Consider the following 56,246-nt stretch of genomic DNA (forward strand, 5'->3'; position numbering starts at 1 on the left):
GAGGGGCGCGGCCGTGGCGCCCCGTGAAGGGGCCGAAGCGCCCCGCGGGTGGCGGGGCCGGTGAGCCGGGGCAGGCGCTGGTGCCGACGAGGCATCCTGCGGGCGGAGCCCGGCGAGCGGATCGATTCCCGCGGCTGCGCGGGCGAGCACCTCGTCGAGGTCGAGCTGGGCCAGATCCGGGTCATCGAGTTCGTCCCAGGTGCGCGGAGCCGCGACCCACGGCTGTGCCCGCCCCCGGAGCGAGTACGGCGAGATGGTCGTCTTCTTGCCGTTGTTCTGGCTCCAGTCCAGGAACACCTTCCCGCCTCGCTCGGCCTTCGACATGACGCTCGTGGCCAGATCGGGATGGTCGTTCTCGATCAGGCGGGCGAGTTCCTTCACGACCGCCGAGATCTCGTCGCTCGTCTGCTCCCCGGGGAGGGCCGCATACAGGTGCAGACCCTTGCTCCCGCTCGTGACCGGGAGTGGATCGAGCCCCATGTCCGTCAGGATGACGCGTGCGAAGCGCGCGACTTCGGCGCACTGTGCGAGTCCGACACCGGGGCCCGGGTCCAGGTCGAGAACGAGGCGATCGGGACGACCCGGGGTCCCGTCCGGAGCGAAGCGCCATTGCGGCACATGCAGTTCGATCGCGGCGACCTGAGCGAGCCACACCAGCGTCGGCACGTCCTCGACGAGGGGGTACTCCTTCGGGCCGTCCGAATGCTGGATCGCCTGCCGCGGGATCCAGGCCGGTGCCCCCGGTTCGAGCTGCTTCGTGAAGAACGCATCGGCGGGAGCGTCCCTCGTCCCGACGCCTTCGACCCAGCGCTTGCGCGTGACCGGGCGTCCGTCGAGGAGGGGCAGGATGAGCGGGGAGATCGCGCTGTAGTAGGCGATGACCTCGCCCTTGGTCGTGCCGGTGTCCGGGTAGACGACCTTGTCGAGATTCGTCACGCGCAGACGGCGACCGTCCACCTGCACGATCTGCCCTGGTCCGACCATGCAGCCAGCGTAGTCAAGGGACTGGTCGCGACGGCTTCGACTGGTGTTCACTGGTGTCATGAGGACGATCTGGAAGGGCGCGCTGACATTCGGGCTCGTGAACGTGCCGGTGAAGGTGTACTCCGCCACGGAGGATCACGATGTGCCGCTGCATCAGGTGCATGAGAAGGACGGCGGCCGCATCCGGTACCAGCGCACGTGCGAGGTGTGCGGCGAGACGGTGGCCTATGCCGACATCGATCGCGCGTACGTCGATGACGGGCAGACGGTGGTGCTCACCAAGGACGACTTGGCCGCGCTGCCGGCCGAGAAGAGCCGGGAGATCGACGTCGTCGAGTTCGTGCCGTCCGACCAGGTCGATCTGCTCACCCTCGACAAGCCGTACTACCTCGAGCCGGACTCGAAGTCCCCGAAGGCGTACGTGCTGCTGCGCAAGACCCTGGAGCAGACGGATCGCACCGCGATCGTGCGCTTCACCCTGCGGCAGAAGACCAGGCTGGCCGCGCTGCGGGTCCGGGGGAAGGTGCTCGTGCTGCAGACTCTGCTGTGGGCCGACGAGGTGCGCGAAGCGGAGTTCCCTGCACTGGATGAGGACGTGCGGATCTCGAAGAAGGAGCTCGAGCTCTCCGCCTCACTCGTCGACAGCTATTCGGCCGACTTCGATCCCGAGGACTTCGTCGACGAGTACCAGAAGGAGCTCCGCACCCTCATCGACGCGAAGATCGAGGCGGGGGACACGTTCGACGTCGCCGAGACGTTCGGAGAGGCCGAGAAGGCTGCGGAGGGTGGCGAAGTCATCGACCTCATGGAGGCACTCCGCGCCAGCGTCGCGCGCACCAAAGAGGAGCGCGCGAAGAACGCAGGCTGACGTCGTCCGCCGAGAGCTCGGCGTACGAGGTCAGGATCAGTGCTTGCCGTCGCCGTCCAGGTCGGGGGCGCGGTCGAACACGTCGGCATCCAGGACGAGCTCCTGTGCCTCCTCGGCATCGGTCACGACGTCTTCGCCTGCCGCCGCGGCCTTCTTCGCCTTGTGGCGCTCCGAGAAGTAGTGCCACAGGGTGACGAGGGCGGTGCCGCCGACGGCGATCAGCAGGATCACGTCGATGTATTGAACCACGAGTGTGCGCACCCACGGGATGTAGGCGATGAGGTACCCGACCATCGTGAGGCCGAAGCCCCAGATCATGGCGCCGATGAAGTTGTAGAGCGAGTAGCGGCGCCACGGCATGTGTCCCACACCGGCTGCGACGGGGGCGAAGGTGCGAACGATGGGGACGAAACGGGCGAGGATGACCGTGAGACCGCCGAAGCGCTCGAAGAACGCATTCGTGCGCTCGACGTTCTTCTTGCTGAAGAGGCCCGACTCCTTGCGCTCGAACACCGCCGGTCCGCCCTTGTGACCGATCAGATAGCCGACCTCGCCGCCGATGAAGGCCGACAGCGCGATCAGGAGCGAGACGACCCAGATGTTCACGCCGAACACATTGCTGGTGTGCGTCAAGAGCCCGGCGATGATGAGCAGGGTGTCGCCGGGGAGGAGGAATCCGACCAGGAGACCGGTCTCGGCGAAGACGATGAAGCACACCACCAGAAGCGCCCAGGGGCCCGCCGCGCCGATGATCGTCTGGGGGTCGAGCCAGGGGATGAGGGCGGTGGGAGCGTGCAGCATGGATTCGAGCACTGGCGGGATTCCCGTCGGTCGTGAGTGGTCGGCGTCAGAGCGGAGCGACGTCAGGGTGGTCTCGCGACGGCGCCATCGTCTCTCGTGCGGAAGGTGGGACTTGAACCCACACGCCCTGGGGCACAGGAACCTAAATCCTGCGTGTCTGCCAATTCCACCACTCCCGCGCGGTGGAATCAGTCTACTGACCGGCGAAACCCCTGTCTGAGCATCAGCCCGCAGTTCATCGCCCCCCGGAGCGCCTGGGAGCGGCGTGCCTGTGGATAACTCCGACGCGGGGGAACCGATCGTTGCGAGGATGCCGGGGTGAGTCATCCGTCTGCCCTGGTCACCGAGCAGGTTCGGCGTCGCCTGCGCACGGAAGGGGTGGATCCCACGATCGATCCCGACGCCGCGCGGCGCATCGCGCACGCGGAGGTCCGTCGTCACGATGACGCTGCTCTCGCACGCGGCGGCGGCCTCATCGAAGACGAAGCGGCCTGTGTCCGTGACGTGCTGGCGTCGCTCAGCGGGTTCGGAGCGCTGCAGCCTCTGCTGGACGATCCCGAGATCGAGGAGATCTGGCTCAACGGCACCGGACACGTGCATGTCGCCCGTGAAGGCGTGGCGGAGCGGACCGGACTGCGCCTCAGCGACACGACGGTGCGCGACCTCGTCGAGCGGATGCTGCAGGCCACCGGTCGGCGGGTCGACATCAGTCAGCCCTTCGTCGACGCCTCGCTGCCGGACGGCTCTCGTCTGCACGTCGCGATCGCCGACGTCGTGCGCGGGTCATGGGCGGTCAACATCCGGAAGTTCCTCCCGAAGTATCGGTCACTCGAGGCTTTGACGGCCCAGGGGATGATGCCCGCGGCGGTGGCTGAGCGGCTGCGGGTGGCGATGAACGACGGTCGCACGGTGATCGTCTCCGGCGCGACCCACGCAGGGAAGACGACGATGCTCGGCGCGCTGCTGGCCTCGTGCGCCGAATCGCAGCGCATCGTCACCGTCGAGGAGACCTTCGAGCTCGCGATCGAGGGTCCTGATCTGGTCGCATTGCAGGGGCGCCAGTCCAGTCTGGAAGGCACAGGGGAGATCACCCTGCGTCGATTGGTGAAGGAAGCGCTCCGGATGCGGCCGGACCGCCTGGTCCTCGGTGAGGTGCGTGATGCCGAAGCGCTCGACCTCGTGCTCGCGCTCAACACCGGAGTGCTCAACAGCACAAATGACACATTAAGTGTCTAACGCGAAGGTCGACTTGCGCAGGTCGACTTTTGCGGTCGGAACAGGCATTTTTCTGTGCAAGAATCGCTCTTGCGCCGACAACAGGCGTAGAGGCGATGGGAGAAGGAAATGACGATTGTCGCGAGGATTCAGGCAGAGGCGACCTGGGCGCCGGTTATGGCTCCGATTGTGGCCGCCGTCGAGCGGTACGGCTGGCTAAGGGTCGAGACGGCTACGCACGCGTGGGCTGGACAGATTCGCCGCGGTGAGGTCGGTTGCCCTGACCTCGTGTCGGCTTGGCGTCGGTCGCTGGCAGACACCGTGCTCGATGCCATCGCCCTACGGGGGATCGAGGGGCTCGAAGAACTAGCCACGCGAGTTGTCTGTGGCGTCGAAGATGCCGCGCCGGGCGCTGGGCCGCTTGACCTAAGGGTCGCTCGGTGGTCGCGCCTGGTGTACGCGCTCGACCGGCAGAGCGGCGCTCGGTCCTCGTTTCCTCTGCCGGTACTTGCGGCTAGTGACCTCGACGCTATCGTCGCCCTTGTTGAGGAGCGAGAGGAAGCCCGGCGACTCCATGCCGAGGAGCGCGGCGTCCGAGTGGCATAGATCGCTGATTGCCTCATTGACCCAAATCCGTACGTATCGGTGGTCTCCCGCTACTATCGGGCCGTGAGCACACAACTTGACCCGGTCGACCTCGTCCGAAGCATTTCCTTCGGAAGTCGAGTGGCGGAAGATGAAGCCAAAGAACTTCGCGACTACTTCGTCCAAACTGAGACTTGGCGCCAGGTGCGCGAGGGGGAGGTCGATGTAGTTCTTGCGCCGAAGGGGAGCGGCAAGAGCGCGATCTATTCGATGTTGCTGGGCGAGCAGGATGCGCTATTCGATGAGAAGGTCTTGCTCGCACCGGGGGAGAACTTGTCAGGTACTCCGGCTTTCGCGGCGTTGACAGCCGAAGCGAGTCTCCCGGAGTCCCAACTGATCGGGATATGGAAGCTGTACTTCCTCGTTCTCATCTCCGAGGAGATAGAACAGTATGACCTCAAATCTGAGAGCTCGAAAAAGCTCTTCGAACACTTGAGAGACGCGGGAATCTTGCCCGAGCATCGTCCCAAGGCGACGCTACTGACGATGGTTCGCGAGTATGTCGCTCGTCTGTTGAATCCGAAGAGCGCCGAAACCTCGATGAGTATCGACGGCGTGACGGGTGCCGTCACAGGCTTCTCAGGGAAGATCGAGTTCTCGGAGCCATCCTTCGCCGCCACAAAAGACGGGCACGTGTCGGTGGATGCGTTGTACGCTCTAGCGGAGAAAGCGCTCCAGGACGCGGGCTACTCGCTTTGGATTGTGCTAGATCGGCTCGACGCGGCCTTCGCGGCTTTCCCTGAGCTTGAGCGCAATGCGCTTCGGGCATTGTTCCGCGCCTACGGCGACCTCGCCTCGTACGAACGTGTGAAGCTGAAGATTTTTCTTCGGAGCGACATCTGGGAAAACGTCACGGATGAGGGCTTCCGCGAGGCGAGCCACATCGTGCGAGAGACCGCGATCGTGTGGGATTCAGACTCTCTTCGACAACTGGTGGTCCGCAGACTGACGCGAAGTGACGCGTTGCTTGCGCACTTCGGTCGGACCGCCGAATCGGTATTGGCCTCGACGGAGTCGCAGAACGCCTTTTTCTACGAGGTCTTCGCACAACAGGTCGATGCCGGGTCTGGCAAGACAGAGACTTGGAAGTGGGCGCTGTCGCGGACCGAAGACGGAACGGGAACCAGTGCTCCCCGAGAGCTGATTCACCTCTTCTCGGAGGTGCGGAATGCTCAGCTTGCGCGACACGAGACGGCGCAGACCGCTCCGGAACCTCCGGCACTCTTCCATCCGAAGACATTCGATGTGGCCCTTCCGGTGGTTTCCAAAGCGCGGCTGGCGAAGACGATCTACGCGGAGTTCAGCGACGTCAAGCCATTCGTCGAAAAACTGGCTCGGCAGAAGACCGAGCACAATTTGGCGAGCCTCGGTCTCCTATGGGGAACGGACGCAAGCCAAACCGCGGACATGGTGCGACGGCTCGTCTCAATCGGTTTCCTCTCAGAGCGCGGAAAGACTCAGAACTACTGGGTACCGTTCATGTACCGCCCGGCGCTTGAGATGATCCAGGGGAAGGCAGACGGCGTCGCCTGACAGATCGCCTCGGGCTGAAACGACAGAAAGCCCCCGCCTGTCAAAGGCGGGGGCTTTCTCTCGGCAACTAGCCGGTGTGCGAAAAACAAACGGACCATACGTATCGACAGCCGAACGCTATGCCGCACCGGGATGGAAGGAGGCGGGGGAGGGGAGTCATCCGCCACCCCCGCGTTGTCTCTCGCGGACGTGCGTTTACACGCCGCGCGGAAGGGGCCGCGTTGTCAAGCGCGAGGTGCACATCGGGCGAGATGACCCGCTCGCCGTGTGGGGTCGTCGATGGCGTGAGCCTTTGCTCGGCGATGTTTAGAGACGCCAATCGAGCCGTGCTCGGGGTGCCACTCGTGGGGTGTGCGCCGCGCCGGGCCTCCGACTTGGCCGTGCAGAACCGCGGCGCTCCACGAAAGTAGATGGGCCGCGAGCGCGATGATGCGTCATGGCAAGAGCGGTCATCGTGCTGGCAGCGCCGCGTTGAGCGGTCGCGAGGAGGGTGAGGCGGAGCGCACGGGTCAGCCGTCGAGGGGAGGGGTGGGCGTGTGCGAACTGGGGTTTTGGACCCGGCGACGGCAGTAGCGCAGAAGCGCAATAGTTCCACTCAAGGAGTGGTCCGACACGCCGACGGAAGTTATCCACAGGTGTGGAACGAAAAAATCGCTTCTGACCGGGCATCCTGTGGATGAGATCGTAGATAGATTCGAACGCCCGCGGGAATCCGCGCAACTAGCGGCATCGAGCGCCGCGCGAACCTGTGGATGAACCTGTGTTCTGCGCTCCGTGGGCGGTGGATAACTACAGCCATGTAACTACTACCGGTTGTGGTCGCCGCCGATGTCGGTACCCATATGTAGTATTTGAATCAAGGCCAGCGATGGCCCAGCCAAAGCACGACAACCCCGATTCCCGGGGGAGCCGGGTCGGGGTTGAGAGCACCAAACTGTAGGAGGGATGGTGTGATCAACTTTAGTACCACCGCAAGGGGGTGAGTCCAACAGGGACTCGCCGCGGGGCTCTAGGTCTCTGGCGCGAGGTTCCGAGGAGGAACCGTATCGTGTCTCTTTGCACTGCACCTGTCCGAGGCCATATTCGAGGGGGCGGCGCTGACTGTCCCGTGCATGGCCGCTCGTCGGGATACCGCTACGGCGGCGGTTACTCGCGACCTACCTACACCCCGCCGCCCGTCTACACGCCGCCGCCGCCTCGTCGGCACGCCAGCTACGCCAGTAAGTCGTCTGGAGGTGGCGGGGGTACTTCGAGCCGCTCCCGGCGCTCGACGGTCACGTACAGCGCGACCGAGTATCGAACGCTCAACCCCGTGCGCCAGGAGGTCGTGCGCCTCGCGAACACAGCTAGCGAGCGCCGCGACTTGTTCCTCTGCCACGCCTGGGGTGACCGTCGAGGCGCCGCACTGGAGTTCTACAACCTCTTGACCGGGCTCGACGTAAAGGTCTGGTTCAGTGAGAAGGACGTTCCCTTGGGTACGCCATTGATGCGGCAGATCGACAAGGGATTGAAGAATTCCCGTGCTGGGATCGTGCTCGTCACCCCGGCATTGCTACAGAGCCTCGATGCAGAAGGCGTCGCGGATCGGGAGCTGTCGGTGCTCCTGAACTCCGGTCGTGTCATCCCGGTCGTGCACGGCACCACGTTCGAGGAGTTGCTCGACGTGAGCCCGATGCTCGCGTCGCACGCAGGGCTGACTACCGCGGATTACGATTCGCTTGACCTGGTCGCCACCATGATCGCTGACACGGTGCTCATCGACTAAGGCATCTTGCGCGAACAGAGAACGCTCATCGCTCGAAGCGATGGGCGTTCTCTGTTGAGAGGGCTCAGGAGGCCACGTACGTCGGCTTGCGTGAGTCGATTTACGTGGTCTGACCCTCACCAGAGGGCGCCCGTCGCGCCGAGTTCCACGTCGGCCACGGGCTCACACCGCGCGGGTCCACAAGTCCGCCGGGTGCACTCGCCACGCCCCCAGAAAGGGGAAAGAATGGGCCGCGAGCTCAAGACAGGCGCCATGGCGGAGCGCGTCGTGCAAGCGAGGTCTAGTAGGGGGAGGGGGTACGTATCGAGCGAGGGCGGGGCCGACCGGAGTGAGCGTTCCGTATGAGCGCTCGCTCGCGCGCGGTGAGGTAGACGCCGCTGGACTCGGCGAGGTTTACGGTGTGCTCGCCGTAGGTCTCCTGATGGATGCCTCGGGGGTTCTCGTACTCGCGGCGCGCCGCGTGGATGACGACGAGGCGCACGACCGCGGGAGCGGAGACAGTCCATATCGCCGCGATTCGGTCGGGGACGTCGGCGAGAGCGAGAGTGGTGGCGTCGTCGAGCGCGAGCTCGGCACGGGTCCGGTCGTTGCCGTCGAGCTCGGCGCCGAGGCGCTCGGTGAGCTCGGAGAGGGCTGGCGGTAGTGCGCTAGACATGGGCGATCTACTTCCTCAATGCGACGAGGCGCGCGGCCCGTTCCGTCGGGGATTCGCCGCGTTGGGCGAGCGCCGTGGCCCGGCGACGGTCGCGCACCGCGTCGTATGCCATGCGGGGCGCGCGGGTCTTGTTCGGGCGGCGGCTCATGACGCGTTCGTCGGGTCCGTCGCGGTGGCCTTGAGGCCGTGGCGTGCGAGCCAGGCGCGGAGCTCGTCGATGGTTGCCTCGTTCGGGCGGGCGAGGACGAACGCGCCCATGGTGGGGGTGAGCGCCGCGAGCGCGGCGGCTGTGAGGAGCTCGATGACCTCCGAGGGAATCTCGAAGCGCGACGCGGCGGCGTCCCGAGCGGTCGCCCACCGTCCCTCGAATGCCTCGACGGCGAGGCCAGCGCCGACGGAGACGAGGGTCTCGTCGGTAACGTCGGCGAGCGAACGTGTGGCGTCCTCGTTGCGCACGAGGCGGACGTAGGCCGCTGTGCGGGAGCCTGTCGGGTCGGTGAGCGGAAGGGAAGTGGAGGTCATGAGTGAGTGTCCAGTCGTCAGAGCGAGCCCGCCCGGTGTGATGCGGGCGGGCTCGCGAGGTGGCGTCGGGCGCCGGAGGGTGGTTATGCGCCGGTAGCGATGCGGACGGCGCCGCCGTGCTCCAGGAGAGTCACGGTGCCGTCCTCGTTGTCGACGGGGAGGGGCATTGCTTGCACCGCGGCGAACGTGCCGACGAGGGAACGGTCGGCGGCCACGTTGCTGTCGTAGTCGACGACAGAGCGGACGGCGAATTGTGCACCGTTCTCCTCGTCGAACACGGGTGTCACGATGCTCGCGCCGTGCGCGGCGCCCTGGGGCACCATAGGGGCGCGGGCGACGAGTGTGAACGCTTGCGGGATGAACGCGACGATGTCCTCGGCGTCGAGTCGAGTGGATTCGACGACCTCGAAGCCGCGCACCTTGCCGTCGGCGTCGAAGCCCTGTCCGACGGGCGCGTCGAGGAGGTCGGCGTAGACCGACGCGCCGACAGCGGCCCGGAGAATCGCGTCGCCGGGGACACCGTTGTCGCGGAGCTCACGTCGGGCGGCGGTGAACGCCTTAGCGGGGGTAGCCGCCGAGTAGGTGATGCCGGTGACGGCGGGCGTCGCGGACATCGCTGTCGCGGTGAGCGCCTCGACCTTGGCCGCGATGGCGCGCGTTTGCGGGGCCAGCACTTGCGCGGCGTAGCTCTTGAGGTCGAGCGAAAGATCGCCCTCCGAGAGCACCGCGAGGTTGTAGATGTGGTCCGCGAGCGTGACCTCGATGAATTGCTCGGAGAGCTCGTCGGCGACGAGTGCGGTCGTCTTGTCGTAAATGCCGCGGGTACGGGTCGGGATGGCCGCGGGGACCGGGACGCGGACCTTGTTGCCCTTGCCGGGAGTGAACTCGGCCTCGACGTCGCGGCTGATGAGCGAGGCGAGGTTGAAGTCGCGACCGACCAGCTTGGCGGCGATGGCGGCGACTTGGTTGATGTCGAGATTGAAGGTGTTTGCCATGGTGGCGGGTCTCCTAGGGGAGTGGGTGGCGCGAGGCGCCCGAATGGATGGATGGAGACCGCGTCTAGCGGTGTCGACGAGCTCGCGCCTTGGCGGCCACGTCAGGTAAAGACGGTGGCGCCCCCGCGGTGGCTCCCACTTGGAGCCCCGACGAGGGCGTCATCCCGAGCCGGAGCGACCGGCGCGGGGTGCCCGCTGTCCCTCGTGCCGTCGCGAATCGGCGGTGAGGCGGGCGGGCAGGCCGACTCGCGGACGGCGAGGCGGAGGTGTGTGGGGTCGGCTCTAGGAGGCGAGCTTGAGTGCGAAGCCCTCGCGAGCGAGTGCCGATAGGTCCGCGCTGAGGGCGGCTCGGCGCTGAGCGTGGCGGCGGACTCGACACGATCCGGAGCACGTCAGGGCGTGACGGCGGGCCGCGGTGAACGTGCGACCACAAGTGAGACAGTCGAGGCGGTGAGACATGGCGGCCCTTTCCGAAGTGTGGCTAACGCTTTCTCTACTTGGATATACCGCCCGGGTGCCCACGGATGCCCAACTCGTCCGGGTCGCGTAGCTGAACAACGGCAGTGGCGTCGTTTAGCTACGCACGTCCGCGACCGACTTAGAAGTTAGTGGTTCGGATTTCACGAAAGCACCGTCCCTGAGACCCTCATTTCCGCGGAATTACGGGGAAAATCCAGGGACGGTGCCCAGGGACGGTGCCCGAAAGCACCGTCCCTATTCGGGCGAGCACCGTCCCTGAGGCCGCGAGCACCGTCCCTGAGAGAGTGTCAATAGGTCAACAACGGCGGCCCGTTGTGCACCTATTTGCCCTCACCGCTAAGCGCCGTCCTCTACTCGCTCATCCCAGCGGCGCCGGATGCCGCGCGGCGGGCCTCTTGGCGCTTGCGGACCCACGCCACGGCGCGGGGGTTCGAGTTCCCGTCGGAAACGAGGCCGAGTTGCTCAGGCGACGGACGCGGGACGATCTCAAATCGCTCAGGGTCAAACTTCTTGCCGCCGCGCTTACCGTTCGCAACGGTGATGTAAACGAAAGCCGCTGACAGGAAGGCTCGTCGCTCCTCGATGTCGGCGCGGCTCCAGAGCTCGGCGATAGTCTCGCCCGTTTCTACGAGCTCGACCTCCGCGGGGGGCGGACCCGCCGCCGAGAGCTCTTGAACGCGGTGCCGGAGCCCCGGTATCTGGGCGATCATGCGCTGTGCGGTGTCTTCGTCTATGTCGGGATTACCCAGGCGGGCTGAGACCGTCGCAAGGGCCTCGCGGGCCTCGGCTAGGGCGATGGCGGGAACCTCACGCATCACCGGCGAAACAACGGGCTTGCTACCGAAGCTCTTGAGGTAGAGAGATTCTACGTATTCCTCCAGTTTGTGAGCGGTGACCGATGGGGCGCCTCCGCCCTCGGGTCGACACCTTTGCGCCTTGGAGCGCTTGGCGCACGAGTAGCGGGGCACACCCTCGCCAGTGATGCCCGCGTACATCGGGCCGCCACAGTAAGCGCATACGAGAAGCCCGGAGAGGAGGCGCGCGCGCTTAAAGGTCGCACGCTGGCGACTCGCGAGCGGTGATGCGGCATTGCGCGCCTCCAGTGTGCTCCGACAAGCTCGCCAGAGGTCGAGGGGGAGAACAGGCTCCCAAATCTGCCTTGGGTTACCCTCATCGTCGCGGAGAACGTCAAACGCGCGTTCCTCCCTCGCGGAGCCGGGCACGCGGGCGGATACTCGCCCCACAATCGACTGGCCCATGAGCGCGCGCCGCACCGTTTGAATCGACCAGGCCGCCGCCGACGGCGGCTTGAGCTCGGTGGAGTTGAGACGTTGCGTGACGGCATAGAGCGCTTCTCCCGCGACGATCCGCTTGGCGGCGTCTGTGAAGAGCTCCACGGCGAGGGGGTCCGGTTCCAGGGCTCGCCCGGTCCCGCTGGGGTGAGGCACCGAGCGATAACCCACAGGCGCCCGCCCACCGTGCCACCGGCCTACCTCTTTGGCGTGCCGCACGAATGATGAGACGCGCGCTGAAGTGTTCTCCGCCTCCATGCGGGCGACCTCGGCGAGAACCGACGCGATGATGCGCCAGGCCGGTTGGTCGCTATTGAGCCCGTCCTGTAGCGCGATAAACAGAGCGTCGGGGCGCGCGTCGAGGGCTTCGATGAGCGCCGAGACCGCCGAGAGACCTTGACGGCTCCAGCGGTCGAACTTCCACACGAGCAGGGCGTCTGCTTTGCCCTCTCGTACCATCGCAAGCGCCTCGAATGCCCGCGTCCGCGACTTCCGGCCCGAGACGCCGTCGTCGATGAGAACAGCCGACACCCTTAGCCCCCGCCGTTCGGCCTCCGCGGTGAGGTCATTTCGCTGGCGCTCGATGGACGTGCTCGCCTCGTCGCGTGCATCGCTCAGCCTGAGATACAGGACCGCCGTGCGCCGATGGGGCGAGGGAGTGCGCGCACATCATGTGTCAATAGTACGTTGGGCGTCCCTGGAGCGTGCACCGTGCACGCGAACTCCGCGACGGAGGCCCTCGAGAAGCTCAGCATGCTGCCGCTCCTGGCCGGCCGCAACATCGATCGCGGCTTCATCGCGCCGGCGATCGCGACGTCGATCGACCTCGTCGTCCATTGCGTGCGCGACCGCTCGGGCCGCCGCTTCGTGCAGGAGATCGTCGCGCCCACCGGAGAGATCGTCGAGGGACGCATCCGCACAGCGCGGGTCTATCTCGACGGCTCGACGACGCAAGGGCGTGCCGGCACCGACAGCCGCCCCGTGCTCCGGATCGGGGTGAACTCGTGACGGTGCTGCTCGGGGCCGCGCTCGCCGCAGGCGTGCTCCTGTGCGTCTCGCCGTGGATGTGGCCGCCTCGTGCGAACGCGCAGCCGGCCGGCAGAGATGGACGGCTCACGCGGTTGATCGAGGAAGCGGGCCTCGTCGCGCTCGTGCCGCGCGTGCTCATCGCGGTGATCGTGGCCGCGGGGATGCTGGCCGCTTCCGTGCTCTGGCTCCTGAGCGGACTGCCCGTGCTTGCCCTGCTCGCCGGAGCGGCGGGGGCGTCTGCGCCGATCCTGTTCCTGCGCGGTCGGCGGCTTCGGCTGCTTCGCGTGCGTCGGCAACTCTGGCCGGACATCTGTGACCTCCTGATCGCCTCGATCCGCGTCGGGCTCTCGCTCCCCGACGCGGTGGCGAGCCTGGCCGAGTCCGCGCCGACCATGCTCCGACCGGCCTTCGTCGTGTTCGCCCGAGACCTCCGGGCGAGCGGCAGATTCGAGACGAGCCTCGACCGGTTGAAGTCGTCCCTCGCCGATCCCATCGGCGATCGGATCGTGGAGACTCTGCGCATGGCCCGTCAGGTCGGCGGTACCGAGTTGATCAGTGTGCTCCGCGCGTTGTCGGCGTCCGTCCGCGCAGATGCCGCGCTTCGAGGAGAAGTCGAGGCGCGGCAGTCGTGGATCCGCGGTGCGGCGATCCTCGGGGCCGTTGCGCCGTGGATCATCCTCGGACTGCTCGTCATGCGCCCGGAGGGGGCTTCGGCGTACGGCACGCCCGAGGGGGTTCTGGTGATCTGCGTCGGAGCCGCGATCTCGGTCGCTGCCTTCCGGATCATGGTCCGCATCGGTCGACTTCCCGAGCCGCGGCGGTGGTTCGGGTGACGGAGGTGTCGGTCGTCGCGGTCGCGGTGCTGGTCGGTGGCACGTTCTCGGCCGGTGTGCTGAGCGTCCTGTTCGTGCTTCCGCGCTGGCGGGCAGCATCCCTGATCGTCCGTATCGGGCCCTACATCCGTGACGTCGTGAGCGACGAGCGGCTGCCCCCAGGCATCCTGCCTTCCTCCGGCGTGCTCCCCGCGCGTTCTCGAACGTTGTGGGACGCCGCTCGAGAGCGGTTCGAGCGTCTGCTCGGCGGGGGAGCCGCCCTTCGACAGCGACTCTCCCAAGCCGGAGTGGCGATCGAACCGTCCGTGTTCCGAGGCAAGCAACTGGGGTGGACGCTCGCCGGGATCGGCGGAGGCGCCATCGTGGTCATCCTCCTCGCACTGGCGGGGCGGATGTCGGTGCCCACGAGTGTCATCCCGGTGGTGTTCGGGGCGCTCGCCGCCGTCGTGTACGACATGCAGCTCTCCGCACGGGCCAGGGCTCGCCGGGTGCGTCTCGCCGACGAGCTTCCGACGACGCTGGAGTTCCTGGCGCTGTGCCTTGCCGCCGGCGAAGGGTTCCTCGACTCCCTCCGACGTGTCGCCGCCGTCGGCACCGGTGAGCTGACAGCCGAACTCCGCCAGGTCGTCCTCGCGGTCGGGACCGGGTCGCCGTTGGCTGACGCGCTGAGCGAGACGGCGCGACGTCTGCAGCTTCCCGGGCTCTCGCGCGCCGTCGACCAGGTGATCGCGGCCCTCGAGCACGGAGCGCCGCTCGCCGCGGTGCTGCACGCACAGGCCGGCGATGCGCGCGAGGACGCGAAGCGCACGCTCATCGAGCAGGCAGGGCGCAAGGAGATCCTGATGCTCTTCCCGCTGGTCTTCCTCATCCTGCCGCTGTCGGTGCTCTTCGCCGTGTATCCGGGACTGTTCATCCTGCGGCTCGGCATCGGCTGACCACCTCGCTGGGGAGGGGTCTCAGCCCTTGATGTACCGCCGCGTCATGTAGCTGCGGACGAGAGGGAAGGAGGCGAGGCGGAGGGGCAGCATGCTCAGCCAGAGGGTCAGGGGATGGGCGGGGGCGTAGATTCCTTTGACCCGTCGCCCGAGCCTCTGCTTGCGTTCCGCTTCGGGGCGGATCGCTGTCTCCCACGCCTGCAGCGCGGCCGGGATGTCGTCAGGTCTGGCGGTGAGTTCTGTGACGAGCCGGTCCGCTCCGCCCACGGCCAGAGATGAGCCGTAGCCGGCGAACAGCGTGACGCACCACGCGGAGTCGCCGAGGAGCGCGACTCGACCCTTGCTCCAGGACGGCACCACCACTTGGCTGACGGTGTCGAAGTAGACGGAGTCGGCTTCCTGGAAGCCGGTGAGTACTTCGGGGATGATCCAACCGAGATCGCCGTAGATACGTCTCAGCTCGGCGTGCACGTCGGCACCCGGGCGCGCATGATCGGCGCGGTAGCCGAAGAAGGCGACGTTGCGACCGTCGCCGGCGCTGATGACGGCGGCGGTGCGACCGCGCGAGGAGTGCGTGCCCGTGGTGCCCGGTGCGATGGATGCGGGGCGCCGCTCGAGCATGGACACGGCGATCTTGTGTTGCAGGTCGACGAGGAAGTCCTCCTCCGGCCCGAACAGCAGGGCGCGGGTGGCCGAGTGCAACCCATCCGCGCCGATCAGCAGATCGGCCGTCTCGACGGTGCCGTCGGTCAGTGCGACGCGGACCTCTCGGTCGTCCTGCTCGAAGGAGGTGAGCGTGGTGCCGAAGCGGATGGTCGTGTGATCCCGGACCCTTTCATACAGGACCGACTCGAGGTCGCCCCGCAGGATCGTCAAGGAGCGCGCGCCGGTGGTGGCAGCGATCGCGGCGCGATCCAGAGCGAAGAGGCGTGAGCCGTCGGACCGGTGATAGCTGAGCTCCGTGGTCTCGAACGAGCGGGCCTGGAGATCGCTCAGGATGCCGATTCGCTCCGCGGCGTCATACCCGATGCCGCCGAAGGTCACGGCATAGCCCCCGTCGCGGCGTGCGGGTGCGCGTTCGACGAGGAGAGTCTCCCACCCGGCCTGGTGCAGGCGGAGGGAGGTGGAGAGTCCGGCGATGCCGGCTCCGATGATGACTGCGCGCATGGATGTCGTCCTTCCTCGCGTCGTGGTCGAGATGACGCGCTTCCGACAGTATCGGAGTTTCAGGAGTTATTGAACAGGCATGATGTTTGATATCGTGCTGCCTGGAGGGTGAGATGACCGACAGGCACACGCAGTGGCAGACCGCCGAACGACTGGCGCTGACGTTGACCGAGGGCGGGATGCAGCGGATGGCGGCGCGCACGCTCGCCGTCTTCCTGTTCACCGACCAGGAGACGGTCACAGCGGGTGAGATCGTCGAGCGGCTGGATGCCAGCGCCGGCGCGGTCTCCAGTGCGATCAAGTCGCTGCTCTCGGTGGGTCTCATCGAGCGTCTGCCCGCTCCCGGGAGTCGCCGCGAGCACTTCCGACTTCGCGACGATGCCTGGGCGACCCTGTTCACCGGCCAGAACACGATCATCGACGCCATGCTCCAGGTCGCCTCAGAAGGCGTCTCCGTCACCGGTGACGATGATCCGGCGCATCAGCGCCTGGCGCAGATGCACGCGTTCTATGAATTCCTGCGGGGCGAGATCCCCGCTCTGCTGCACCGCTGGCAGGAGCGGAACGGCTGACGCGAACTCTCTGGCAGGGGAGGGGCGGACGGCGGCGTCCTGCGGGCTGTGGATAACTTCCGCGCGGGTGATCTCACCCCGGGCAGACTGGCCGCATGATCACACGCCTGCGCTCGTTCTTCCGCGCTCTGTCGGCCGATGAATCCGGTGACGTTCCCGGCTGGGTGCTCGTGACACTGATGACGGCCGGGCTGGTGGTGCTGATCTGGGCGGTCGCAGGACCCGCGCTGACCGCGCTGTTCGAACAGGCGATCCAACGGGTGTCGGGGCTCTGACATGGCGGAGGGGCCCCGGTTCGCGGATGAGCGCGGTTCGAGCCCGGTGGAGTTCCTGCTGGTGGGAACGCTGCTCACGGCGCTCACACTCGCCGTCCTCCAACTCGCGCTCGCCGTCTACGTGCGAAACGTCGTCCACGATGCAGCGGTCGAAGGCGCGTATCACGCTGCTCTCGCCGACACGAGTCCGGCCGAAGGGGTCGAGCGCACCCGCAAGGTGATCACGCGTGCGATCGGCGCGGGATATGCCGAGGACATCCGGATCGGCACCTCGGGGCTCCCGGGGGAAGAAACCGTCGACGTGCGAGTGCGCTCGACCTTCCCCCTGCTGGGCCTGATCGGAATCCCGTTCGCGATGGAGGTGGAGGCCCATGCGCCCGTGGAGACGTTCGGTGGCCGGTGAGGAAGGATCAGCGGCGCTCGAGTTCATCGCGGTCGGCGTCATCCTCCTGGTGCCGATGGTCTACCTCGTGATCGCGCTCGGCGGCATCCAGGAGCAGACGCTCGGCGCAGAGGCGGCGGCGAGGCACATGGCGCGCGTCATCGCGCGGGCTCCGGACGCCGCATCCGCGACTGAACGCGGAGATGTGGTGCTCCGTGGGGTGATCGACGAGTACGGTCTGGATGCCGACGCGGTGGACGTGACGCTGACATGCACTCCGTCGGGCGTCGAGTGCCCATCGTCGGGAGCGACCGTCTTCGTCACCGTCAGCACCAGGGCGACCCTGCCCCTGGTGCCGGAGCTCTTCGGCCTCGACCGTTCCACCGCGGTCGCCGTCCAGGCCACTTCGGCGCAGAAGGTGTCGCGGCTGTGGGGTGCGCGATGACGCGCGCCGTCCGGTCAACGGACACAGCGGTGCCGGGGCAGGACGAGGGCAGCGTCCTCCTGCTGACGCTCGGCTACGTGCTCCTCGCGCTCGTGGTGATCTACGTCTGCGTCTGCGCGACGGATCTCTACATCGCGCAGAAGCGGCTGGACGCCCTCGCGGACTCGGCGGCGCTCGCCGGGGCGGATGGCTTCATCCTCGCGGTGACGGCCGACGGCGTCCGCGCCGAGTTGACGGACACCGGGGTCGAGGAGCAAGCGGCAGCCCTGGTCGAAGGGGTGCCGGGCGCGACGGACCTCGTCGCGGCGGGAACACCCGATGGGGTGTCGGCACGTGTGACGGTCGGCGTCGACTGGCGTCCGCCCTTGCTGTCGCCCTTCGTCCCGGACGGCGTACGCCTGGAGTCCACGGCCACGAGCCGCACGGCCCTGTGGTGACCTGCCGCGAGGGGGCGCTCAGTTGCCGTCCGGCCCCGGCTCCGGCCCCGACTCCGACTCCGGTTCCGGCTCCGGGCGCGATCTGGGTATGAACTTCGGGATCCACCGCAGGAATCCGGCTGCCCCGACGAGGCCGATGACGCCCATCGCTGCGGCCGCGAAGGGGAGCGCCGAGAAAGCGGTGATCGCCGACACCAGCAGCGGCGCGATCGCACCCCCGGCGTCGGTGAGCGTGCGCCAGGATCCGAGGAACGCGGCGGGCTCGCGCTTCGGGGCGACATCCGCGCCGAGGGTGAGCAGGATCCCGCTCGACAGGCCGTTGCCGACGCCGAGCACCGCGGCGAACATCCCGAACCACAGCACCGCCGCATCGAGCTCGTGCGTGAACGACAGCGCGAGGAAGCCGGCGCCCATGAGCACCATCGCGGGCATCGCCGCCCACAGTCGTCCGAATCGGTCCATCACCTGCCCACTGGCGTAGAAGAGCGCGAAGTCGATCGCCCCGGAGACGCCGACCACGAGGGCGATCGTCGAGGCGTCCAGCCCCAGGGAGAGCCCCCACAGCGGGAGGACGACCTGCCGCGCGGAGCGCACCGCCGACAGCGACGCCGCGGCGAGTCCGAGACGGCCCAGCACCGCGCGCTGTCGCCACATGGTCTGGAAGATGCCCGTGCGCTCGACGGTCGGGATGGATCCGCTCACCGCCTCGCCGGAGTCCTCCATGGAACGCTCGGCCGGGGTGAGCGGAGCGGGAGGTGTCGTCTTCTCCGGATCGGGGCCGAAGAGCACGAGAATCACCATCACCACGAGGCAGCCCAGGAAGAACCAGATCGCGGCGCTCTCGGTGCCGAACAGCTGCAGCAGACCCGCTGCCACGAACGGGCCGATGAAGATGCCGAGGCGGAAGCTGCCGCCGAGCAACGAGAGCGAGCGCGCGCGGAAGGCGACCGGAACCCTGGTCGTCATGAACGCGTGACGGGCCAGGCCGAAGGCGGCCGCGCATACGCCCAGGATGAAGACCGAGGCCGCCAGCACGCCGAGCGTCGGCGCGAAGACCATTCCCACGGCCGCCAGGATCGCGATCACGCCGGCGATCACCATCGTGAACCGCTCGCCGATGCGCCCGACCGCCCATCCGGCAGGGAGGTTTCCGCAGAGCTGGCCGATGACGAGCGCGGAGGCGACGAGGGCCGCGAAAGCGACGTCGGCGCCCATGGCGGCTGCCAGTACCGGGATGAGCGGGATCACGGCGCCCTCGCCGAGGGCGAAGAGGACCGTCGGCAGATACACCATCGGTCCGAACTGCCGAAGGACCGTCGATGCACTGCTCACGCCCTCACGCTACTCCCCGCAGGGAGGTGCTCCTGGACCCGGTCCCCGCGTGGGCAGACGGCACGTTAGGCTGAGGTGTCATGCTCGAACTAGATCTCTCCGCCGAAATCCAGGCGCTCAGGCACACCTTCGGCGACATCAGCGAGGTCGTCGATGTCTCCCGTCTCCGCGACGACATCGCGCGTCTCAGCGAAGAGGCCGGTGCTCCCGACCTCTGGGACGACACCGACAACGCGCAGAAGGTGACCAGCGCGCTCAGCCACCGTCAGTCCGAGCTCGCCCGCATCACCGGCATCGCGCAGCGCCTCGACGACCTCGAGGTGCTCGTCGGTCTCGCCAACGAGATGGACGACGAGGATTCCGCGCAGGAGGCGCGCACCGAGCTCGCGGCACTCACCGACCTGATCAACCAGCTCGAGGTGCAGACGCTCCTCGACGGCGAGTACGACGACCGGGCAGCGATCATCACGATCCGCTCCGGCGCGGGGGGCGACGACGCCACCGACTTCGCCGAGATGCTGATGCGCATGTACCTGCGCTGGGCAGAACGCCACAAGTACCCCGTCAAGGTGATGGACACGTCGTACGCGGAGGGCGCGGGCATCAAGTCCGCCACCTTCGAGATCGATGCGCCCTACGCCTTCGGAACCATCTCGGTCGAAGCCGGCACGCACCGCCTCGCGCGTATCAGTCCGTTCGGATCCGCCGACAAGCGCCAGACGTCGTTCGCCGCGGTCGAGGTCATCCCGCTCATGGAGGAGGCGACCGAGGTCGACATCCCCGAGAGCGACATCCGTGTCGACGTCTTCCGCTCGTCCGGCCCCGGCGGACAGTCGGTCAACACGACCGACTCCGCGGTGCGCCTCACTCACCTTCCGACCGGCATCGTCGTGTCGATGCAGAACGAGAAGTCGCAGATCCAGAACCGGGCAGCCGCCATGCGCGTGCTGCAGACGCGGCTCCTGCTGCTCCAGAAGGAGCAGGAAGCAGCGAAGAAGAAGGAACTCGCCGGCAACATCACCGCGAGCTGGGGAGACCAGATGCGCTCCTACTTCCTCTACGGACAGCAGCTGGTGAAAGACCTCCGCACCGGCCAGGAGTCCGGGAACCCGGCCGCCGTGTTCGACGGCGATCTCGATGACTTCATCTCGGCGGGAATCCGCTGGCGCAAGCGCAAGATCGAGGACTGAGACAAGAAGAAGGGCCCCGGAGTGATCCCGGGGCCCTTCTTCTTGTCTCGGCGACAGCGCAGGAGTCAGTATGCGGCGTCTTTCAGCGTGCCGGTCACGTCCTCATAGCTGTAGAGGATGCAGTGCACGGTGCGGTCGTCGCCACGGACCCAGGACGACTCCGTCGGCTGATACGTGTAGTAGTCGAGAACCGAATCCATGTAGGACGTGCCCACGTAGGCCTCGAATTCCGACAGGCAGCCATCCCATGCCTGGTCTTGGAGGGCGCCGTCACCGGGGAACTCCTCGCCTTCGAGGTCGTAGATGAAGAAGACCTCGTCCGTGTGGGGGTCGGTGCAGGGCACCACGGGGAGTTCGTAGATGTTCCCCTCTTCGTCGGAGTAGTCGACGAACGGCAGGCAGTCGCCCACGCGGAGATCGGCGAAGCTCACCATCTCGGCACCCTCGATGGCGCCCGAACCGTCGTTCGTCGAGGGGCGCTCGGCCGGGGCTCCGCTCGGAGAGCCGGCTCCTCCCGCTGCGGACGCGACTCCCAGCAGGACGAGCGATACGGCGACCGCGAGGACGGCGCCGATCGCCGCCACCACCATCCCGGTGATGCCCGGCCACTTCCGACCCCGCAGGAAGAGCGAGACGAGCGACAAGATGAATCCGATGGCGAGCAGGCTCCAGCCCGCGATCGCGATCACGGGGACGCAGGCGCCGATCACACCGACGACCACCGTCACCAGGCCGATGATGCCGAGCACCGGCGTCCCGGTCGCGGCAGGGGGAGCGGCCGGGACCGCCCACGGATCACCGACGACGCCGGAAGCGCCCGGATAGCCGGTCATGGTCGGGCCCGCGACGGGTGTCGGATCCGCAGGCGCCATCATGTACGGCGGAGCGAACGGAGCAGGTTCCGGCGTGGCGGGGACGGGATCACCGTCGGGAGCGGGAGCGGGAGCAGGCTCGGGAGCAGGCTCGGTGGGCCGCGGGGGAGCGGCCACGACGTGCTCGGTCCATTGCTGTCCGTCCCACCACCGCTGGTTCCCCGAACCGTCGTCGTACCACCCCGCAGGCGTAGTCATCTCGCGCTCCCGCTGTCGTGCCGTCTCAGGAGACGAAGCAGGCGGTGATGGCCTCGGTGTCCCCGAGGACCTCGGCCAGACCGTTGATCGCGTCGAGATCCGTCAGAGTGCCGTCACTCTCGGCGATCGCACGCAGCGTGGCGTTGTCGAGGTCGGAGACGACGAGCAGGTCGGCGAGGCACAGGACCTGCTCCTCGGTGTACCCCTCGGTGCCGTCCAGCATGAGGATCGCCGTCAGTCCTGCGGCCACCTCGGGCGTGGTCGGGCGGGTGCCGTCGTCGGCACCGTCCGTCTCGCCCGGGTCGGTCGCCTCGCTCGACGGGGAGGTGCTGGGAAGGTTGTCGAGCTCTTCGCTCGCCGTCTGCGCGACCGCGAAGACGAACACGAAGAACATCACGACGCCGATGATCGTGCCGACGACGGCGAGGATCAGGCCCGCGATGCCGGGCCACTTCTTGCCCTTCAGGAAAAGCGAGATCAGCGAGACGATGAAGCCGGCGCCGAGCAGGATGAACCCGAAGAACCCGATCACGGGGATGAAGGCGAGGATCGTTCCGACCGCCGCGAGGCCGAGGCCGACGAGTCCGAGGATCGAGATCTTCTTCGGAGCGTCCTGGCCGGGCTGAGCGTACGGCGAAGCGGCGGGGTAACCTGACGGCGACGTCGTGTACCCCGCAGGGTAGGTCGGGGCCGAACCCGGGTAACCGGCGGCCGGCTGAGCCGGGGAGCCGTATTCGGGGACCTCGGCGGCGGGCACATCGGTCGCTGGTGCATCGGCGGCCGACGGAGTCTCAGCCGCAGCGGGGGCATCGGGCTCGACCGAGGCCACGGCCTCGGGAGCGAAGTGCTCGGTCCACTGCTGGCCGTCCCACCAGCGCTGGCGTCCGGATCCGTCGTCGTACCAGCCTGCTGGTGTCGTGGTCATGATTCCCCCTCGATGAATGCGATCGCTCCCTGGTGCGGCGACCCCTTCATGTATAGCAGTGGGCGGTGACCGGGGTGAGGCCTCCGGATGGGGAATAGTCCCCATTTCGTGCGCACAGGGACACGGCGTGCGGGGTGTCGCTCGCGACCAGCCGGAGGGGCGCGCTTAGGCTCGAATCGCCATGATTCGGTTCGAGAACGTCACCAAGCGCTACAGAGGGACGAAGAAGCCCGCTCTCTCCGGTGTCGACTTCGAAGTGCAGCGCGGGGAGTTCGTCTTCCTCGTCGGTGCCTCGGGGTCCGGCAAATCCTCCTGTTTGCGCCTCATCCTGCGTGAAGACGTGCCGACCTCCGGCCGCGTCGCGGTCCTCGGCCGGGATCTCCGCTCGCTCGCCAACCGCAAGGTGCCGTACTTCCGGCGCCACATCGGCTCGGTGTTCCAGGACTTCCGCCTCCTCCCTTCGAAGACCGTCTATCAGAACGTGGCTTTCACGCTGCAGGTCACCGGATCCTCGCGAGGATTCATCCAGCAGGCCGTACCGGAGGCACTCGCTCTCGTCGGACTCGACGGCAAGCAGAAGCGCATGCCGCACGAGCTGTCCGGTGGGGAGCAGCAGCGCGTCGCGATCGCCCGCGCTCTGGTGAACCGCCCCCAGGTGCTGCTGGCCGACGAGCCCACCGGCAATCTCGACCCCGCGACCTCCGTCGACATCATGCAGCTCCTCGCTCGCATCAACGCGGGAGGGACCACCGTGCTGATGGCCACGCACGAGGCCGGCTTCGTCGACCAGATGCAGCGTCGCGTGATCGAGTTGCGCGACGGGGAGATGGTGCGCGACGAGGTGCACGGCGGCTACGGCGACACCTCGAACATCCCGCGCCTCGTGCCGGAGGAGGTCCGCGGTGCCGCTGCGGCCGCCGCCCTCACCGCGGTGCAGGAGGTGCAGCGCCAGACGGCCGATCTCTCGGTGGTGCGCGCTGCCCTCGCTGAGGAGCTCGCCGCGCAGCGGACCGCGGCCGCGGACCGAGGCCCGGATGTCGAAGCCGAGCCGTCCCCGCGGACGGTCGAGCCTCCGCAGACCGTCGAACCTCCGGAGCAGGCCTTCACACCCGAGGTGGACGAGGCCGCGCGGATCGTCGAACCGCCCGCCGTGGTCGAGCCGCCCGCGGTCAACCGGCCCCGCACGCATCCGATCACCCTCCCGAACGTGGATGTCGCAGAGCTCGGAGTCGCCGACCGCCTCGGCCTCTCCGACGAAGACGACGAGGAAGTGGGCCCGACCTCATGAGAATCGGACTCATCCTCGCCGAGGCCCTGGGCGGCCTCCGGCGGAACATCTCGATGGTGATCTCCGTCGTCCTCGTGACCTTCGTGTCGCTGACCTTCGTCGGCGCAGCGATCCTGATGCAGGGGCAGATCGGTGTCATGCGCGGGTACTGGGCCGAGCGCGCCCAGGTCGCCGTGTACATGTGCTCGGAGGTCTCCGAGTCGGAGACCTGTATCGACGGTGCGGCCAGCGAGGAGCAGGTCGCCGCGGTCCGCGCCCAGCTCGAGGGCGAGGCCCTGGCGCCGCTGATCAGCTCCATCACCTTCGACACGAAGGAAGAGACCTACGCCAAGCTCGTCGACCAGCTCGGCGCGGAGCAGGCGAGCGTTCTCACGCCGGACCAGGCGTTCGAGGTGTTCTTCGTCACGATGAAGGATCCGGGCCAGTCACAGGTCCTCGCCGAAGCCTTCAGCGGCCAGGCGGGGGTCGAACAGGTGACGGATCAGCTGCAGTACCTCGATCCGCTGTTCTCGGCACTGACCGTCGCCACCTACATCGCGGTCGGCATCGCCGTGCTGATGCTCATCGCGGCGACGCTGTTGATCGGCACGACCATCCGGCTGTCGGCGTACGCCCGACGGAAGGAGATCGGCATCATGCGTCTGGTCGGTGCCTCGAACCGATTCATCCAGACACCCTTCGTCCTGGAGGGCGTCTTCGCGGCGTTCCTCGGCTCGGCGCTCGCCAGCGCTGCGGTCGTCGCCGGTATGCACTTCGGCGTCGAGGGCTACCTGAGAGGTCGGGTCCCCTTCATCACGACCTGGGTGACGATGCAGGACGCGGTTCTCGTCGTGCCCGTGCTGATCGGCATCGGGGTGGTGCTGGCCGCTCTGTCCGCCGGGTTCGCGATCCGCCGCTGGCTCCGTACCTGATAGCCTGAAAGGCTGCTCGGCCGGAAAGATCGATCGAGCTCATCACGGCAACAGGAGAGCATCATGCCCAGGGAACGCGGAGAGAAGGTCGTCGCGACCAATCGTCGCGCACGTCACGACTACACGATCGAGAAGTCGTACGAGGCGGGGATGGTGCTCACCGGCACCGAGGTGAAGTCGCTGCGTCAGGGACGCGCCAACCTCAGCGATGGCTACGCGTTCGTCAAGGGGAATGAGGTCTTCCTCGACTCCGTGCACATCCCGGAGTACTCGCAGGGGCACTGGACCAATCACTCGGCGAAGCGCGTCCGCAAGCTGCTGCTGCATCGCGAGGAGATCGCGAAGATCGCGCACGCGGTTTCTGCGGGCGGATACACGCTGATCCCTTTGAAGCTCTACTTCTCGGACGGCCGCGCGAAGGTCGAGATCGCCCTCGCGAAGGGCAAGCGCGAGTACGACAAGCGTCAGACCCTGCGAGAGCGTCAGGACACGCGCGAGGCCGAGCGCGCGATGCGCCTGCGCAACCGCGTGGGGGAGTAGCGCCCCGCCCTCAGCGGCGCGGTTCGAACCCGAACACCCGGCCGAGGAACGCGAGTTCGCGTTCGAGGGAGTCGACGATCGTCTCCGCACTGCGGAAACCGTGGCCCTCGCTCGGGTACAGCACGTACTCGTGATCGACGCCGCGCGCCGCCAGGGCATCGCGGATCGACTCCGACTGCGACGGCGGGACCACGCGGTCCTCGCCGCCCTGGAGGAGCAGCACCGGAACGTCGATGCGGTCGGCGTGGGTCAGCGGCGAACGCTCGATGTACACGTCTTCGTACTCGGGGAGCGGGCCGACGAGTCCGTCGAGGTACGTCGCTTCGAAGTCATGGGTCTCCGCGGCCAGCAGCCGCAGATCCGCCACGCCGTAGCGGCTGATCCCCGCGGCGAACGCCCCGCCACGGACCAGCGCCGACAGGACCGTCCAGCCTCCGGCCGACCCTCCGCGGATGGCGATGCGGGCGGGGTCGGCGAGTCCCGCGTCGGCGAGACCGCGGGCGGCGGAGATCACGTCATCGACGTCGACGACGCCCCATCGCCCGTCCAGGCGCTCGCGGTAGGCCCGGCCGTAGCCCGTGGATCCGCCGTAGTTCACGTCGAGCACGCCGATGCCCCGGCTCGTGTAGTAGGCGATCGCCGTCGAGGAGGCGCCGGAGACGTGCGCCGTCGGCCCCCCGTGCACGAGCACGATGTACGGCGGGAGCTCGTCGTCGGGTGCGCTCGCATCCGGGTTCGCGGGAGGATACGCGAAGGCGTGCACCCCGCCGTGCGCACCATCGACCTCGATCGGCACCGCGCGCGGCATCCACCGTGCGTCCACGGGCTCCCCGCCGCGCACCGTGACGGTCTCTCCGGAGTCGACGTCGACGACCCACAGGCCCGGTGTGACGTGTGAGCCGTTCCCGGAGAGCAGCACCCGGGTGCCCTCGGCGTCGTCCACGCTCACATGCCCGTCCCCGGGGACATCGATCGGACGGACGGCGCCATCCGCATCGATCACGACCACCAGGTCACGGCCGTTCGTCCGCACGGCCACGATCCGCCCGTCGTTCAGCGGCTGGTACCAGCGGTTGCCGAGCACCCAGAGCCCGTAGCCCGTGTCGGCGTCCGCCGGTGCGAGCGGCTGTGGCTCGGCGCCAGGGACGTCGCCGTCGAGAGCGACGCGGTGCAGCCCCCATCGGCCCGCGGAGTCATCGGCGAACACCAGTTCGGCGTCGCCGAGCCACTCCGGTTGCAGGGCCGCTCGCGAGGGCACGGTGTGCACGTCGCCTGAGGGGAGAGCGACGATCCGAACGTGTGCCTCTTCCCACGGCATCCGGCCGGCGTCCCACTCGACCCAGGCGATCCGCTCGCCGTCGGAGGAGAGCGCCGGATGGGCGACGAAGCCCTCACTCTCCCGGATCACCCGGATCGCGCTCGCGTCGTCCGCCGCCGAACCGTCGACCGGGATCTCGATGATCGATCGGGTGTGCGGGGTCGTCGACAGGTCTTCACGCACGGCCAGCAGACGCCCGGCCTGCACCCGCAGGCCTCCGTGCGCCGCGCCCTGCGGGGTGAGGGGGACAGGCTCGGTGCCAGGGACGAGTCGACGCACTCGCTGATCAGCCGCATCGACGAAGTAGAGCGTGCCCTGGCGATCGGCTGTCCACGCGCCGCCCCCGTACTCGTGCACCCGCGAACGTGCGCTCCAGGGGGCGGGAAGGATCTCGTCCCCGGACGAACTCCGCACCGTCACGCGCCCCTTCTCGGACGGGACGGATTCCCCCCACCAGATCTCGGAGCCGACGAAGCGGGCGCCGTCGATGCGCGGGGACGAGACCGCCACGGATGCGGCGGAGAAGGGCGAGGGCCAGGAACCGTAAGGGGACGACATGCTTCGAGCCTATGGGCCGATGACACACGGCGTCACACACGTGCGGCGACCCGACAGGGTGATCTAGGTTTCTGGAAACGCCCCGGTTCGCCCCGGAGCGTGGAGCGACAGCCGAGCCCGGCACCCGCCCGCGAACGACGTCCTCTGTGTCGTGCGCGGTCCCCGGCCCGACTTGTCCCCAGGAGAGAAGATGTCTTCCGAGACCGAGACCTCAGGCACTCCTCGCGTGCCGTTCTCCTTCGAGCTCTACCCACCGCGTTCGGCGTCGAGCGAGGAAGCGCTGCACGACACCGTCCGCCGCCTCGCCGCCGCGGGGCCCGACTTCCTCTCGGTCACCTACGGGGCGGGCGGATCGACCGGTGGCCGCTCCCTCGACGTGCTCCGGTTCATCCGCACGCAGACCGACGTCGAGCCACTCGCGCACCTGACCTGCGTCGGCAACAGCTACGCGGGCGCCGCGACGCTGATCCGCGAGTTCCTCGATGCCGGCATCCTCAGCTTCCTCGCCCTGCGCGGAGACCCGCCCACCGGGCAGACCGAGGACGACCTCGGCGATCTGGAGAGTGCGGCCCAGCTCGTGCAGCTGATCGACCGCGTGCAGGCCGAACGGGCTCCGTACGAGGAGGCACCCGTCCCCGGACTCCCCGGTGCCGCGAGGGTCGATCCCCGCCGCAAGGTGAACATCGCGGTCGCCGCATTCCCGAAAGGGCATCCGCGGGCCACGCACCGCACGCAGGATGTGGAGGCGCTGCTCGCCAAGCAGGCCGCCGGGGCGACCTTCGCGATCACGCAGCTCTTCTTCCACCCTGACGACTACCTGGCGTTCGTCGAACGGGCTCGCAGCGCCGGGGTCACGATCCCGATCCTGCCGGGCATCATGCCGATCACCTCACCGGCGCGGCTCACACGCGTGCTCGAGCTCACGGGGGAGGACCTGCCGAGCGAACTCGCCATCGCGCTCGACGTCGAGCCGACCGCGGAGGGTCGTCGAGAGATCGGCATCGAGTGGGCCGCACGCCTCGCTCGCGAGGTCGTCGCCGGGGGAGCGCCGGGCGTGCACCTCTACGCCTTCAACCAACACGAGACCGTCCTCACCGTTCTCGCAGAAGCCGGGATCCTCCCGGCCCTGCGTCACTAGACCCCGCCGAAAGGAAAGATCATGACCGCATTCCCCGAGGGCACCATCCTCGGCTATCCCCGGATCGGCCGTCGCCGTGAGCTCAAGAAGGCCGTCGAGGCGTTCTGGGCGGGCCGCATCGACGAGGAGGAGCTCGAGCGGACCACCCGTGAGCTGCGCGCATCGACGCGCGAGCGCCTCGCCGAGTTGGGGCTTGGACGCAAGGACTCCGCGATCCCCGAGTCCTTCTCGTACTACGACCAGGTGCTCGATGCCGCCGTGACCGTCGGGGCCATCCCGACACGCTTCGAGGACCTCCGCGGTGCCGATGGCACGGTGGGACTCCCCGCCTACTTCACGATCGCCCGCGGGGAGGGCGAGCGTGCGCCGCTCGAGATGACCAAGTGGTTCGACTCCAACTATCACTACCTGGTGCCGGAGATCGGCCCGGAGACGGTGTTCTCGCTTTCCAGTGACCGCCTCGTCCGGCAGGTCTCCGAGGCTGCCGAGGCGGGACTGGTCACGCGACCGGTCATCGTGGGCCCCGTCACCCTCCTCGCGCTGGCGAAAGCCTCGGATGACGCCCCGCAGGGCTTCGACCCGCTCGCGCGCCTCGATGACCTGCTCCCGGTCTACGTGGAGCTGCTCGCGCGACTTCGCGCCGAGGGAGCCGAGTGGGTGCAGCTCGACGAGCCGGCGCTCGTGAGCGAGTCGCTCCCTGCATCCGTCGCTCAGCTGTCGGATGCTGCCGCCCGAGCGCTGGACGTGCTCGGACGTGCAACGCAACGCCCCGCGATCCTCGTCGCCGCCCCGTACGCCGACCTCGGTGAGGTCTTCCCGGTGCTCGCGGCCGCGCCGATCGAGGCGATCGCCGTCGACCTCGTGCGCGGCGGCGTGCCCGCCCCGGCTGCAGGGCTCGAGGGCAAGACCCTCGTCGGCGGGGTGGTCGACGGGCACAACATCTGGCGCGGCGACCTCGCGCACGCGTTCGACCGGCTCGAGGCCCTCCGTGCGCTCGGCGCGGCCGTGTCCGCGTCGACGTCGACGTCGCTGCTGCATGTGCCCCACGACGTGACCGACGAGTCCGGGCTCGACGAGCGTCTGGTCTCGTGGTTGGCGTTCGCCGACCAGAAGGTCCAGCAGGTCGGTGTGCTGGCCCGGGGACTCAGCGTCGGCCGCGCGTCGATCGCCGCCGAGCTCGACGCGTCGTCCGCCGCGCTGGCGGATCGTCTCGCTGCACCAGGCGTTCGTGACGGTGCCGTCCGCGATCGTGCGCTCAGCACGGCCGACTTCTCCCGCGTCGGGTACGAGGAGCGTGAGACCGCGCAGGAGGCGCTCGGCCTGCCCGTGCTGCCGTTGACGACGATCGGCTCCTTCCCGCAGACCGGCGACATCCGGCGTGCGCGCGCCCGGTTCACCCGGGGCGAGATCCCCGCCGAGGACTACGACGACTTCCTGCGTCGCGAAGTGGCCAGCGTCGTCTCTCTGCAGGAGGACCTCGGGCTCGATGTGCTGGTCCACGGGGAGCCCGAGCGCAACGACATGGTGCAGTACTTCGCCGAGAACCTCGATGGCTTCGCGGTGACCGAGCACGGCTGGGTCCAGTCGTACGGATCCCGGGCCACGCGCCCGTCGATCCTCTGGGGTGACGTCTCGCGACCTGCGCCGATCACCGTGGGATGGTCCGCGTACGCGCAGTCGTTGACGAGCAAGCACCTGAAAGGCATGCTCACGGGTCCCGTGACGATCCTCGCCTGGTCGTTCGTGCGCGACGACCAGCCGCTCGGTGAGACCGCGAACCAGGTCGCGCTGGCGCTGCGCGATGAGATCGCGGACCTGGAGGCTGCCGGCATCGCGATCATCCAGGTCGACGAGCCCGCGCTGCGTGAACTCCTGCCGCTGAAGAAGGCGGACCAGCCCGCGTACCTCCGCTGGTCCGTCGACTCGTTCCGACTCGCGACCGGTGGTGCCGCTGCGGGTACCCAGGTGCACACGCACCTCTGTTACTCCGAGTTCGGTGTCGTGATCGATGCGATCCGGGCGCTCGATGCCGACGTGACCTCGATCGAGGCGGCGCGCAGTCGCATGGAGGTCGTCGCCGACATCGCCGAGGTCGGGTTCGACCACGGCATCGGTCCGGGCGTCTACGACATCCATTCGCCGCGCGTGCCCACGGTCGAGGAGGTCGAGTCGCTGCTGCGTCGCGCGGTGGAGGAGATCCCGACACGTCAGCTCTGGGTGAACCCGGACTGCGGCCTGAAGACCCGCGGCTACGACGAGACGACCGCCTCGCTGCGCAACATCGTCGAGGCGACGCGCCGGGTGCGTGAGGACGTGACCGTCCGGGTGTAGCCCACCCCGGGTCGACACCCTCGCAGCGGGTCGACACCCCCGCGCAGGGTCGACACCCCCGCGCAGCGTCGAGGCCCCCGCGCAGCGTCGAGGCCCCCGCGCAGCGTCGAGGCCCCCTCTCAGAAACGTATCTGGGAGGGGGCCTCGACGGTCAGCGGAGCACGTCAGACCGCTCGGAGCACAGCCACGACCTTGCCGAGCACGACGGCCTCATCACCGAGGATCGGCTCGAAAGACGAGTTGCGGGGCAGCAGCCAGGTGTGCCCGTCGCGACGGCGCAGGACCTTGACGGTGGCCTCCCCGTCGAGCATCGCGGCCACGATCTCGCCGTTCTCCGCATTGTTCTGGGAGCGGACGACCACCCAGTCGCCATCGCAGATCGCGGCGTCGATCATCGACTCGCCGGAGACCTTGAGCATGAACAGGTCGCCCTTGCCGACCAGCTGGCGTGGAAGGGGGAAGATCTCCTCCACCTGCTGGTCCGCCGTGATCGGCACGCCCGCGGCGATGCGCCCGACCAGGGGTACGAGCGCGGCATCGCCCACGGGGGTCGCGACATCGGCCGGGTTCTCGCCGCTCGCACCGGGCAGATCGATCAGGACCTCCATCGCGCGCGTCTTCCCGGGGTCGCGGCGCAGGTAGCCGCTGAGCTCGAGCTGTCCGAGCTGGTGCGTCACGCTCGAGAGCGACTTGAGGCCGACGGCGTCACCGATCTCCCGCATGCTCGGCGGGTACCCGTGGTGGGCGATCGAATTCTGGATGACCTCGAGGATCGCCATCTGCTTCGGACTCAGGCTCTTGCGACGGCGGGTCCGCGGTGCCTCCGACTCGGGGGCTGAGTACTCGCTCATGGTGCTCCTTAAGTGCGTGATCCGACGTCGCTCTTCGAATGTCGGAGGCCCGTGGTGTGGTGTTCTCATCGAAACCGTATCCGAGAAACAGTCCGATCTGGAAGATCTGTTCGAGCGTGTCGGGCGAATGGCGTTTCCGGTTTCGAAGAACACTTGACAGATGTTCGAACTCGAAGATACCTTCGGAACGTAGCTTCGCATTCACGGCTCCCGGCCGAGACGGGAATGCGAATGCTACGCCAACTTCCTCCGGGCCCATCGCCCCGAGACAGGCTAAGGAGCACGACATGAGCACCATCAGCGTCAGCACCGCAACGATCCTCCCGGCACCCGCACGCCCCCACACGCGACTGCGGCTGACGGCACGGGGTCGCGGTGTGCTGCTGGCTCTCGCCTCCGTGCCGCTGGCCATCGGAATCGCTTTCGCGGCACTCAGCGGCGGTAGCGCCATCGCCTCCGGTGCCGATGCTCCCGCCGCGAGTGTCGAGACGCTGACGGTCCTGCCCGGGGACACCCTGTGGTCGATCGCCACCTCGGTCGCGCCGAACGCCGACCCGCGTGTCGTCATCGGAGAGATCAGCCGGATGAACGTGCTCCGTGGTGGCGAGCTCCAGATCGGTCAGGAGCTCGCGATCCCGGCGCAGTACGTGGACTGAGCCCTCACCGGGATGTGCGTCATCCGCCCGACCAGCGGCCTAGCATGGGAAGGGTGACGCTCTCCCTCCACGATCTGCCACTCCGTGACGACCTTCGCGGGCTGAAGCCGTACGGTGCCCCCCAGGCCCCTCTCCCGGTCGCTCTCAATGTCAACGAGAACACTCATCCGATCCCGGAGGCGGTCGCGAGTGACATCCTCGACGATATCGCGGTGGCGATCCGCGATGTGAACCGGTATCCGGACCGGGAGTTCACGACGCTTCGCGAGGCGTTCGCGGATTACCTCGGTCATGGGCTCACCGCCGACCAGATCTGGGCGGGCAACGGATCCAACGAGGTGCTGCAGCACATCCTGCAGGCGTTCGGAGGACCCGGGCGCACCGCCTTCGGGTTCGCGCCCACGTACTCGATGTATCCGCTCATCGCGCAGGGAACGGGGGCACGGTGGATTGCCGGCACCCGGGAGCCCGACTACTCGATCACGCCCGAGGATGCGGCTGCGCAGGTACGCGCTGCTGACCCCGATGTGGTCATCCTCTGCTCGCCGAACAATCCGACCGGGACGCCTCTCGGTCTCGACGTCGTCGAAGCCGTCTACGACGCTGCGCGCGGCGTCGTCATCGTCGACGAGGCGTACCAGGAGTTCGCTCCGCACGACGCGCTCTCCGCGCTCACGCTCCTCGAAGGGCGGCCTCGGCTCGCGATCTCCCGCACCATGAGCAAGGCATTCGCGTTCGCGGGCGCGCGGGTGGGCTATCTCGCGGCCGATCCTGCTTTCATCGACGCCCTCCGCCTGGTCCGACTGCCGTATCACCTCAGCGCGCTCACACAGGCCGCCGCCGTCGCTGCGCTGCGCAACGCCGATGTGATGCTCGGCATGGTCGAGGAGATCGTCGAGCAGCGCGACAGGATCACCGCGACCCTGGAGGCCCTCGGCTACACGCCGCACGAGACGTGGTCGAACTTCGTCCTGTTCGGAGGAGTCGCCGACCCGCGCGCGACCTGGCAGCAGCTGTACGACCGTGGTGTGCTGGTGCGTGACGTCGGCATCCCCGGGCACCTCCGGGTGAGCGCAGGAACCGAGTCCGAGACCACTGCATTCCTCGACGCCTTGGCCTCGATAGGATCGGCATCATGAGCAGCCCCGCACTGACCCCGCGCACCGCCAGCCGTGTGCGCAGCACGTCGGAGTCCACCGTCGAGCTCGAACTGAACCTCGACGGGACCGGTGCGAGCCGTATCGACACTTCGGTGCCGTTCTTCGACCACATGCTCACCGCCTTCGCGAAGCACTCGCTCACCGACCTGACGGTACGGGCCTCGGGCGACACGGACATCGATGCGCACCACACCGTCGAAGACGTGTCGATCGTGCTCGGACAAGCCATCCTCGAAGCGCTCGGCGACAAGTCGGGCATCTCGCGGTACGGCGATGCGCTCGTGCCCCTCGATGAAGCCCTCGCGCAGGCGGTCGTCGACATTTCCGGGCGTCCGTACCTCGTGCACACCGGCGAGCCGGCCGGGTTCGAGCACCACCTGATCGGTGGACACTTCACCGGGTCTCTCGTGCGCCACTCGTTCGAGGCCATCACCTTCAACGCCGCACTCACGGTGCACGTGCGCGTCCTCGGCGGGCGCGACCCGCACCACATCGCCGAGGCCGAGTACAAGGCCTTCGCGCGCGCCTTCCGCCAGGCCAAGGCTCTGGACCCGCTGGTCGACGGCATCCCGTCGACCAAGGGTGCGCTGTGAGCAGCGCGCCCCGCGTCGCCGTCTTCGATTACGACTCCGGCAACGTCCACTCCGCGGTGAAGGCACTGGCCGAGGCCGGCGCAGATGCGGTGCTCACCCGAGACCGTCAGACGGCTCTCGAGGCCGACGGACTGCTCGTCCCCGGCGTCGGTGCGTTCCAGGCCGTCCGTGAGGCACTGCGTACCCACGGCGGCGACGAGATCATCGACCGGCGGTTGGCCGGTGGGCGACCGGTGCTCGGGATCTGCGTCGGCATGCAGGTGCTGTTCGAGCACGGTGTCGAGCGCGGACACGACACCGCGGGGCTCGGCGAATGGCCGGGGGCGGTCACCGAACTCAACGCTCCCGTGCTCCCGCACATGGGGTGGAACACGGTCGAGCCCGGCGCGGACAGCGTCCTGTTCCGCGGACTCGAGAAGGAGCGGTTCTACTTCGTGCATTCCTACGCCGCACAGTCGTGGGAGCTCGATGTGATCCCGCCCTTCCCGCAGCCGGTCCTCACCTGGACGACGTACGGCGATCCGTTCCTCGCCGCCGTCGAGAACGGCCCACTCTCGGCCACGCAGTTCCACCCGGAGAAGTCGGGCGAAGCGGGCATCCAACTGCTGCGCAATTGGATCGGCAGCCTCTGACTCCTCCCGTGGACGTCATCCGTTTTGTCACCCGCCCTCGGGCGGACTACCCTCGGTTCTCGTGCCCGCTCCGGGCCGCAGAGCTTCCCGAACCAAGGAATCCATGAACGACTTCGCGCAGTCTCCCTCGCTCACGCTCCTTCCCGCGGTCGATGTCGCCGGTGGCAAGGCCGTCCGGCTGACCCAGGGGGAGGCCGGGACCGAGACCAGCTACGGCGACCCGTTGGACGCGGCGGGTGAGTGGGCGGCGCAGGGCGCCAAGTGGATCCACCTGGTCGACCTCGATGCGGCGTTCGGTCGGGGCAGCAACGCGCCGATCCTGCGCAAGGTCATCAAGCAGTTCAAGGGTGTGGACATCGAGCTGTCCGGCGGCATCCGTGACGATGCGACCCTGGAAGCGGCTCTCGAGAGCGGGGCCGCCAGGATCAACCTGGGCACCGCCGCGCTCGAGAACCCCGAGTGGGCCGCCGACGTGATCGGCCGCTACGGCGAGGCGATCGCGGTCGGCCTCGACGTGCGTGGCACGACGCTCGCCGCCCGCGGATGGACCAAGGAGGGCGGAGACCTCTGGGAGGTCCTCGGTCGTCTCGAAGACGCCGGCTGCAGCCGCTACGTGGTCACGGACGTGACGAAGGACGGCACGCTTCGCGGTCCGAACCTCGAACTGCTGCGCGAGGTCACCGCCCGCACGCCGAAGCCGGTCGTCGCATCCGGAGGCATCTCGAACCTCGATGACATCGCCGCGCTCCGTGCGCTCGTGCCGCTGGGTGTCGAGGGCGCGATCGTCGGCAAGGCACTCTACGCCGGCGCCTTCACACTGGCTGAGGCCCTGGATGTCGCAGGAGACTGACGCGCACTCCTGCGGGCCCGAGTCGCACAACCACGGCGACTCCGCCGGTGTCCCCTGGGAGGGGCGCAGCTTCGAGTCGAACCCGCACGCGGCGGACGACGGCTCCGCGGACCCCGCCCTGCTGGCCGCTCTGCTCCGCTTCCGTGCGGGGAAGGGGAGTCAGGTCGAGGTCGTCGACGCATTCCGTTCCGCGCGCGTGCTGATCCCGCTCATCGCCGAGAAGGGGGAGGAGGGCGTCGCGCCCAACGGCCTGGCGGTCGACAAGACGCAGGAGCTCTCGATCGTCACGGTCGCCGCTCCCGATGGACGTCGCGTGCAGCCGGTCTTCTCGTCCGTCGAGACGATGCAGGCGTGGGATGCCACGGCGCGACCGATCCCGGTCGAGGCGCTCCGTGCCGCCTTGGCGGCTTCCGCCGAAGACACCGATCTGATCGTGCTCGACCCGACCTCCGAGACCGAGTTCGTCATTCGGCGCCCCGCCGTCTGGGCGATCGCTCAGGGGCACCCGTGGGTGCCGAGCTTCCTCTCGACAGAGGTGGTCTCCGCGCTGCAGGAGAGCGTCGCGCACGAGCTGGCGGTGATCGATGTGGCCGTCGCGGCCGGCGACCCCGACGCGCGCCTGCGTGGTCCGGAGCTGGTCGTGATCCTCGAACTGGTCGATGGGCTCGAGCGCGACGTGCTCGATGCTGTTCTCGCCCGCCTCGCCCAGCGCTGGGCGTCCGATGACCGCATCGCCGTGCTCGCCGACTCACTGACCGTGAAGCTCCGCCGCGGCGCCTGAGCGTCGCGACTCGCTCGCGTTCCGGCTGTCAGTTGACCGGACCGGTCCACTTCTCGCCGGGTCCCTTGCCGATCGGGTCGGGGATGGAGGAGGCTTCGCGGAAGGCGAGCTGAAGCGAGCGGAGACCGTCGCGCAGCGAGCGTGCGTGCATGTCGCTGATCTCGGGGGCGCCGGCGGTGATGAGTCCGGCGAGGGCGTTGATGAGCTTGCGCGCCTCGTCGAGGTCGAGCTGGGCTGCCGCGTCCGGGTCGTCGGCGAGGCCGAGTTTGACGGCAGCCGCGCTCATGAGGTGCACGGCCGCGGTGGTGATCACCTCGACAGCGGGGACGTCGGCGATGTCTCGGGTGGCCGACGACGCGGCTTCCTCCTGACGTGCCCAGCGCTCTTCGCGCTCGCGTGCAGCCTCGTCCGATGCCTGGTTCGTCACTTCGCCTTGCTTTCTGTTAGACTTTGGCGGGCTCCGGAGCGTCATGCTCCGGATCGAAAGAGGATTCACTTCCCACCCGCGCTTGCCGTTCAAGGCTACCGGGTCTTGCACTCCACCGGCTCCGTTCGCAAAGACGGACCCGGTAGACAGGGTGCGGAGCCGGCGTCTGAATGCCGGTGGGCGGGGACGATTCCGATTTCGCCCGTGATGCAGAGAGCGTCACGGTGGCCGAATCACATCGTCTAAGGAGTTCCGCATCAGCGATCCCCGTACCAATGAGCGCATCCGCGTCCCCGAGGTCCGCCTCGTCGGCCCCGCGGGTGAGCAGATCGGCGTCGTCCGCATCGAGGCCGCGCTGCGCCTCGCACAGGAAGCCGATCTCGACCTCGTCGAGGTCGCCCCGAACTCGAAGCCGCCCGTCGTCAAGATCATGGACTACGGCAAGTTCAAGTACGAGGCCGCCCAGAAGGAAAAGGAAGCTCGCCGCAACCAGGCGAACACGATCCTCAAGGAAGTCCGCTTCCGTCTGAAGATCGAGGCTCACGACTACACGACCAAGCTCAAGCGCGCCGAGGGCTTCCTCAAGGCGGGCGACAAGGTCAAGGCCATGATCCTGTTCCGCGGTCGCGAGCAGTCGCGTCCCGAGCAGGGTGTGCGTCTGCTGCGCAAGTTCGCCGAAGACGTGGCCGAGTTCGGCACCGTCGAGTCGAACCCGACCATCGACGGTCGCAACATGGTCATGGTCGTCGCGCCGCTCAAGAGCAAGTCGGAGGCAAAGCAGGAGCAGAACGCCGTCCGCGATGCTCAGCGCGCCGACAAGAAGCAGGCTGCTCGCGACGCGAAGGCCGACGCCCCGGCCGCAGCTCCGGCGGAGTAGCTCCCGCCCCCAGAACTCCCGCACCGCGGGTTGACACCGTCGCCTGAGAAGGCGCCATACGAAGGAAGAGAAGATGCCGAAGCAGAAGACCCACTCGGGTGCTAAGAAGCGCTTCAAGATCACCGGTAGCGGAAAGCTGAAGAAGCAGCAGGCCGGGATGCGCCACAACCTCGAGCACAAGTCGAGCCGTCGCACCCGTCGTCTGAACCAGGACCAGGTGCTGTCGAAGGCTGACACCAAGGTCGCGAAGAAGCTTCTCGGCCGCTGACGCGTCCGAACGCACGAATAGGAACACAGGAAAATGGCAAGAGTCAAGCGGGCAGTAAACGCCCACAAGAAGCGCCGGGTCATCCTCGAGCGCGCCTCCGGTTACCGCGGTCAGCGTTCGCGCCTCTACCGGAAGGCCAAGGAGCAGGTCATCCACTCCCTGGTCTACTCGTACCGGGACCGTCGCAAGCGCAAGGGCGACTTCCGTCGCCTGTGGATCCAGCGCATCAACGCTGCGGCTCGCCAGAACGGCATGACCTACAACCGCTTCATCCAGGGCCTCGGCCTCGCGGGTGTCACGGTTGACCGTCGTATGCTCGCCGACCTCGCGATCAACGACGCGGCGACGTTCACGACGCTCGTCGAGACGGCGAAGAAGGCTCTGCCCTCCGACGTCAACGCGCCGAAGTCGGCTGCGTAAGCACCTCTTCACACAGGGCGCTCTCCTTCGGGAGGGCGCCCTGTGGCGTTTCTCGGGGGAGGGCGGCCCTTGCGTGGATGGTGCGGGAACCGGCTGTGCGTTCCCTAGACTGTGATCGTGCTGGAGAACCCGCGTTCGCCCCGAGTCCGTGCCGTCGCCAAGCTGACCAAGCGCAGCGCGCGCACCGAGACCGGCCTGTTCCTCCTCGAGGGGCCGCAGTCCGTTCGTGAGGCGCTCACCTACCGTCCGGAGGCGATCGTCGAGCTGTTCGCGACACCGAGCGGCTGGGAGAAGCACCCTGACATCCGGGGGAAGGCTGCCGACGCCGACATCGACGTCGAGTATGTGACCGAGTACGTGCTCAACGCGATGGCCGACACGGTGACTCCCCAGGGGCTGGTCGCGGTCGTCCACCAGACGCCGACGTCGGTGCGTGACATCTTCGAAGCCTCTCCGCGACTCGTGGCGATCTGCGAAGAGGTACGCGATCCCGGGAATCTGGGCACGATCATCCGTGCCGCCGACGCCGCGGGTGCCGATGCGGTCGTGCTGACGGGGCGAACCGTCGACCCGTACAACCCGAAAGTCGTCCGCGCCACGACCGGTTCGCTGTTCCACCTCCCCGTGTCGGTCGGGGGTGATCTCGCCGACGTGGTCCGCCGTGCGCACGCGGCAGGCCTCCGCATCCTCGCGGCAGACGTGAAGGGTGACGATCTGCTCGAAGCCCGAGCGGAGGGCACTCTCGCCGAGCCGACCGGCTGGCTCTTCGGCAACGAGGCCCGTGGTCTCGAAGACGACGCCCTCGCGCTCGCCGATCGGGTGCTGAAGCTGCCGATCTTCGGTCGCGCCGAGTCTCTCAACCTGGCGACCGCCGCCAGTGTGTGCCTCTACGAGAGCGCCTTCGCTCAGCGGGCGGACTCCGCCGGCTGAGCGAAGCACACGAAGGAAGCGGGAAGCCGAGTCGATGAGGATTCTGATCGTCGAAGACGACGACCGGGTCGCCGGCGCGCTCGAAGCGTTCCTCGCGCGCTCCGGCTACGCCACGGTTCGTGCCGCGGACGGCGCGGCAGCGCTGGAACTCCTCGGCGCGGACACCGAGGTCGTCCTCCTCGATCTGGGGCTTCCCGATGTCGACGGCATCGATCTGTGTCGCCGCATCCGCGGGCGGTCGGAGGTGCCGATCGTGATCGTGACGGCGCGCAATCAGGTCGCCGAGCGCATCAAGGGGCTGCGTGCGGGCGCGGACGACTTCGTGGTGAAGCCGTATGACGTGCATGAGCTCCTCGCCCGGATCGAGGCCGTGACCCGACGATCGCGTCCGATACGCCCGGAGTCCGACGCGCGGGTCCTGTTGCACGGCGGTGAGCTGCAGATCGATCTCGTGGCACGTCAACTGTCGGTCGACGGGGTGCCGATCGACCTGACACGCAAGGAGTTCGACATCATCGCCGTGCTCGCGCGGTATCCGGGCGTCGCCGTGCCGAAGGAGCGTCTGATCCGCGAGGTGTGGAACACGGACTGGCGGGGCTTCGGCCACTCGCTCGAAGTGCACGTCGGGGCGATCCGGAAGAAGAGCGGGGCCCGGGGTCTCATCGAGACCGTCCGCGGAGTCGGCTACCGGCTGGCGGGATCCTGAGCCATGCGCCGGCGTCTGGTCATCGTCTTCCTCGTGCCCCTCGTGGCGATTCTGGTCGCGCTGGGAGGCGCCGCGGGCTGGAGCGCTGCGCGCGGTGTCCAGCAGGCCTTCTACACGCAGCAGCTCGGTGATCTCGGCTACTTCGTCACGAGCGCCCGGCAGGCCCTCCGCTCCGGCAGCGCCGCGGTGATCGAAGCGGAGGCGGCGAGGTTCCGGGAGGTCTACGGGATCGAGGTCACGGTGTTCGACCTGGGTGGGAGCATCTGGGCGGCGGGCGATGACAGCCCAGGGGTGCTCGCGGAGGAGGACGCGGAACGAGTCAGACTGGCGCTGTCCGGCCGGCGCGCGGAGCAGCCCGCGGCGGTGTACCCGTGGACGGTCGCGGATGCCGCCCTCGCCGAGCCGGTGTTCGACGACGGGGATGTGATCGGGGCGGTGCTGGTCGCCGGTGACGCCGACGCGCCGCGTGCGGCGATCCTGCAACAGCTTCTGCTCATCTCCGCCATCGCGCTGGTGCTGATCGCCCTCGGAGTGCTGCTGGTGTTCCGTCTCGCCCGGTGGGTCCTCTCGCCGGTCGGGCGGCTCGACGAGGCGATGGCGGCGATCGAGCGCGGCGAGATGGATGCGCGTGTCGCGGAGGATGCCGGTCCACCGGAGCTGCGTCGCATGGCCAGGGTGTTCAACGGGATGGCCGACCAGATCGAGCGGGTGATGACCCGACAGCAGGAGTTCGCGCTCAACGCCTCGCACGAGCTGCGCAACCCCCTCAACGCTCTCCTCCTGCGCGTCGAGCACCTGGCGACCGGACTCGGACGCGAGTGGGACGACGACGTCGAGGAGACGCGGGAGGAAGGACGCCGGATGACGAGGATCCTGGAGACGCTGCTCGGCCTCGCCCGCGGCGGACGCACCGATTCGACCATCTCCGCGGTCGACCTGGCGACGCTGGCAGCCCGTCGTCTCGACGCCTGGCGGGACGTGGCCGGACAGCGGGGGATCTCGTTGCAGACGTCAGGGGAGTCGTCCGTCATGAGCGTCACCGACCGGACGATCGTGGAGAGCGCGTTGGATGCCGTCATCGACAACGCCGTGAAGTACTCGCCGGAAGGTTCGGGCATCGAGATCGGTGCGGAGCGCTCGGGTGACGTCTGCCGGGTCACGGTCCGCGATCACGGGCCCGGGCTGACGCCGGAGCAGGCGGCCGCGGCAACGGACCGGTTCTGGCGGAATGCCGACACTCAGGACACGCCCGGTTCCGGTCTCGGGCTCGCGATCGCAAGCGACCTGCTCGAGACCGTGGGCGGGGAACTGACGGTCTCGTCGGCCGAGGGCGGCGGTCTCCTCGTCTCGCTGCTGCTCCACGACAGGACGAGGCCATGACCGCGCCGGTGCTGCGGCGACTCACCGCCGGCCTCCTCTCGTTCCTCCTGGTGGGAGCGTTGGCCGCGTGCAGTCAGCGCGCGAACGAATGGGCCGACGGGGAGTACGTGATCGCCGCCGGCGGGTCCACCGGCGTCTACTACGACTACGGCAGTCATCTCGCCGAGGAGCTGTCGGGCTCGCTGGACATCGCGATGTCGGCCGACGAGACGGCCGGATCCGTCGACAACCTGTTGCGCGTGAGCTCCGGAGAGGCTGTGATCGGGTTCGCCCAGGGCGACGCGGCCGCGGATGCCGTGGCGGGAACGGGCGCGTTCGATGACCCGCTCCCGGTGCGCGCTCTCGCGCGTCTGTACGACGAGTACGTGCAGATCGTCGTGCGCGGGGACTCGGAGATCGACGACATCGGCGACCTGGCGGGTCGGACGATCTCGCTCGGGGCGGAGAACTCCGGGGTGACGGTGATCGCCGGACGCGTGCTGGACGCGGCCGGCGTCGACATCGCCACGATCCGGAACCCGCAACTCGACCTCAGCGAGTCCATCGACGCGATGGGGCGGGGAGAGATCGACGGCTTCTTCTGGGTCGGCGGATTGCCCACACCCGGTGTGGCGGAACTCGCCGACACCTCCTCCGTCCGGTTGCTCCCGATCGAGCAGGAGTGGGTGAACGAGGTGAACGACCGATACTCGCACGCGTACCGACCCGCGGAAGTGCCGGCGGGGACCTACGGGCTCGTCGCCTCCGCGCCGACCATGGCGGTGCCGAACTATCTCGTCACGGCGTCCGCCACCCCGGACGCCGTCGCGAGGGACATCCTCGCCGGACTGTTCGAAGCACGCCTGCGTCTCGCGGCGGAGGTGCCCACGGCCGCGCTGCTGGACCGTCGCTCGGCGATCTTCACCGCCCCGGTCCCGCTGCAGCCCGGCGCGATCGACTACTACCGGGACTTCCGCGGCTGACGGCTCAAGAAATCCTCAAGAAGTCTGACACCGGGCTCGACGCTCTGCCAAGGTGAGGTCGATCGCACACGATCGGATCCTGCTGCTCAGCTGTCGTTGGGGGGGCGAGGCGGCAGGACCATCCCGCGGCCCGTGGGGGCGGGCCGTGGGGTACCCATGCAGAGCTGCATTGGCGCCGCGATCAGGTGATTACGAACGTGTAAATCTCACCGATGACCCTGGAACCCGGGGTACGACGTGGCTAGCTTGGAGAAATGATGACCTCTGATACCCCGCTCGTGGTGGTCGAGAACGTCCAGAAGCACTACGGCGAGTTCCAGGCGCTCACCGACATCGACCTGAGCGTGAACCCGGGAGAGGTCGTGGTCGTGATCGGCCCGTCCGGCTCCGGCAAGTCGACGCTGTGTCGCACGATCAACCGCCTCGAGACGATCACCAGCGGCAGCATCCGCATCGACGGCAAGGAGCTGCCCGCCGAGGGTAAGGGGCTCGCTCACCTGCGGGCGGACGTCGGCATGGTGTTCCAGTCGTTCAACCTCTTCGCCCACCTCACCATCCTCGAGAACGTGACCCTCGGTCCGATCAAGGTCCGTGGGCTCAAGAAGGCCGATGCCGAAGCCGAGGCGATGCTCCTGCTCAAGCGCGTGGGCGTGGAGCAGCAGGCGTCGAAGCTCCCGGCTCAGCTCTCGGGTGGTCAGCAGCAGCGCGTGGCGATCGCCCGTGCTCTGGCCATGCAGCCCAAGGTCATGCTGTTCGACGAGCCGACCAGCGCTCTCGACCCGGAGATGATCAACGAGGTCCTCGACGTCATGGTCGAGCTGGCGCAGGACGGCATGACGATGATCGTGGTCACCCACGAGATGGGCTTCGCGCGCAAGGCCGCCGATCGCGTCGTCTTCATGGCCGACGGCCGGATCGTCGAGGAGGCCAAGCCCGAGGAGTTCTTCACGAACCCGAAGAGCGACCGCGCCAAGGACTTCCTCTCGAAGCTCCTCACGCACTGACGGCCCACACACCGACCACACAGACCCTGCACACACAGCACACGAAGGAGACGCACATGCGACGCACACGGACACTGGCGGGCATCGGAATCGCGGCGACAGCACTGCTCGCGCTCACGGCCTGCAACAGCGGCAGCCCGTCGACGCCCGGTGGCACCGATGGCGGTGACGCCGGAGAGGACAGCACCTGGTTCGAGGTCGCGACCGACGTCCAGCTCGAGGGCAGCCCCACGTTCGACAACATCAAGGACCGCGACCAGGTCGTCATCGGTGTCAAGGAAGACCAGCCCGGTCTCGGCTACCTCGACGTGACCACCGGTGAGCGCACCGGATTCGATGTCGACATCGCCCGCTGGATCGCCGCCTCGCTCGGCTACGACGAGGACAAGATCGAGTTCAAGCCGATCGCCTCCGCCAACCGCGAGCAGGCCATCGTGAACGGCGACATCGACTACTACGTGGGCACGTACTCGATCACCGACAAGCGCAAGGAGCAGATCGCCTTCGCCGGCCCGTACTTCATCACCGGGCAGGGACTGCTCGTCGCGGCCGACGACGACACCATCAAGAGCGAGGACGACCTGAACGCCGACACCACCGTGTGCTCGGCCACCGGCTCCACGCCCATCCAGAACATCCGCGAGAACTACCCGGATGTCCCCACCAAGGAGTTCGACCTGTACTCGGCCTGTGTCGAGGCGCTGCTCTCCGGCGAGGTCCAGGCGGTCACGACCGACCAGGCCATCCTCATCGGCTACGCGGCTCAGGACCCCGACAACCTGAAGGTGGTCGGTGAGCCCTTCACCGAGGAGCGCTACGGTGTCGGCCTGGCGAAGGACGACGCCGCGCTGCAGGAGTTCATCAACACGATGTTCACCGATGGCGGCGACATCTGGCAGGCGATCTTCGACAAGAACCTCGGATCGTCCGGCATCGAAGTCAGCCAGCCGGCCGTCGACTGATCGAACAGAGGGGGCGGCTCCAGGGCCGCCCCCTCTCCGAATCGTGAAGGGGAGGGTGGCGTGGACGTCATCTTCGGAAACCTCGACCTGTGGGGCGAAGCGCTCAAGAACACGCTGATCATCTTCTTCGGCGGTGGACTGCTCGCGCTCATCCTCGGGATCATCGTCGGGGCGGCCCGCGTCTCACCCGTGCCCATCGCGCGTGGTGTCGGCACGGTGTACGTGAACCTGATCCGCAACACCCCGCTGACCCTCGTCTTCTTCTTCTTCATCTTCGGCTACCCGCAGCTCGGGCTGCCGAAGCTCAGCACCACGGTGCTGGGCATCCTGGCCATCGGCATCTACACGGCCACCTACGTGGCGGAGGTGCTGCGCGCCGGTATCAACACCGTCCCCGTCGGCCAGGCGGAGGCGGCCAGGGCGATCGGCCTCCCGTTCGGACAGGTGATGACTCTGGTCGTCCTCCCGCAGGCGTTCCGCTCGGTCGTGCCACCCATGATGAGCGTCTTCATCGCGCTTCTGAAGAACACCACCGTCGCGGCGGGCTTCTCGATCCTCGAGCTCGGAGCCGTCCGCTCCTACCTCAGCGAACGCGGAGAGAACGCGCTTTCGGTGCTGCTCTGGGTGGCCGTCATCTTCGTCGCGCTCGTCCTGCTCCTCAGCTGGCTGCAACGGTATCTCGAGAACAAGTGGAGGATCGCGCGATGACTTCCGTCCTGTACGACGTCCCGGGCCCCAAGGCGATCCTGCGCAACCGTCTGATCGGTGTCGCCACCGTCGTCGTGGTGCTCGCCTTGCTCGGTTTCATCGGCTACCGCTTCTCCGTGAGCGGACAGTTCGACGCGTCCCGGTGGTACGTCTTCACCTTCAGCGCCGTCTGGGAGCAGATCTTCGGTGCACTCGGCCGAACTCTCGCGGCGTTCGGGCTCGCAGCGATCCTCGCCATCGCGCTGGGGTTCGTGCTCGCCATCGGTCGGATGTCCGATCATGCCTGGGTGCGTGTCCCCGTGACGGCGATCACCGAGATCTTCCGAGCCGTGCCGGTCCTCGTCTTCATGATGCTGCTCTACTACGGTCTGCCCGTCGCCGGCGTCAAGATGGACCCGTACTGGGCCGTCGTCCTCGCGCTCATGGCGTACAACGGATCCGTCCTCGCCGAGGTGCTCCGCGCCGGCGTCGAATCCCTGCCCCGAGGGCAGAAAGAGGCCGGCTACGCGATCGGTCTGCGCAAGAGCGGCGTGATGCGTCTGATCCTGCTGCCGCAGGCGATCCGGGCGATGCTCCCCGTGATCGTGGCTCAGCTGGTCGTGACGATGAAGGACACCGCGCTCGGTTTCATCATCACGTACCCCGAACTCCTCTACTTCGCGAAGCAGCTCACGTCTCAGCAGGGACGCCCCGTGCTGCAGTCGGCGTTCGTCATCGGCGGCATCTACATCATCATGTGTCTGATCCTCTCCGGGATCGCCAAGTGGCTGGAGATCCGCACCCGGCGCTCGCCGCGGCTCAAGGGCTACACGCCCGATGCCGGCGGGGGAGACCCGCGCATCCATGATGGCTCCACCGTCACCGAGGTGATCGCGATGCAGCGCGGAGCGGGCAAGTTCGACGGGACGAATGCCGGCCCCGGTCCGTTCTGACCCGCACGGTGAGGCCACGAGCCCCCGGTAGACTCGACTCTCGTGTCAGAGTCTCCTGAAATCACCCCGGAAGCGGTCGAAGCCGCGGTCGCCGATGCCCTCGCGGCCATCGCCGCAGCCGCCGACACCGCCGAGCTGAAGGCGGCCCGCGCCGCACACGTCGCCGACGGATCGCCGCTCGCGGTCCTGAACGCCTCGATGCGACAGGTCGCCCCCGAGAACAAGGCCGCGTTCGGCAAGCTCGTGGGGCAGGGGCGCGGGCAGGTGACGAAGGCGCTCGCCGCCAAGGAGGCCGAGCTCGCCGAGGCGGAGGTCGCTGCGCGACTCGAAGCCGAGCGCATCGACATCACGGCTGTGCCTTCTCGCACCCGCGTCGGTGCCCGGCACCCGCTCACGCTCCTCCAGGACCAGGTCTGCGACATCTTCGTCGGCATGGGCTGGGAGATCGCGGAGGGACCGGAGCTCGAGCACGAGTGGTTCAACTTCGACGCCCTGAACTTCGACGTCGACCACCCCGCGCGCCAGGAGCAGGACACGTTCTACGTGGACCCGACATCGCGCCATCTCGTGATGCGCACCCACACGAGTCCCGTGCAGGTGCGCTCGATGCTCGACCGCGAGGTGCCGATCTACGTGCTGTGCCCCGGGCGGGTGTACCGGACCGATGAGTTCGACGCCACGCACCTGCCGGTGTTCACCCAGTTCGAGGGCCTCGTGATCGACAAGGGCATCACGATGGCCCACCTCAAGGGCACTCTCGATCACTTCGCGAAGCTGCTCTTCGGCCCCGAGGCCAAGACGCGTTTCCGCACCAACTACTTCCCCTTCACCGAGCCCTCCGCCGAGCTCGACCTGTGGCACCCGACCTTCAAGGGCGGCGCGCGCTGGATCGAGTGGGGCGGCTGCGGCATGGTCAACCCGAACGTGCTGCGCGCGGCCGGGATCGATCCGGAGGAGTACAGCGGCTTCGCGTTCGGCATGGGCATCGAGCGGGGCCTGATGTTCCGCAGTGACGTCCAGGACATGCGCGACATGGCCGAGGGTGATGTCCGATTCAGCGAGCAGTACGGGATGGTGGTGTGATGCGCGTCCCGCTTTCGTGGCTGCGTGAGTACGTCGATCTGGCAGCGGATGCCACGCCCGAGGACGTCCTCGGCGCGCTGGTGACCGTCGGCTTCGAAGAGGAGGACGTGCACCGCTTCGACATCACGGGTCCCGTGGTGGTCGGACAGGTCGTGTCGCTCGAGGCCGAGCCGCAGTCCAACGGCAAGACCATCAACTGGTGCCAGGTGGATGTGGGCGAGGCGAACGGCGGCATCCGCGGCATCGTCTGTGGTGCGCACAACTTCGTGGCCGGTGACAAGGTCGTCGTGACGCTGCCCGGTGCCGTGCTGCCCGGTCCGTTCCCGATCGCCGCACGGAAGACCTACGGTCATGTTTCCGACGGCATGATCGCGTCCGCGCGGGAGCTGGGCCTCGGCGACGAGCACAACGGCATCGTCGTGCTGTCCGATCTCGGCATCGATGCTCCTGTCGGTACCGACGCGATCGCGCTGCTCGGTCTCGACGACGTGGCAGTGGAGATCAACGTCACGCCTGACCGCGGATACGCGTTCTCGCTGCGCGGTGTGGCCCGCGAATACGCGCACGCCACCGGAGCGGACTTCCGCGATCCCGCCGAGCGTGACTTCGCCGAACTGCAGCCGGGCACCGGCCACACCACCGTGGTCGACGACACCGCGCCGGTCCGCGGCCGTGTCGGTGCGAGCGAGTTCGTGACCCGCGTCGTTCGGGGGGTCGACCCCTCGCGCCCGACTCCGCCGTGGATGGTCGCGCGGCTCAGCCTCGCGGGCATGCGTTCGCTGGGCGTGCTGATCGACATCACCAACTACGTGATGCTCGAACTCGGCCAGCCGCTGCACGGATACGACCTCGACAAGCTCACCGGCGGCATCACCGTGCGGCGCGCGACCCCGGGCGAGAAGATGACCACGCTCGATGGCGTCGAGCGCGCGCTGCACGTGGAAGACCTGCTCATCACCGACGAGTCGGGTCCGATCGGCCTCGCCGGTGTCATGGGCGGCGGCACGACGGAGATGAGCGACACCACCAGGAACGTGCTCATCGAGGCCGCGACCTTCGACCCGACGACCATCGCCCGCTCGGCACGCCGTCACAAGCTGCCCAGCGAGGCGTCCAAGCGCTTCGAGCGCGGCGTCGATCCGCTCATCCCCTTCGCGGCCGCGCGCCGGGCGGCCGACCTGATGGTCGAGCTCGCCGGTGGCACGCTCACCGAGGAAGGCGGCGCACTGTTCGCCGAGGTCTTCGTCGGCGAGATCGAGCTCCCGGCCGGATTCGTGCCGGGTCTGATCGGCGTCGACTACACCGACGACGAGATCACCGGGGCGCTGACCACCATCGGCGCTGACGTCACCGCTTCCGAGACAGGGTCCGGCTGGATCGTGATCCCGCCGACCTGGCGTCCCGACCTGACCGACAAGTGGACGCTCGCCGAGGAGGTCGCCCGCATCCACGGGCTCGACCGCATCCCCTCGGTGCTGCCGACGCCCCCGTCCGGTCGCGGGCTCACCGCGCATCAGCAGGGTCGCCGTCGCGTGGCCGATGCCCTGGCCGCCGCGGGGCTCGTCGAGACACCGTCGTTCCCGTTCACCACCGAGGTGCAGAACGACCTGCACGGTTCCGCGTCGGGGGAGCACCTGCCGAGCATCCGCCTGGCGAATCCGCTCGATGGTCAGGCGCCCTCCCTGCGTCGATCGCTCATCCCCGGTCTGCTGCAGACCGCGCACCGCAACATCTCGCGCGGGCTCACCGACCTCGCGATCTTCGAGACCGGTGTCGTGTTCCTGCCCGAGCCCGGTGTGGAGTACGGCACGGAGGATGTGCCGCCCCTGGGGGAGCGCCCGTCGGAAGAGACGCTGGCCGCGCTGAACGCCTCGATCCCGCCGCAGCACCGGTTCGTCTCGGCGCTGCTCACCGGCCACGTGTCACCGCGCCAGCCCGGTCGCCCGGCCGAACCCGCCGGTCTGGTCGAGGCGCTGGACGCCGTCCGTGTGATCGCCGCCGCCGCCGGAGTCGAGATCGACGTCGTGCAGGCCGAGCGCGCCGCACTCCACCCCGGCCGCACCGGATCCCTCCGGATCGCCGGGGAAGAGGTCGGTTACGTCGGCGAGCTGCACCCCGCCGTGGCGGAGGGCGCCGACCTCCCCGGCCGTGCGACCGTGTTCGAGCTGGACCTCGACCGCGTCCTGTCGCTCGCGGGCGGCCGTGTCGTGGCCGCGTCGCTGTCGACGTTCCCTGCTGCCACGCAGGACGTCTCGCTGACGCTGCCGGCCGAGGTGCCCGCCGCGGATGTGCAGGCGGCTCTCGCCGAGGGCGCCGGTGCGATGCTCGAGTCCGTGCGTCTCGTCGACGACTATCGCGGGGACGGGGTGCCGGAAGGCTCCAAGAGCCTGACGTTCGCCCTGCGGTTCCGTGCCGACGACCGCACCCTCACCGCTGCGGAGGCCACCGAGGCCAAGCTCGCGGGCGTCGCGGTGGCGGCCGAACGGTTCGGGGCGGCGCTGCGCGACTGAGCACGGCCTCGGGCGCGATCTGCTCTGAGCGGAAGCTCTTTCGCGGGTGGTCGATTCCTGCTGACATGAAGCCATGTCGAATGTGCTGATCCTCGGCGGTACGGGCTGGCTCTCGGGGCGGATCGCGCGTCGATGGGTCGATGCCGGTGCGGCAGTGACCTGTCTCGCCCGCGGAACACGACCTGCGCCCGAGGGTGCCGAGCTCGTGCGCGGAGACCGGGAGACTGCCGAGGCGTACGACGCACTCGCGCAGCGCGACTGGGACCATGTGGTCGACATCTCCTCGCAGGCGTCGCACGTCGCTCGTGCCGTCGACGCTCTCGGTGCGCGCACGGCACGGTGGACCTATGTGTCCTCGATGTCGGTGTACGCCGATGATGAGACGGTCGGGGCCGACGAATCAGCTCCCCGTCATCCGCCCGCCCGTCCCGGAGACGTCTACGAGTACGGGGCGCAGAAGGCCGCGGCCGAAGACGCCGTCTCGGCGCTCGGAGCGCGGGCCTTCATCGTGCGCCCCGGGCTCATCGTCGGGGACGGAGATCCGAGCGACAGGTTCGGATACTGGGCGGCGGCGTTCACGCGCGCCGGCGCGGAGCCGGTGCTGCTGCCACCGCTCGAGGGGAGAGCTGCGCAGGTGATCGATGTCGACGACCTGGCCGAGTTCATCGTCACGGCGACTCGGAGCGGCGTGGTGAACGCGATCGGTGACAGGCATTCGCTCTCCGACGTGCTGGAGGCGGTACGTTCGGCAGCAGGGCACACCGGTGACACGGTCGTCGCTGACGAGGACTGGCTCGTCGCTCGGGAGGTCGAGCACTGGGCCGGACCGCGGTCGCTTCCGCTGTGGCTGCCGCCGGAGATGACGGGATTCATGACGCGGTCCAACGCAGCGTTCCGTGCGTCGGGAGGATCGCTCCGCGCCCTCGCCGACACGATCGGGCGGGTCATCGTCGACGAGCGCGCCCGCGGCGTCGATCGGTCGCGACGTGCCGGACTCACCCGGGCGGAGGAACGCGCGCTCCTGGCCGATCGCTAGACTGCGAGCAGTGACACGGGGTGCCGCATCCGCGGCTGAGAACAGACCCGTCGAACCTGATCTAGTTCGTACTAGCGAAGGGATGTCGCGATGAGCGATCTTCTGCGTCCTGAATCCACCTCCGATCTCGTCGGCTCCGCCGCGGCGCTGTGGGAGGTGGTGCGTGAGGCTCCGCCCTTGACGCATTGCATCACCAACGCGGTCGTCACGGGGTTCACGGCCAACGTGCTGCTCGCCGCCGGTGCGGCACCCGCGATGGTCGACATCGTCGGCGAGGCCGAGCTGTTCGCCGGAGTCGCCTCCGGCCTCCTGATCAACCTCGGCACGCCCACGCCGGAGCAGCGGGCTGCGATCCTCGAAGCCGTCGCCGGCGCGACCGAGTCCGGGACACCGTGGGTGCTCGACCCGGTCGCGATCGGCACCCTGCCGATCCGCACGGCGCTGGCGCATGACCTGGCCAATCAGCGACCGACCGCGATCCGAGGCAACGCCTCCGAGATCCTCGCCCTCGCCGGCGTCAGCGCGGGTGGCCGAGGTGTCGACGCGACGGACAGCACGGATGCCGCTGCCGACGCGGCGGCTGCCCTGGCGACGAGGACGGGTGCCGTGGTCGCGGTCTCGGGGCCGGTCGATCTCCTCACCGACGGCGAGCGGATCCTGCGACTCGCGAACGGTCATGAGCTCCTGACCAGGGTCACCGGTGGCGGTTGTGCCCTCGGCGCGGTCATGGCCGCGCTCCTCGGCGCCGCCAGGGTGACGGGGCACGATGCGCTCACGGCGGTCGCCGCCGCGAGCCTCGGATACACGATCGCCGCCGAGCATGCCGCAACGACAGCGCGGGGTCCGGGCAGTTTCGCGGTCTCGCTGCTGGATGCACTCGCAGCGCTGCGCCCGGAAGACCTCGTCGCCGAGGCTCGCGTCGAGAGCGGTGCACGGTGACCGTCGATCTCTCGCTCTATCTCGTGACCGATCCCGAGCTCTGCGGTGATCGTGGTGTCGTCGAGACCGTCCGTCAGGCTGTGGAGGGTGGTGTGCGCGTCGTCCAGGTGCGGGACAAGACCGCGACGGAGGCCGAGATCGTCGAACAGCTGATCGCGGTGTCGCGGGTGATCGACGGACGGGCGCTCCTCGTCGTGAACGACCGGTTGGATGCTGCCGTCGCCGCCCGCGAACGGGGTGCGCGCGTCGACGGCGTGCATCTGGGGCAGGGCGATGCGTCCGTGCGGCGGGCGCGCGAGGTACTGGGACCCGATGCGCTGATCGGCCTCACGGCGAACAGTGCCGCGCACCTCGAGGCCGTGCTCGCCCTGCCGGTGGGGACGGTCGACTACCTGGGGGTCGGCGTGATCCGTCCCACCGCGACGAAACCGGATCACCCGGCGCCGCTCGGAGTCGACGGATTCCGTGACTTCGTCGCACGCAGTTCTCTCCCGTGCGTCGCGATCGGCGGTGTGGGGCTCGACGATGCCGAGGCACTGCGGGACGCCGGTGCAGCCGGCATCGCCGTGGTCTCGGCGCTGTGCGCGGCGGAAGACCCCGCGGCGACCGCCCGTGCTTTCCGGCGGCGGTGGCTCGCAGGTTCCGTTCCGCGTGTGCTGAGCATCGCCGGGAGCGACCCGTCCGGTGGCGCAGGGATCCAGGCCGACATCAAGTCGATCGCGGCCAACGGCGGATACGGCATGGCCGTGCTCACCGCGCTGACCGCGCAGAACACCCAGGGCGTGCGCGGCGTGCACGTGCCGCCGGCGGAGTTCCTCCGCGCCCAACTCGACGCGGTGTCGGATGACATCGTGATCGACGCGGTGAAGATCGGGATGCTCGCCGACGCCGAGGTCATCCGGACGGTCGCTGCCTGGCTCGACCGGGCCCGTCCGCCGATCGTCGTCCTCGATCCGGTGATGGTGGCGACTTCGGGGGATCGGCTCCTGGAGCCGGATGCGGAGCGGGAACTGCGGGATCTGCTCCGTCGCGCCACGCTCGTGACCCCGAACCTGGCCGAGCTCGCCGTGCTCTCGGGGCGCGACGTCGGGGACTGGTCGGAGGCGATCGCCGCTGCGGAAGACCTGTCGACGGATGTGGGGGTCGCCGTGCTGGTCAAGGGCGGACATCTCGCGGGGAACGACGCCCCGGATGCGCTGATCGACGCTCGTCACGGGCGACGTCAGGAGTACAGCGGGACGCGTATCGTCACCTCGAGCACCCACGGCACCGGCTGCTCGCTCTCCTCTGCCCTCGCCACGCTGTTGGCACGGGGTCTGGAGCCGGAGCAGGCGGTCCGCGCGGCGCGGAGCTGGCTGCGTGAATCGCTCCGTGCGGGGGAAGCACTGCGGGTGGGGCGCGGGCACGGCCCCATCAACCACTTCTCCGGACTGTGGGCGCGGGCGGACACGACGAGCGGAGTCGCTGCGTCGGAGGTCGCTGCCTCGGAGGTCGCTGCCGAGTGGTGGGAGCGCATCGCCGACATCCGCGCACAGATCGACGAGCTGCCGTTCATCCGTGCCCTTGCAGACGGCTCGCTGGAGCGCGAGCCCTTCCTCGCGTACCTCGCGCAGGATGCCCTGTACCTGCGCGAGTACGCCCGGGTGCTGTCGGAGGCGGCGCGACGAGCCCCGACGTCGGCTGAGCAGGCGTTCTGGGCGCACTCCGCCCACGGGTCCATCGTCGGCGAGCTCGAACTCCATGCGTCCTGGTTGACGCCGCAGCAGGGGGTGAGCGCTGCGACGTTCGCCGCGGAGCCGTCGGCTGCGACCACGGCCTACCTCGATCACCTCAGGTCGGTCGCATTCGGCGGGGACTACGCCGAGATCGTCGCAGCCGTCCTTCCCTGCTTCTGGCTCTACACCGACCTCGGCCGGCGCCTGCATGCCGGGGAGTTCGGCGAGTACGCGCGGGATCCGCAGCATCCCTTCGCCTCCTGGCTCGCGACATACGCCGACCCTGCGTTCGAGGAGGCGACCGAGACGGCGATCCTCTACGCGTCCGGAGCAGCCGCACGGGCGGACGCCGCGACCCGCGCGAGGATGAGCCGCGTGTTCGAGGTCTCGAGCGCGCACGAGCTGGCCTTCTTCGCCGCACCGATGGAGTTCTCGCCCGCCGGATGACGGCCCGGATTTGCGGTGGCCGCCGGGGCCGCGCTACTGTCGCGACATGCCTTCGGCCGCCACCGCTTCTCCGACGCTCGCTCCGAGCGTCATCGCTGTGCGCCGACGCCGCGGCCGCCGACTGTAGGCGACCCCGCCCTCCTGCCTGCCCCCTTTCGGCGGTGAGTGCCGGTGTCGCCGCCTCCGGCCCCGCCCCTCGGTCCTCCTTTCGAGGAAGACCCGACCGTTAAGGTAGAAGCATGACGTATTCCGTCGCCGTCTCCGGCGCATCCGGCTACGCAGGCGGCGAGATCCTACGCCTCCTGGCAGACCATCCCGACATGGAGATCCGCACCGTCACGGCGCATTCGAACGCCGGGCAACCCCTCGTCGATCACCAGCCGCACCTGCGCTCCCTGGCGCACCTCACGCTGCAGGAGACCACACCGGACATCCTGTCCGGCCACGACATCGTCTTCCTGGCGCTCCCGCACGGGCAGTCCGGTCAGTACACCGACGCGTTGGGCGACGCCCCGCTCGTGATCGACGCCGGAGCCGACCATCGGCTCACGTCGGCCGCGGCCTGGGACGCGTTCTACGGCGGTGCGTTCCATGAGGCGTGGACCTACGGCGTGCCGGAGCTCCTGGTCGACGGCGTGAAGCAGCGCGAGCACCTCCGGGGTGCGACGCGCATCGCCGCTCCCGGCTGCAACGCCTCCACCGTGAGCCTCAGCCTCGCCCCGGGAGTGGCCGCCGGGGTCATCGACGCCTCCGACATCGTCTCGGTGCTGGCGGTCGGCCTGTCCGGTGCGGGGAAGAGCCTCAAGACGAATCTCCTGGCGAGCGAGATCCTCGGATCCGCGAACCCGTATGCCGTCGGTGGAACCCACCGGCACATTCCCGAGATCCGTCAGGCGCTCGCCGCAGCCTCCGGCGCAGACCCCGACGGCATCCGGATCTCCTTCACCCCGGTGCTGGTCCCGATGTCGCGCGGCATCCTCGCCACCTCGACGGCGCCGATCGCGTCCGGCGCTACGGATGCGCAGATCCGGGACGCCTGGCAGAGCGCGTACGGGGAGGAGACCTTCGTGCAGCTGCTCCCGGAAGGACGATTCCCGCGGACCGCCGACGTGCTCGGCGCGAACACCGCACTGATCGGTCTCGCGATCGACCGTTCCGCCAACCGCGTCACCGTGGTCACCGCCGTCGACAACCTCGTCAAGGGCACCGCCGGCGCTGCCATCCAATCCATGAACATCGCGCTGGGACTGCCCGAGGCCCGCGCCCTCTCACTGAACGGAGTCGCGCCGTGAGCGTCACCGCCCCCGCAGGATTCGAAGCGGCCGGTGTCGCCGCAGGACTCAAGTCGACAGGCAAGCCGGACGTGGCCGTCGTCGTCAACCGGGGACCGCGCAAGGTCGGCGCCGCCGTCTTCACCGGCAACCGTGCCAAGGCGAATCCGATCATCTGGTCGCAGCAGGCCGTGGCCGATCGCGTCGTCGAAGCCGTCGTGCTCAACTCCGGAGGGGCGAACTGCTTCACCGGCTCCTTCGGCTTCCAGACGACGCACCAGACCGCGGAGAAGGCAGCCGAACTCCTCGGGGTCAGCGCCGGCGACGTGCTGATCTGCTCCACGGGGCTCATCGGCACCGGAGACGAGACCTTTCGGGCGAGGGTGCTCGCCGGCACGGAGCAGGCGATCGCCGAGCTCAGCGCAGACGGCGGGGACGACGCCGCTCACGCGATCATGACCACGGACACGGTCGCGAAGACGGCGGTGATCAGCCGCGACGGCTGGACCATCGGCGGCATGGCCAAGGGGGCCGGGATGCTCGCGCCCGGACTCGCCACGATGCTCGTGGTGATCACGACCGATGCCGTCCTCGAACCGCTGCAGGCCGACGAGGCTCTGCGCCGCGCGACCGGGAAGACGTTCGACCGGCTCGATTCGGACGGGTGCATGTCGACCAACGATCAGGTCACGCTTCTCGCCAACGGTGCCTCGGAGGTCGCCCCGGACCTCGACGACTTCGCCGCCGCCCTCAGGGAACTGTGTCAGGAACTCGCGGTCAAGCTGCAGGGTGACGCGGAAGGCGCGAGCCACGACATCACGATCGAGGTCCGGCAGGCGGTGTCCGAGCAGGACGCGGTCGAGGTCGGCCGGTCCGTGGCACGCAACAACCTCTTCAAGGCGGCGATCTTCGGCAACGACCCGAACTGGGGACGTGTGCTCGCCGCGATCGGCACCACGAACGCGCAGTTCGATCCCTATGACGTCGACGTCTGGATGAACGGCGTCCGCGTGTGCACCGAAGGCGGTCCCGACCGTCCGCGGGAAGAGGTCGACCTCACCCCGCGCGCCACCCACGTCGTGATCGATCTGAAGTCGGGCGAGGCCGCGGCCACGGTGCTCACCAACGACCTCACGCACGATTACGTGCACGAGAACAGCGCGTACGCCTCATGACCGACATCCAGGACACGCCGGCCGAGGTCGCCGCGCAGAAGGCCACGACCCTCATCGAGTCCCTCCCGTGGCTGAAGAAGTTCCGCGATCAGATCGTCGTCATCAAGTACGGCGGCAACGCGATGGTCTCGGAAGAGCTGCAGGACGCCTTCGCGCAGGACATCGCGTATCTCCGGTACGTCGGCGTGCTGCCGGTCGTCGTCCACGGCGGCGGTCCGCAGATCTCGAACATGCTGCAGCGCCTCGAGATCCCGAGTGAGTTCAAGGGCGGCTACCGCGTCACCAACACCGAGGCGATCAGCGTCGTGCGCATGGTGCTCACCGGTCAGGTGAACCCGCAGCTCGTGTCCAAGATCAACTCCCATGGGCCGATCGCCACCGGGCTCAGCGGTGAGGACGCCGGTCTCTTCGGCGGACGCCGTCGCGGCGTCGTGATCGACGGAGAAGAGGTCGATCTCGGACGCGTCGGCGATGTCGTCGAAGTCGACCCGACCCCGGTGCACGACCACCTCGTGGCCGGGCGCATCCCCGTGGTCTCGA

At 68.3% G+C, this 56,246-nt stretch carries 58 protein-coding genes, 1 tRNA gene and 1 riboswitch (1 of these 60 running past the window's edge); of the genes, 44 read left to right on the forward strand and 15 right to left on the reverse strand.

What is annotated here, in order from left to right; translation table 11 throughout:
• The coding region (ligD, locus tag L978_RS16060; RefSeq protein ID WP_197055678.1) for a non-homologous end-joining DNA ligase at positions 1-984 on the reverse strand (984 nt) is incomplete at its 3' end.
• 58 nt (positions 985-1,042) lie between these two features.
• On the opposite strand from ligD, the gene ku reads away from it, so the two are divergent.
• Complete coding sequence (ku, locus tag L978_RS16065) at positions 1,043-1,852, forward strand: non-homologous end joining protein Ku (protein WP_047524296.1); 810 nt, start codon at positions 1,043-1,045, stop codon at positions 1,850-1,852.
• Positions 1,853-1,888: 36 nt separating this feature from the next.
• On the opposite strand, the gene L978_RS16070 is transcribed toward ku, so the two are convergent.
• Together L978_RS16070 and L978_RS16075 are read right to left on the reverse strand one after the other, a co-directional pair.
• On the reverse strand, positions 1,889-2,653 hold the full coding sequence (locus tag L978_RS16070; RefSeq protein WP_047524355.1) for a DedA family protein: 765 nt from the start codon (positions 2,651-2,653) through the stop codon (positions 1,889-1,891).
• Positions 2,654-2,750: 97 nt separating this feature from the next.
• A tRNA-Leu gene (locus L978_RS16075) sits at positions 2,751-2,832 on the reverse strand.
• 139 nt (positions 2,833-2,971) lie between these two features.
• On the opposite strand from L978_RS16075, the gene L978_RS16080 reads away from it, so the two are divergent.
• From L978_RS16080 to L978_RS19015, 4 genes are all read left to right on the forward strand, one after another.
• Positions 2,972-3,889 carry a CpaF family protein gene (locus tag L978_RS16080; RefSeq protein WP_081997097.1) on the forward strand — a complete coding sequence of 306 codons (918 nt, stop codon included), beginning with the start codon at positions 2,972-2,974 and terminating at the stop codon, positions 3,887-3,889.
• A 108-nt stretch (positions 3,890-3,997) separates the two neighbouring features.
• Entirely contained in the window at positions 3,998-4,474 is a 477-nt protein-coding gene (locus L978_RS16085) for a hypothetical protein (RefSeq protein WP_047524297.1), read from the forward strand.
• A gap of 63 nt (positions 4,475-4,537) precedes the next feature.
• A complete protein-coding gene (locus L978_RS16090; RefSeq protein ID WP_047524357.1) occupies positions 4,538-6,046 on the forward strand; it encodes a P-loop ATPase, Sll1717 family in 1,509 nt (502 codons plus the stop codon).
• Positions 6,047-7,358: 1,312 nt separating this feature from the next.
• Positions 7,359-7,811, forward strand: coding sequence for a toll/interleukin-1 receptor domain-containing protein (locus L978_RS19015; RefSeq protein WP_047524298.1), 453 nt, complete (start codon positions 7,359-7,361; stop codon positions 7,809-7,811).
• 280 nt (positions 7,812-8,091) lie between these two features.
• Here the strand turns inward: L978_RS19015 and L978_RS16100 are convergent, their stop codons facing one another.
• The 5 genes from L978_RS16100 to L978_RS16115 form a co-directional block, all read right to left on the reverse strand.
• On the reverse strand, positions 8,092-8,466 hold the full coding sequence (locus L978_RS16100) for a hypothetical protein (RefSeq protein WP_047524299.1): 375 nt from the start codon (positions 8,464-8,466) through the stop codon (positions 8,092-8,094).
• A 7-nt stretch (positions 8,467-8,473) separates the two neighbouring features.
• Entirely contained in the window at positions 8,474-8,614 is a 141-nt protein-coding gene (locus L978_RS18825; RefSeq protein WP_156118310.1) for a hypothetical protein, read from the reverse strand.
• Positions 8,611-8,988 carry a hypothetical protein gene (locus L978_RS16105; protein WP_047524300.1) on the reverse strand — a complete coding sequence of 126 codons (378 nt, stop codon included), beginning with the start codon at positions 8,986-8,988 and terminating at the stop codon, positions 8,611-8,613. Before L978_RS16105 ends, L978_RS18825 begins: the two co-directional genes overlap by 4 nt.
• An 83-nt stretch (positions 8,989-9,071) precedes the next feature.
• Positions 9,072-9,983, reverse strand: coding sequence for a P22 phage major capsid protein family protein (locus L978_RS16110; protein ID WP_047524301.1), 912 nt, complete (start codon positions 9,981-9,983; stop codon positions 9,072-9,074).
• An 830-nt stretch (positions 9,984-10,813) separates the two neighbouring features.
• A complete protein-coding gene (locus L978_RS16115; RefSeq protein ID WP_269429719.1) occupies positions 10,814-12,385 on the reverse strand; it encodes a recombinase family protein in 1,572 nt (523 codons plus the stop codon).
• Positions 12,386-12,466: 81 nt separating this feature from the next.
• On the opposite strand from L978_RS16115, the gene L978_RS16120 reads away from it, so the two are divergent.
• From L978_RS16120 to L978_RS16130, 3 genes are read left to right on the forward strand one after another with little or no spacing between them, the layout of a single operon-like run.
• The gene (locus L978_RS16120; protein WP_047524303.1) at positions 12,467-12,763 is read left to right on the forward strand and encodes a hypothetical protein; all 297 of its coding nucleotides are present in this window, start codon (positions 12,467-12,469) and stop codon (positions 12,761-12,763) included.
• Positions 12,760-13,617 (forward strand): type II secretion system F family protein, encoded by an 858-nt coding sequence (locus tag L978_RS16125; protein WP_047524304.1) that lies wholly within the window; start codon positions 12,760-12,762, stop codon positions 13,615-13,617. The genes L978_RS16120 and L978_RS16125 overlap by 4 nt, the downstream gene beginning before the upstream one ends.
• Complete coding sequence (locus L978_RS16130) at positions 13,605-14,552, forward strand: type II secretion system F family protein (RefSeq protein WP_231555085.1); 948 nt, start codon at positions 13,605-13,607, stop codon at positions 14,550-14,552. The genes L978_RS16125 and L978_RS16130 overlap by 13 nt, the downstream gene beginning before the upstream one ends.
• A 21-nt stretch (positions 14,553-14,573) precedes the next feature.
• On the opposite strand, the gene L978_RS16135 is transcribed toward L978_RS16130, so the two are convergent.
• Positions 14,574-15,719 (reverse strand): FAD-dependent monooxygenase, encoded by a 1,146-nt coding sequence (locus L978_RS16135; RefSeq protein ID WP_047524306.1) that lies wholly within the window; start codon positions 15,717-15,719, stop codon positions 14,574-14,576.
• Between the two features lie 113 nt (positions 15,720-15,832).
• On the opposite strand from L978_RS16135, the gene L978_RS16140 reads away from it, so the two are divergent.
• From L978_RS16140 to L978_RS16160, 5 genes are all read left to right on the forward strand, one after another.
• Positions 15,833-16,291 (forward strand): GbsR/MarR family transcriptional regulator, encoded by a 459-nt coding sequence (locus L978_RS16140; protein WP_047524307.1) that lies wholly within the window; start codon positions 15,833-15,835, stop codon positions 16,289-16,291.
• Positions 16,292-16,386: 95 nt separating this feature from the next.
• Positions 16,387-16,566 (forward strand): hypothetical protein, encoded by a 180-nt coding sequence (locus tag L978_RS16145; protein ID WP_047524308.1) that lies wholly within the window; start codon positions 16,387-16,389, stop codon positions 16,564-16,566.
• A 1-nt stretch (position 16,567) separates the two neighbouring features.
• Positions 16,568-16,969 (forward strand): TadE/TadG family type IV pilus assembly protein, encoded by a 402-nt coding sequence (locus tag L978_RS16150; protein WP_047524309.1) that lies wholly within the window; start codon positions 16,568-16,570, stop codon positions 16,967-16,969.
• Entirely contained in the window at positions 16,938-17,393 is a 456-nt protein-coding gene (locus L978_RS16155) for a hypothetical protein (protein ID WP_047524310.1), read from the forward strand. The genes L978_RS16150 and L978_RS16155 overlap by 32 nt, the downstream gene beginning before the upstream one ends.
• On the forward strand, positions 17,390-17,830 hold the full coding sequence (locus tag L978_RS16160; protein ID WP_052193817.1) for a hypothetical protein: 441 nt from the start codon (positions 17,390-17,392) through the stop codon (positions 17,828-17,830). The genes L978_RS16155 and L978_RS16160 overlap by 4 nt, the downstream gene beginning before the upstream one ends.
• A gap of 18 nt (positions 17,831-17,848) precedes the next feature.
• Here L978_RS16160 and L978_RS16165 read toward each other — a convergent pair whose 3' ends face one another.
• Entirely contained in the window at positions 17,849-19,123 is a 1,275-nt protein-coding gene (locus L978_RS16165; protein ID WP_052193820.1) for an MFS transporter, read from the reverse strand.
• A 119-nt stretch (positions 19,124-19,242) separates the two neighbouring features.
• Between L978_RS16165 and prfB the strand changes: the two genes are divergently transcribed.
• Positions 19,243-20,352 carry a peptide chain release factor 2 gene (gene prfB, locus L978_RS16170; RefSeq protein ID WP_047524313.1) on the forward strand — a complete coding sequence of 370 codons (1,110 nt, stop codon included), beginning with the start codon at positions 19,243-19,245 and terminating at the stop codon, positions 20,350-20,352.
• A 65-nt stretch (positions 20,353-20,417) separates the two neighbouring features.
• On the opposite strand, the gene L978_RS18440 is transcribed toward prfB, so the two are convergent.
• Positions 20,418-21,422 carry a DUF2510 domain-containing protein gene (locus tag L978_RS18440; protein ID WP_081997099.1) on the reverse strand — a complete coding sequence of 335 codons (1,005 nt, stop codon included), beginning with the start codon at positions 21,420-21,422 and terminating at the stop codon, positions 20,418-20,420.
• 25 nt (positions 21,423-21,447) lie between these two features.
• On the reverse strand, positions 21,448-22,347 hold the full coding sequence (locus L978_RS16185; protein ID WP_047524314.1) for a DUF2510 domain-containing protein: 900 nt from the start codon (positions 22,345-22,347) through the stop codon (positions 21,448-21,450).
• 181 nt (positions 22,348-22,528) lie between these two features.
• Here L978_RS16185 and ftsE point away from each other — a divergent pair, with 181 nt between their 5' ends.
• The 3 genes from ftsE to smpB all read left to right on the forward strand — a co-directional run bounded on the left by ftsE (position 22,529) and on the right by smpB (position 25,086).
• Entirely contained in the window at positions 22,529-23,635 is a 1,107-nt protein-coding gene (gene ftsE / locus L978_RS16190; protein ID WP_047524315.1) for a cell division ATP-binding protein FtsE, read from the forward strand.
• Positions 23,632-24,546: a permease-like cell division protein FtsX gene (ftsX, locus tag L978_RS16195; RefSeq protein ID WP_047524316.1), complete on the forward strand. Its 915-nt coding sequence runs from the start codon at positions 23,632-23,634 to the stop codon at positions 24,544-24,546. The genes ftsE and ftsX overlap by 4 nt, the downstream gene beginning before the upstream one ends.
• 63 nt (positions 24,547-24,609) lie before the next feature.
• Positions 24,610-25,086 carry an SsrA-binding protein SmpB gene (smpB, locus tag L978_RS16200; protein ID WP_047524317.1) on the forward strand — a complete coding sequence of 159 codons (477 nt, stop codon included), beginning with the start codon at positions 24,610-24,612 and terminating at the stop codon, positions 25,084-25,086.
• Positions 25,087-25,096: 10 nt separating this feature from the next.
• On the opposite strand, the gene L978_RS16205 is transcribed toward smpB, so the two are convergent.
• Complete coding sequence (locus L978_RS16205) at positions 25,097-26,962, reverse strand: S9 family peptidase (protein ID WP_047524318.1); 1,866 nt, start codon at positions 26,960-26,962, stop codon at positions 25,097-25,099.
• Positions 26,963-27,152: 190 nt separating this feature from the next.
• Between L978_RS16205 and L978_RS16210 the strand changes: the two genes are divergently transcribed.
• Both L978_RS16210 and metE read left to right on the forward strand, forming a co-directional pair.
• The gene (locus L978_RS16210) at positions 27,153-28,100 is read left to right on the forward strand and encodes a methylenetetrahydrofolate reductase (RefSeq protein WP_047524319.1); all 948 of its coding nucleotides are present in this window, start codon (positions 27,153-27,155) and stop codon (positions 28,098-28,100) included.
• 21 nt (positions 28,101-28,121) lie between these two features.
• Positions 28,122-30,431: a 5-methyltetrahydropteroyltriglutamate--homocysteine S-methyltransferase gene (gene metE / locus L978_RS16215; protein ID WP_047524320.1), complete on the forward strand. Its 2,310-nt coding sequence runs from the start codon at positions 28,122-28,124 to the stop codon at positions 30,429-30,431.
• 164 nt (positions 30,432-30,595) lie between these two features.
• Here the strand turns inward: metE and lexA are convergent, their stop codons facing one another.
• Positions 30,596-31,282, reverse strand: coding sequence for a transcriptional repressor LexA (gene lexA, locus L978_RS16220; RefSeq protein ID WP_047524321.1), 687 nt, complete (start codon positions 31,280-31,282; stop codon positions 30,596-30,598).
• Positions 31,283-31,569: 287 nt separating this feature from the next.
• Here lexA and L978_RS16225 point away from each other — a divergent pair, with 287 nt between their 5' ends.
• The 6 genes from L978_RS16225 to L978_RS16250 all read left to right on the forward strand — a co-directional run bounded on the left by L978_RS16225 (position 31,570) and on the right by L978_RS16250 (position 35,954).
• A complete protein-coding gene (locus L978_RS16225; protein ID WP_047524322.1) occupies positions 31,570-31,938 on the forward strand; it encodes a LysM peptidoglycan-binding domain-containing protein in 369 nt (122 codons plus the stop codon).
• Between the two features lie 44 nt (positions 31,939-31,982).
• Positions 31,983-33,077, forward strand: a complete 1,095-nt coding sequence (locus L978_RS16230) for a histidinol-phosphate transaminase (protein WP_197055679.1) — start codon at positions 31,983-31,985, stop codon at positions 33,075-33,077.
• Positions 33,074-33,691, forward strand: coding sequence for an imidazoleglycerol-phosphate dehydratase HisB (gene hisB / locus L978_RS16235; RefSeq protein ID WP_047524324.1), 618 nt, complete (start codon positions 33,074-33,076; stop codon positions 33,689-33,691). Before L978_RS16230 ends, hisB begins: the two co-directional genes overlap by 4 nt.
• Positions 33,688-34,323 carry an imidazole glycerol phosphate synthase subunit HisH gene (hisH, locus tag L978_RS16240; protein WP_047524325.1) on the forward strand — a complete coding sequence of 212 codons (636 nt, stop codon included), beginning with the start codon at positions 33,688-33,690 and terminating at the stop codon, positions 34,321-34,323. The genes hisB and hisH overlap by 4 nt, the downstream gene beginning before the upstream one ends.
• Before the next feature lie 103 nt (positions 34,324-34,426).
• Positions 34,427-35,173, forward strand: a complete 747-nt coding sequence (priA, locus tag L978_RS16245) for a bifunctional 1-(5-phosphoribosyl)-5-((5-phosphoribosylamino)methylideneamino)imidazole-4-carboxamide isomerase/phosphoribosylanthranilate isomerase PriA (RefSeq protein WP_047524326.1) — start codon at positions 34,427-34,429, stop codon at positions 35,171-35,173.
• Entirely contained in the window at positions 35,157-35,954 is a 798-nt protein-coding gene (locus tag L978_RS16250; protein WP_047524327.1) for an SseB family protein, read from the forward strand. The genes priA and L978_RS16250 overlap by 17 nt, the downstream gene beginning before the upstream one ends.
• Positions 35,955-35,982: 28 nt before the next feature.
• Here L978_RS16250 and L978_RS16255 read toward each other — a convergent pair whose 3' ends face one another.
• Positions 35,983-36,381, reverse strand: a complete 399-nt coding sequence (locus L978_RS16255) for a DUF1844 domain-containing protein (RefSeq protein ID WP_047524328.1) — start codon at positions 36,379-36,381, stop codon at positions 35,983-35,985.
• 232 nt (positions 36,382-36,613) lie between these two features.
• On the opposite strand from L978_RS16255, the gene infC reads away from it, so the two are divergent.
• From infC to argB, 19 genes are all read left to right on the forward strand, one after another.
• Positions 36,614-37,258: a translation initiation factor IF-3 gene (gene infC / locus L978_RS16260; RefSeq protein ID WP_081997100.1), complete on the forward strand. Its 645-nt coding sequence runs from the start codon at positions 36,614-36,616 to the stop codon at positions 37,256-37,258.
• 73 nt (positions 37,259-37,331) lie between these two features.
• On the forward strand, positions 37,332-37,526 hold the full coding sequence (gene rpmI, locus L978_RS16265; RefSeq protein ID WP_017828564.1) for a 50S ribosomal protein L35: 195 nt from the start codon (positions 37,332-37,334) through the stop codon (positions 37,524-37,526).
• A gap of 33 nt (positions 37,527-37,559) precedes the next feature.
• On the forward strand, positions 37,560-37,946 hold the full coding sequence (gene rplT, locus L978_RS16270; RefSeq protein WP_047524330.1) for a 50S ribosomal protein L20: 387 nt from the start codon (positions 37,560-37,562) through the stop codon (positions 37,944-37,946).
• A 117-nt stretch (positions 37,947-38,063) separates the two neighbouring features.
• Positions 38,064-38,876 (forward strand): TrmH family RNA methyltransferase, encoded by an 813-nt coding sequence (locus L978_RS16275; RefSeq protein ID WP_047524360.1) that lies wholly within the window; start codon positions 38,064-38,066, stop codon positions 38,874-38,876.
• Positions 38,877-38,910: 34 nt separating this feature from the next.
• Positions 38,911-39,582 (forward strand): response regulator transcription factor, encoded by a 672-nt coding sequence (locus L978_RS16280; RefSeq protein ID WP_047524331.1) that lies wholly within the window; start codon positions 38,911-38,913, stop codon positions 39,580-39,582.
• A 3-nt stretch (positions 39,583-39,585) separates the two neighbouring features.
• Complete coding sequence (locus L978_RS16285; RefSeq protein ID WP_047524332.1) at positions 39,586-40,962, forward strand: sensor histidine kinase; 1,377 nt, start codon at positions 39,586-39,588, stop codon at positions 40,960-40,962.
• Positions 40,959-41,924, forward strand: a complete 966-nt coding sequence (locus L978_RS16290; RefSeq protein ID WP_047524333.1) for a TAXI family TRAP transporter solute-binding subunit — start codon at positions 40,959-40,961, stop codon at positions 41,922-41,924. The genes L978_RS16285 and L978_RS16290 overlap by 4 nt, the downstream gene beginning before the upstream one ends.
• Positions 41,925-42,181: 257 nt before the next feature.
• Entirely contained in the window at positions 42,182-42,928 is a 747-nt protein-coding gene (locus L978_RS16295) for an amino acid ABC transporter ATP-binding protein (protein ID WP_194239376.1), read from the forward strand.
• A gap of 56 nt (positions 42,929-42,984) precedes the next feature.
• Positions 42,985-43,890: a glutamate ABC transporter substrate-binding protein gene (locus tag L978_RS16300; RefSeq protein WP_047524335.1), complete on the forward strand. Its 906-nt coding sequence runs from the start codon at positions 42,985-42,987 to the stop codon at positions 43,888-43,890.
• A 60-nt stretch (positions 43,891-43,950) separates the two neighbouring features.
• Complete coding sequence (locus L978_RS16305; RefSeq protein WP_047524336.1) at positions 43,951-44,598, forward strand: amino acid ABC transporter permease; 648 nt, start codon at positions 43,951-43,953, stop codon at positions 44,596-44,598.
• Positions 44,595-45,530: an amino acid ABC transporter permease gene (locus L978_RS16310; protein ID WP_047524361.1), complete on the forward strand. Its 936-nt coding sequence runs from the start codon at positions 44,595-44,597 to the stop codon at positions 45,528-45,530. The genes L978_RS16305 and L978_RS16310 overlap by 4 nt, the downstream gene beginning before the upstream one ends.
• 42 nt (positions 45,531-45,572) lie before the next feature.
• Positions 45,573-46,613 carry a phenylalanine--tRNA ligase subunit alpha gene (gene pheS, locus L978_RS16315; protein WP_047524337.1) on the forward strand — a complete coding sequence of 347 codons (1,041 nt, stop codon included), beginning with the start codon at positions 45,573-45,575 and terminating at the stop codon, positions 46,611-46,613.
• Positions 46,613-49,123: a phenylalanine--tRNA ligase subunit beta gene (gene pheT, locus L978_RS16320; RefSeq protein WP_047524338.1), complete on the forward strand. Its 2,511-nt coding sequence runs from the start codon at positions 46,613-46,615 to the stop codon at positions 49,121-49,123. Before pheS ends, pheT begins: the two co-directional genes overlap by 1 nt.
• A gap of 73 nt (positions 49,124-49,196) precedes the next feature.
• Positions 49,197-50,159 (forward strand): NAD-dependent epimerase/dehydratase family protein, encoded by a 963-nt coding sequence (locus L978_RS16325; RefSeq protein WP_047524339.1) that lies wholly within the window; start codon positions 49,197-49,199, stop codon positions 50,157-50,159.
• A gap of 6 nt (positions 50,160-50,165) precedes the next feature.
• A riboswitch (TPP riboswitch) is annotated at positions 50,166-50,259 on the forward strand.
• Positions 50,250-51,098: a hydroxyethylthiazole kinase gene (gene thiM / locus L978_RS16330; protein WP_047524340.1), complete on the forward strand. Its 849-nt coding sequence runs from the start codon at positions 50,250-50,252 to the stop codon at positions 51,096-51,098. It overlaps the preceding riboswitch by 10 nt.
• Complete coding sequence (locus L978_RS16335; RefSeq protein WP_047524341.1) at positions 51,095-53,260, forward strand: bifunctional hydroxymethylpyrimidine kinase/phosphomethylpyrimidine kinase; 2,166 nt, start codon at positions 51,095-51,097, stop codon at positions 53,258-53,260. Before thiM ends, L978_RS16335 begins: the two co-directional genes overlap by 4 nt.
• A gap of 239 nt (positions 53,261-53,499) precedes the next feature.
• Positions 53,500-54,552, forward strand: coding sequence for an N-acetyl-gamma-glutamyl-phosphate reductase (gene argC, locus L978_RS16340; protein ID WP_047524342.1), 1,053 nt, complete (start codon positions 53,500-53,502; stop codon positions 54,550-54,552).
• Complete coding sequence (gene argJ / locus L978_RS16345) at positions 54,549-55,706, forward strand: bifunctional glutamate N-acetyltransferase/amino-acid acetyltransferase ArgJ (RefSeq protein WP_047524343.1); 1,158 nt, start codon at positions 54,549-54,551, stop codon at positions 55,704-55,706. Before argC ends, argJ begins: the two co-directional genes overlap by 4 nt.
• Positions 55,703-56,246: the 5' portion of an acetylglutamate kinase gene (gene argB / locus L978_RS16350; RefSeq protein ID WP_047524344.1), read on the forward strand. 374 nt of this gene lie beyond the right edge of the window; 544 of the gene's 918 nt are visible here — the first part of the coding sequence; the start codon lies at positions 55,703-55,705; its stop codon lies off the right edge, out of view. Before argJ ends, argB begins: the two co-directional genes overlap by 4 nt.

The organism is Microbacterium sp. ZOR0019, assembly GCF_000800925.1.
GTDB classification, from domain to species: domain Bacteria; phylum Actinomycetota; class Actinomycetes; order Actinomycetales; family Microbacteriaceae; genus Microbacterium; species Microbacterium aurugineum.

Coding starts and splice junctions, on each gene's coding strand:
- ku (WP_047524296.1), top strand. CDS start 1,043: ATGAGGACGATCTGGAAGGGCGCGCTGACATTCGGGCTCGTGAACGTG.
- L978_RS16070 (WP_047524355.1), bottom strand. CDS start 2,653: ATGCTGCACGCTCCCACCGCCCTCATCCCCTGGCTCGACCCCCAGACG.
- L978_RS16085 (WP_047524297.1), top strand. CDS start 3,998: ATGACGATTGTCGCGAGGATTCAGGCAGAGGCGACCTGGGCGCCGGTT.
- L978_RS16100 (WP_047524299.1), bottom strand. CDS start 8,466: ATGTCTAGCGCACTACCGCCAGCCCTCTCCGAGCTCACCGAGCGCCTC.
- L978_RS18825 (WP_156118310.1), bottom strand. CDS start 8,614: ATGAGCCGCCGCCCGAACAAGACCCGCGCGCCCCGCATGGCATACGAC.
- L978_RS16105 (WP_047524300.1), bottom strand. CDS start 8,988: ATGACCTCCACTTCCCTTCCGCTCACCGACCCGACAGGCTCCCGCACA.
- L978_RS16110 (WP_047524301.1), bottom strand. CDS start 9,983: ATGGCAAACACCTTCAATCTCGACATCAACCAAGTCGCCGCCATCGCC.
- L978_RS16135 (WP_047524306.1), bottom strand. CDS start 15,719: ATGCGCGCAGTCATCATCGGAGCCGGCATCGCCGGACTCTCCACCTCC.
- L978_RS16140 (WP_047524307.1), top strand. CDS start 15,833: ATGACCGACAGGCACACGCAGTGGCAGACCGCCGAACGACTGGCGCTG.
- L978_RS16145 (WP_047524308.1), top strand. CDS start 16,387: ATGATCACACGCCTGCGCTCGTTCTTCCGCGCTCTGTCGGCCGATGAA.
- L978_RS16150 (WP_047524309.1), top strand. CDS start 16,568: ATGGCGGAGGGGCCCCGGTTCGCGGATGAGCGCGGTTCGAGCCCGGTG.
- L978_RS16155 (WP_047524310.1), top strand. CDS start 16,938: ATGCGCCCGTGGAGACGTTCGGTGGCCGGTGAGGAAGGATCAGCGGCG.
- L978_RS16160 (WP_052193817.1), top strand. CDS start 17,390: ATGACGCGCGCCGTCCGGTCAACGGACACAGCGGTGCCGGGGCAGGAC.
- L978_RS16165 (WP_052193820.1), bottom strand. CDS start 19,123: ATGGTGTATCTGCCGACGGTCCTCTTCGCCCTCGGCGAGGGCGCCGTG.
- prfB (WP_047524313.1), top strand. CDS start 19,243: ATGCTCGAACTAGATCTCTCCGCCGAAATCCAGGCGCTCAGGCACACC.
- L978_RS18440 (WP_081997099.1), bottom strand. CDS start 21,422: ATGACTACGCCTGCGGGGTGGTACGACGACGGTTCGGGGAACCAGCGG.
- L978_RS16185 (WP_047524314.1), bottom strand. CDS start 22,347: ATGACCACGACACCAGCAGGCTGGTACGACGACGGATCCGGACGCCAG.
- ftsE (WP_047524315.1), top strand. CDS start 22,529: ATGATTCGGTTCGAGAACGTCACCAAGCGCTACAGAGGGACGAAGAAG.
- ftsX (WP_047524316.1), top strand. CDS start 23,632: ATGAGAATCGGACTCATCCTCGCCGAGGCCCTGGGCGGCCTCCGGCGG.
- smpB (WP_047524317.1), top strand. CDS start 24,610: ATGCCCAGGGAACGCGGAGAGAAGGTCGTCGCGACCAATCGTCGCGCA.
- L978_RS16205 (WP_047524318.1), bottom strand. CDS start 26,962: ATGTCGTCCCCTTACGGTTCCTGGCCCTCGCCCTTCTCCGCCGCATCC.
- L978_RS16210 (WP_047524319.1), top strand. CDS start 27,153: ATGTCTTCCGAGACCGAGACCTCAGGCACTCCTCGCGTGCCGTTCTCC.
- metE (WP_047524320.1), top strand. CDS start 28,122: ATGACCGCATTCCCCGAGGGCACCATCCTCGGCTATCCCCGGATCGGC.
- lexA (WP_047524321.1), bottom strand. CDS start 31,282: ATGAGCGAGTACTCAGCCCCCGAGTCGGAGGCACCGCGGACCCGCCGT.
- L978_RS16225 (WP_047524322.1), top strand. CDS start 31,570: ATGAGCACCATCAGCGTCAGCACCGCAACGATCCTCCCGGCACCCGCA.
- L978_RS16230 (WP_197055679.1), top strand. CDS start 31,983: ATGGGAAGGGTGACGCTCTCCCTCCACGATCTGCCACTCCGTGACGAC.
- hisB (WP_047524324.1), top strand. CDS start 33,074: ATGAGCAGCCCCGCACTGACCCCGCGCACCGCCAGCCGTGTGCGCAGC.
- priA (WP_047524326.1), top strand. CDS start 34,427: ATGAACGACTTCGCGCAGTCTCCCTCGCTCACGCTCCTTCCCGCGGTC.
- L978_RS16250 (WP_047524327.1), top strand. CDS start 35,157: ATGTCGCAGGAGACTGACGCGCACTCCTGCGGGCCCGAGTCGCACAAC.
- rpmI (WP_017828564.1), top strand. CDS start 37,332: ATGCCGAAGCAGAAGACCCACTCGGGTGCTAAGAAGCGCTTCAAGATC.
- rplT (WP_047524330.1), top strand. CDS start 37,560: ATGGCAAGAGTCAAGCGGGCAGTAAACGCCCACAAGAAGCGCCGGGTC.
- L978_RS16280 (WP_047524331.1), top strand. CDS start 38,911: ATGAGGATTCTGATCGTCGAAGACGACGACCGGGTCGCCGGCGCGCTC.
- L978_RS16285 (WP_047524332.1), top strand. CDS start 39,586: ATGCGCCGGCGTCTGGTCATCGTCTTCCTCGTGCCCCTCGTGGCGATT.
- L978_RS16290 (WP_047524333.1), top strand. CDS start 40,959: ATGACCGCGCCGGTGCTGCGGCGACTCACCGCCGGCCTCCTCTCGTTC.
- L978_RS16295 (WP_194239376.1), top strand. CDS start 42,182: ATGACCTCTGATACCCCGCTCGTGGTGGTCGAGAACGTCCAGAAGCAC.
- L978_RS16300 (WP_047524335.1), top strand. CDS start 42,985: ATGCGACGCACACGGACACTGGCGGGCATCGGAATCGCGGCGACAGCA.
- L978_RS16310 (WP_047524361.1), top strand. CDS start 44,595: ATGACTTCCGTCCTGTACGACGTCCCGGGCCCCAAGGCGATCCTGCGC.
- pheT (WP_047524338.1), top strand. CDS start 46,613: ATGCGCGTCCCGCTTTCGTGGCTGCGTGAGTACGTCGATCTGGCAGCG.
- L978_RS16325 (WP_047524339.1), top strand. CDS start 49,197: ATGTCGAATGTGCTGATCCTCGGCGGTACGGGCTGGCTCTCGGGGCGG.
- thiM (WP_047524340.1), top strand. CDS start 50,250: ATGAGCGATCTTCTGCGTCCTGAATCCACCTCCGATCTCGTCGGCTCC.
- argC (WP_047524342.1), top strand. CDS start 53,500: ATGACGTATTCCGTCGCCGTCTCCGGCGCATCCGGCTACGCAGGCGGC.